The organism is uncultured Nonlabens sp., assembly GCF_947495285.1.
GTDB lineage: Bacteria > Bacteroidota > Bacteroidia > Flavobacteriales > Flavobacteriaceae > Nonlabens.
This window is the reverse complement of sequence record NZ_CANLXZ010000003.1, coordinates 1-57,671: the sequence shown is the minus strand read 5'-3', so window position 1 is coordinate 57,671 and position 57,671 is coordinate 1. Positions and strand designations below refer to the sequence as shown.

At 34.6% G+C, this 57,671-nt stretch carries 56 protein-coding genes (1 of these 56 running past the window's edge); 17 read left to right on the top strand and 39 right to left on the bottom strand.

All coding sequences use genetic code 11. The features are described 5' to 3' along the window. Together Q0838_RS01825 and Q0838_RS01820 are read right to left on the bottom strand one after the other, a co-directional pair. Window positions 1-254, bottom strand: the beginning of a protein-coding gene (locus tag Q0838_RS01825; protein ID WP_298950607.1) for an endonuclease. 838 nt of this gene lie to the left of the window's left edge; 254 of the gene's 1,092 nt are visible here — the first part of the coding sequence; its start codon is at window positions 252-254; its stop codon lies beyond the left edge, outside the window. A 61-nt stretch (window positions 255-315) separates the two neighbouring features. After that, window positions 316-1,524 carry an RsmB/NOP family class I SAM-dependent RNA methyltransferase gene (locus Q0838_RS01820; protein ID WP_298950605.1) on the bottom strand — a complete coding sequence of 403 codons (1,209 nt, stop codon included), beginning with the start codon at window positions 1,522-1,524 and terminating at the stop codon, window positions 316-318. 138 nt (window positions 1,525-1,662) lie between these two features. Here Q0838_RS01820 and Q0838_RS01815 point away from each other — a divergent pair, with 138 nt between their 5' ends. Beyond that, entirely contained in the window at window positions 1,663-2,745 is a 1,083-nt protein-coding gene (locus tag Q0838_RS01815; RefSeq protein ID WP_298950604.1) for an exo-alpha-sialidase, read from the top strand. A 223-nt stretch (window positions 2,746-2,968) separates the two neighbouring features. Here Q0838_RS01815 and Q0838_RS01810 read toward each other — a convergent pair whose 3' ends face one another. From Q0838_RS01810 to Q0838_RS01765, 10 genes are all read right to left on the bottom strand, one after another. Next, entirely contained in the window at window positions 2,969-5,170 is a 2,202-nt protein-coding gene (locus Q0838_RS01810) for a radical SAM protein (protein WP_298950603.1), read from the bottom strand. An 83-nt stretch (window positions 5,171-5,253) separates the two neighbouring features. After that, window positions 5,254-6,201: a tRNA-dihydrouridine synthase family protein gene (locus Q0838_RS01805; RefSeq protein ID WP_298950602.1), complete on the bottom strand. Its 948-nt coding sequence runs from the start codon at window positions 6,199-6,201 to the stop codon at window positions 5,254-5,256. Window positions 6,202-6,307: 106 nt separating this feature from the next. After that, a complete protein-coding gene (locus tag Q0838_RS01800) occupies window positions 6,308-7,189 on the bottom strand; it encodes a substrate-binding domain-containing protein (protein ID WP_298950600.1) in 882 nt (293 codons plus the stop codon). A gap of 25 nt (window positions 7,190-7,214) precedes the next feature. Continuing rightward, window positions 7,215-9,266, bottom strand: a complete 2,052-nt coding sequence (gene ppk1, locus Q0838_RS01795; RefSeq protein ID WP_298950598.1) for a polyphosphate kinase 1 — start codon at window positions 9,264-9,266, stop codon at window positions 7,215-7,217. A 519-nt stretch (window positions 9,267-9,785) separates the two neighbouring features. After that, window positions 9,786-10,655, bottom strand: a complete 870-nt coding sequence (locus tag Q0838_RS01790) for a nucleoside phosphorylase (protein ID WP_298950596.1) — start codon at window positions 10,653-10,655, stop codon at window positions 9,786-9,788. Window positions 10,656-10,678: 23 nt separating this feature from the next. Next, window positions 10,679-11,287 carry a hypothetical protein gene (locus Q0838_RS01785; RefSeq protein WP_298950594.1) on the bottom strand — a complete coding sequence of 203 codons (609 nt, stop codon included), beginning with the start codon at window positions 11,285-11,287 and terminating at the stop codon, window positions 10,679-10,681. Between the two features lie 22 nt (window positions 11,288-11,309). Continuing rightward, window positions 11,310-11,708: a Rid family detoxifying hydrolase gene (locus Q0838_RS01780; protein WP_298950592.1), complete on the bottom strand. Its 399-nt coding sequence runs from the start codon at window positions 11,706-11,708 to the stop codon at window positions 11,310-11,312. 136 nt (window positions 11,709-11,844) lie between these two features. Then, the gene (locus Q0838_RS01775; RefSeq protein WP_298950590.1) at window positions 11,845-12,981 is read right to left on the bottom strand and encodes a peptidylprolyl isomerase; all 1,137 of its coding nucleotides are present in this window, start codon (window positions 12,979-12,981) and stop codon (window positions 11,845-11,847) included. Between the two features lie 72 nt (window positions 12,982-13,053). Continuing rightward, window positions 13,054-13,605 carry a gliding motility-associated peptidyl-prolyl isomerase GldI gene (gene gldI / locus Q0838_RS01770; protein ID WP_298950588.1) on the bottom strand — a complete coding sequence of 184 codons (552 nt, stop codon included), beginning with the start codon at window positions 13,603-13,605 and terminating at the stop codon, window positions 13,054-13,056. Continuing rightward, entirely contained in the window at window positions 13,589-14,614 is a 1,026-nt protein-coding gene (locus Q0838_RS01765; RefSeq protein ID WP_298950586.1) for a bifunctional oligoribonuclease/PAP phosphatase NrnA, read from the bottom strand. Before Q0838_RS01765 ends, gldI begins: the two co-directional genes overlap by 17 nt. 138 nt (window positions 14,615-14,752) lie before the next feature. Here Q0838_RS01765 and Q0838_RS01760 point away from each other — a divergent pair, with 138 nt between their 5' ends. Beyond that, entirely contained in the window at window positions 14,753-15,172 is a 420-nt protein-coding gene (locus Q0838_RS01760; RefSeq protein WP_104515949.1) for a nucleoside-diphosphate kinase, read from the top strand. A gap of 111 nt (window positions 15,173-15,283) precedes the next feature. Here the strand turns inward: Q0838_RS01760 and Q0838_RS01755 are convergent, their stop codons facing one another. Beyond that, window positions 15,284-16,282 (bottom strand): hypothetical protein, encoded by a 999-nt coding sequence (locus Q0838_RS01755; RefSeq protein WP_298950582.1) that lies wholly within the window; start codon window positions 16,280-16,282, stop codon window positions 15,284-15,286. A gap of 127 nt (window positions 16,283-16,409) precedes the next feature. Between Q0838_RS01755 and Q0838_RS01750 the strand changes: the two genes are divergently transcribed. Then, complete coding sequence (locus Q0838_RS01750) at window positions 16,410-17,099, top strand: hypothetical protein (RefSeq protein WP_298950580.1); 690 nt, start codon at window positions 16,410-16,412, stop codon at window positions 17,097-17,099. Window positions 17,100-17,284: 185 nt separating this feature from the next. Here the strand turns inward: Q0838_RS01750 and Q0838_RS01745 are convergent, their stop codons facing one another. The 4 genes from Q0838_RS01745 to Q0838_RS01730 all read right to left on the bottom strand — a co-directional run bounded on the left by Q0838_RS01745 (window position 17,285) and on the right by Q0838_RS01730 (window position 20,191). Continuing rightward, window positions 17,285-17,866 (bottom strand): Maf family nucleotide pyrophosphatase, encoded by a 582-nt coding sequence (locus tag Q0838_RS01745; RefSeq protein WP_298950577.1) that lies wholly within the window; start codon window positions 17,864-17,866, stop codon window positions 17,285-17,287. 14 nt (window positions 17,867-17,880) lie between these two features. Further along, on the bottom strand, window positions 17,881-18,792 hold the full coding sequence (locus Q0838_RS01740; protein WP_298950575.1) for a geranylgeranylglycerol-phosphate geranylgeranyltransferase: 912 nt from the start codon (window positions 18,790-18,792) through the stop codon (window positions 17,881-17,883). Between the two features lie 117 nt (window positions 18,793-18,909). After that, window positions 18,910-19,443, bottom strand: a complete 534-nt coding sequence (locus Q0838_RS01735; RefSeq protein WP_298950573.1) for an HAD hydrolase family protein — start codon at window positions 19,441-19,443, stop codon at window positions 18,910-18,912. Beyond that, window positions 19,433-20,191, bottom strand: a complete 759-nt coding sequence (locus Q0838_RS01730) for a Rossmann-like and DUF2520 domain-containing protein (protein ID WP_298950571.1) — start codon at window positions 20,189-20,191, stop codon at window positions 19,433-19,435. The genes Q0838_RS01735 and Q0838_RS01730 overlap by 11 nt, the downstream gene beginning before the upstream one ends. Before the next feature lie 87 nt (window positions 20,192-20,278). Here Q0838_RS01730 and ccsA point away from each other — a divergent pair, with 87 nt between their 5' ends. After that, window positions 20,279-23,611, top strand: coding sequence for a cytochrome c biogenesis protein CcsA (gene ccsA, locus Q0838_RS01725; protein ID WP_298950569.1), 3,333 nt, complete (start codon window positions 20,279-20,281; stop codon window positions 23,609-23,611). Between the two features lie 35 nt (window positions 23,612-23,646). On the opposite strand, the gene Q0838_RS01720 is transcribed toward ccsA, so the two are convergent. The 8 genes from Q0838_RS01720 to Q0838_RS01685 all read right to left on the bottom strand — a co-directional run bounded on the left by Q0838_RS01720 (window position 23,647) and on the right by Q0838_RS01685 (window position 30,517). Continuing rightward, entirely contained in the window at window positions 23,647-24,366 is a 720-nt protein-coding gene (locus Q0838_RS01720; protein ID WP_298950568.1) for a hypothetical protein, read from the bottom strand. 27 nt (window positions 24,367-24,393) lie between these two features. Beyond that, window positions 24,394-24,891 (bottom strand): DUF1456 family protein, encoded by a 498-nt coding sequence (locus Q0838_RS01715; RefSeq protein ID WP_298950565.1) that lies wholly within the window; start codon window positions 24,889-24,891, stop codon window positions 24,394-24,396. 121 nt (window positions 24,892-25,012) lie between these two features. After that, entirely contained in the window at window positions 25,013-25,516 is a 504-nt protein-coding gene (locus tag Q0838_RS01710) for a DUF6787 family protein (protein ID WP_298950563.1), read from the bottom strand. Between the two features lie 14 nt (window positions 25,517-25,530). Beyond that, complete coding sequence (locus tag Q0838_RS01705; protein ID WP_298950562.1) at window positions 25,531-25,944, bottom strand: DUF6146 family protein; 414 nt, start codon at window positions 25,942-25,944, stop codon at window positions 25,531-25,533. 151 nt (window positions 25,945-26,095) lie between these two features. Continuing rightward, a complete protein-coding gene (locus Q0838_RS01700) occupies window positions 26,096-26,752 on the bottom strand; it encodes a DUF937 domain-containing protein (protein ID WP_298950560.1) in 657 nt (218 codons plus the stop codon). Between the two features lie 399 nt (window positions 26,753-27,151). After that, entirely contained in the window at window positions 27,152-28,105 is a 954-nt protein-coding gene (locus Q0838_RS01695; protein WP_298950558.1) for a D-2-hydroxyacid dehydrogenase, read from the bottom strand. Between the two features lie 156 nt (window positions 28,106-28,261). Next, window positions 28,262-29,323: a 3-phosphoserine/phosphohydroxythreonine transaminase gene (serC, locus tag Q0838_RS01690; protein ID WP_298950556.1), complete on the bottom strand. Its 1,062-nt coding sequence runs from the start codon at window positions 29,321-29,323 to the stop codon at window positions 28,262-28,264. Between the two features lie 75 nt (window positions 29,324-29,398). Further along, the gene (locus Q0838_RS01685) at window positions 29,399-30,517 is read right to left on the bottom strand and encodes an acyl-CoA reductase (protein ID WP_298950555.1); all 1,119 of its coding nucleotides are present in this window, start codon (window positions 30,515-30,517) and stop codon (window positions 29,399-29,401) included. 35 nt (window positions 30,518-30,552) lie between these two features. Between Q0838_RS01685 and Q0838_RS01680 the strand changes: the two genes are divergently transcribed. The 4 genes from Q0838_RS01680 (at window position 30,553) to Q0838_RS01665 (ending at window position 33,290) form a co-directional block, all read left to right on the top strand. Continuing rightward, window positions 30,553-30,903, top strand: coding sequence for a 4Fe-4S dicluster domain-containing protein (locus Q0838_RS01680; protein ID WP_298950553.1), 351 nt, complete (start codon window positions 30,553-30,555; stop codon window positions 30,901-30,903). 116 nt (window positions 30,904-31,019) lie between these two features. Further along, a complete protein-coding gene (locus Q0838_RS01675) occupies window positions 31,020-31,736 on the top strand; it encodes a DUF6503 family protein (RefSeq protein WP_298950552.1) in 717 nt (238 codons plus the stop codon). Window positions 31,737-31,804: 68 nt separating this feature from the next. Further along, the gene (locus Q0838_RS01670) at window positions 31,805-32,515 is read left to right on the top strand and encodes a hypothetical protein (RefSeq protein WP_298950550.1); all 711 of its coding nucleotides are present in this window, start codon (window positions 31,805-31,807) and stop codon (window positions 32,513-32,515) included. Beyond that, on the top strand, window positions 32,499-33,290 hold the full coding sequence (locus Q0838_RS01665; RefSeq protein WP_298950548.1) for a hypothetical protein: 792 nt from the start codon (window positions 32,499-32,501) through the stop codon (window positions 33,288-33,290). Before Q0838_RS01670 ends, Q0838_RS01665 begins: the two co-directional genes overlap by 17 nt. On the opposite strand, the gene Q0838_RS01660 is transcribed toward Q0838_RS01665, so the two are convergent. The 7 genes from Q0838_RS01660 to udk all read right to left on the bottom strand — a co-directional run bounded on the left by Q0838_RS01660 (window position 33,287) and on the right by udk (window position 39,894). After that, a complete protein-coding gene (locus tag Q0838_RS01660) occupies window positions 33,287-34,417 on the bottom strand; it encodes an OmpA family protein (RefSeq protein WP_298950546.1) in 1,131 nt (376 codons plus the stop codon). The genes Q0838_RS01665 and Q0838_RS01660 overlap by 4 nt on opposite strands. A 150-nt stretch (window positions 34,418-34,567) precedes the next feature. Beyond that, window positions 34,568-36,697, bottom strand: coding sequence for a methylmalonyl-CoA mutase (scpA, locus tag Q0838_RS01655; protein WP_298950544.1), 2,130 nt, complete (start codon window positions 36,695-36,697; stop codon window positions 34,568-34,570). Window positions 36,698-36,853: 156 nt separating this feature from the next. Continuing rightward, on the bottom strand, window positions 36,854-37,168 hold the full coding sequence (locus Q0838_RS01650; RefSeq protein ID WP_298950542.1) for a hypothetical protein: 315 nt from the start codon (window positions 37,166-37,168) through the stop codon (window positions 36,854-36,856). 47 nt (window positions 37,169-37,215) lie between these two features. Then, complete coding sequence (locus tag Q0838_RS01645; protein ID WP_298950540.1) at window positions 37,216-37,449, bottom strand: hypothetical protein; 234 nt, start codon at window positions 37,447-37,449, stop codon at window positions 37,216-37,218. A 110-nt stretch (window positions 37,450-37,559) separates the two neighbouring features. Continuing rightward, window positions 37,560-38,939, bottom strand: coding sequence for a methylmalonyl-CoA mutase subunit beta (locus Q0838_RS01640; protein WP_298950539.1), 1,380 nt, complete (start codon window positions 38,937-38,939; stop codon window positions 37,560-37,562). Continuing rightward, the gene (locus Q0838_RS01635) at window positions 38,932-39,267 is read right to left on the bottom strand and encodes a septum formation initiator family protein (RefSeq protein WP_298950537.1); all 336 of its coding nucleotides are present in this window, start codon (window positions 39,265-39,267) and stop codon (window positions 38,932-38,934) included. The genes Q0838_RS01640 and Q0838_RS01635 overlap by 8 nt, the downstream gene beginning before the upstream one ends. 18 nt (window positions 39,268-39,285) lie before the next feature. Beyond that, window positions 39,286-39,894: a uridine kinase gene (gene udk / locus Q0838_RS01630; protein ID WP_298950535.1), complete on the bottom strand. Its 609-nt coding sequence runs from the start codon at window positions 39,892-39,894 to the stop codon at window positions 39,286-39,288. Window positions 39,895-40,064: 170 nt separating this feature from the next. Between udk and ung the strand changes: the two genes are divergently transcribed. Next, window positions 40,065-40,730 carry a uracil-DNA glycosylase gene (gene ung, locus Q0838_RS01625; RefSeq protein WP_298950532.1) on the top strand — a complete coding sequence of 222 codons (666 nt, stop codon included), beginning with the start codon at window positions 40,065-40,067 and terminating at the stop codon, window positions 40,728-40,730. Between the two features lie 196 nt (window positions 40,731-40,926). Continuing rightward, window positions 40,927-41,994, top strand: coding sequence for a methyltransferase (locus Q0838_RS01620; RefSeq protein WP_298950531.1), 1,068 nt, complete (start codon window positions 40,927-40,929; stop codon window positions 41,992-41,994). A 20-nt stretch (window positions 41,995-42,014) separates the two neighbouring features. Here Q0838_RS01620 and Q0838_RS01615 read toward each other — a convergent pair whose 3' ends face one another. Next, complete coding sequence (locus tag Q0838_RS01615; protein WP_298950529.1) at window positions 42,015-42,236, bottom strand: hypothetical protein; 222 nt, start codon at window positions 42,234-42,236, stop codon at window positions 42,015-42,017. 135 nt (window positions 42,237-42,371) lie between these two features. After that, window positions 42,372-43,235, bottom strand: a complete 864-nt coding sequence (locus Q0838_RS01610; protein ID WP_101014111.1) for an RNA polymerase sigma factor RpoD/SigA — start codon at window positions 43,233-43,235, stop codon at window positions 42,372-42,374. A gap of 308 nt (window positions 43,236-43,543) precedes the next feature. On the opposite strand from Q0838_RS01610, the gene Q0838_RS01605 reads away from it, so the two are divergent. Then, entirely contained in the window at window positions 43,544-44,248 is a 705-nt protein-coding gene (locus Q0838_RS01605; protein WP_298950517.1) for a DUF2490 domain-containing protein, read from the top strand. An 81-nt stretch (window positions 44,249-44,329) separates the two neighbouring features. Here the strand turns inward: Q0838_RS01605 and Q0838_RS01600 are convergent, their stop codons facing one another. From Q0838_RS01600 to Q0838_RS01580, 5 genes are all read right to left on the bottom strand, one after another. After that, window positions 44,330-44,761: a hypothetical protein gene (locus Q0838_RS01600; RefSeq protein ID WP_298950515.1), complete on the bottom strand. Its 432-nt coding sequence runs from the start codon at window positions 44,759-44,761 to the stop codon at window positions 44,330-44,332. Beyond that, window positions 44,758-45,138: a hypothetical protein gene (locus Q0838_RS01595; protein WP_298950513.1), complete on the bottom strand. Its 381-nt coding sequence runs from the start codon at window positions 45,136-45,138 to the stop codon at window positions 44,758-44,760. The genes Q0838_RS01600 and Q0838_RS01595 overlap by 4 nt, the downstream gene beginning before the upstream one ends. Beyond that, on the bottom strand, window positions 45,123-45,506 hold the full coding sequence (locus tag Q0838_RS01590) for an alkyl hydroperoxide reductase (protein WP_298950511.1): 384 nt from the start codon (window positions 45,504-45,506) through the stop codon (window positions 45,123-45,125). The genes Q0838_RS01595 and Q0838_RS01590 overlap by 16 nt, the downstream gene beginning before the upstream one ends. 140 nt (window positions 45,507-45,646) lie before the next feature. Next, window positions 45,647-46,765, bottom strand: coding sequence for a GTP cyclohydrolase (locus Q0838_RS01585; RefSeq protein ID WP_298950510.1), 1,119 nt, complete (start codon window positions 46,763-46,765; stop codon window positions 45,647-45,649). 3 nt (window positions 46,766-46,768) lie between these two features. Next, window positions 46,769-47,749: a transporter gene (locus Q0838_RS01580; protein WP_298950508.1), complete on the bottom strand. Its 981-nt coding sequence runs from the start codon at window positions 47,747-47,749 to the stop codon at window positions 46,769-46,771. Window positions 47,750-47,832: 83 nt separating this feature from the next. Here Q0838_RS01580 and Q0838_RS01575 point away from each other — a divergent pair, with 83 nt between their 5' ends. The 6 genes from Q0838_RS01575 to Q0838_RS01550 all read left to right on the top strand — a co-directional run bounded on the left by Q0838_RS01575 (window position 47,833) and on the right by Q0838_RS01550 (window position 57,273). Then, window positions 47,833-48,102: a DUF4834 family protein gene (locus Q0838_RS01575; protein WP_298950506.1), complete on the top strand. Its 270-nt coding sequence runs from the start codon at window positions 47,833-47,835 to the stop codon at window positions 48,100-48,102. Window positions 48,103-48,131: 29 nt separating this feature from the next. Then, window positions 48,132-50,600 (top strand): YfhO family protein, encoded by a 2,469-nt coding sequence (locus Q0838_RS01570; RefSeq protein ID WP_298950504.1) that lies wholly within the window; start codon window positions 48,132-48,134, stop codon window positions 50,598-50,600. 4 nt (window positions 50,601-50,604) lie between these two features. Then, complete coding sequence (locus tag Q0838_RS01565) at window positions 50,605-51,900, top strand: glycosyl transferase family 1 (RefSeq protein WP_298950501.1); 1,296 nt, start codon at window positions 50,605-50,607, stop codon at window positions 51,898-51,900. Further along, a complete protein-coding gene (locus Q0838_RS01560) occupies window positions 51,891-53,342 on the top strand; it encodes a polysaccharide biosynthesis C-terminal domain-containing protein (protein WP_298950499.1) in 1,452 nt (483 codons plus the stop codon). The genes Q0838_RS01565 and Q0838_RS01560 overlap by 10 nt, the downstream gene beginning before the upstream one ends. A 1,030-nt stretch (window positions 53,343-54,372) precedes the next feature. Further along, window positions 54,373-54,954: a nitroreductase gene (locus Q0838_RS01555; protein WP_298950498.1), complete on the top strand. Its 582-nt coding sequence runs from the start codon at window positions 54,373-54,375 to the stop codon at window positions 54,952-54,954. A gap of 360 nt (window positions 54,955-55,314) precedes the next feature. Next, window positions 55,315-57,273 (top strand): DEAD/DEAH box helicase, encoded by a 1,959-nt coding sequence (locus Q0838_RS01550; RefSeq protein ID WP_298950495.1) that lies wholly within the window; start codon window positions 55,315-55,317, stop codon window positions 57,271-57,273. Window positions 57,274-57,671: the final 398 nt, after the last annotated feature.

The window sequence follows — 57,671 nt, the reverse complement described above, 5'->3', positions numbered from 1 at the left end:
TACATATCTAATATAGTAGTACTCTGGTCATTAATGCTTTCTCCTTGATTAGGGTAATAGGTGTCGTTATCAGACGTGTTGTATAAATTTAAAAGTGCACTATAACCTTGATCTGTATGACCGTTTTCTATAATGTTGCGCAACTCAGACTTTAATGGGTAGCCAGTAAGTCCACTAGCGCTGCTGTAATAACCAGCAGGTATTTGTGCAAAACCTACTGCAGATAGTAATAATAATAGAGTAAAAATTTTCATGTATAAATAATTCTGTAATGTTAGTATAAGGGGAATAACTGGTTTGTACAGTATAATAAATTTATTTCTTTTTCATTCTAGCCATAAAGAAACCATCAAAACCGTCTCTATGGGCATAAAGTGTTTGAGAGTCTTCTAGTTCAAAATTTGCACCAGCTTCTGATTTTAAGAACGTGTCTACCTGTACCTCATTTTCTGAAGGAAAAATAGAGCAGGTCGCATAGACCATCGTACCTCCAGATTTTACCACACGGCTATAAGATTGTAAAATCTCTTGCTGTGTTGCCTTTATTTTATCAATAAATTCTGGTTGTAATTTCCATTTTGCATCTGGATTACGTCTTAAAACGCCTAGACCGCTACATGGCGCGTCGATAAGAAGGCCGTCCATTTTACCAGCTAGTTTCTTAATAGTTTTAGTAGATTCTAATAAACGAGTTTCTATGTTGTGCGCACCTGCACGGCGTGTACGTCTTTTTAATTCGTTTAATTTGCTTTGATAGATATCAGTAGCTATAATTTGCCCTTTATTTTCCATCATAGCGGCAAGATGAAGTGTTTTACCACCTGCACCTGCACACGCATCCATGACGCGCTGACCAGGTTTAGGGTTTAAATAAGATGCGATTAATTGAGAACCAGCATCTTGTACTTCAAATAAACCGTCTGTAAATAATTGCGTACGGAAAACGTTTGCTCTCTCATTAAGAATTAAAGCATCTGGAAAACGCTCATCAGTAGTAGTCATGACTTCTTCACCTACTAGTTTTTCTTTAAGAGAGGCTACATCAGTTTTAAGAGTGTTTGCTCTCAATACTACAGACGCTTGTTTGTTAAGCGCAGTAATTTCTTGATCCCATAGACTACCTAATTCTTTTACGCCCATCTCATCCATCCAGTCAGGAATGGACTCACGCATCTTGCGATTTTTTCTTACTTCGTCCAGTTTACCTCTTATGCGTCTTACTGGTGTGTTGTAATACTCATCCCATGCAGGTAGATCATAGCCTTTTAAAACTATCCAGACACTAGTCAGTCTCCATAAATCTTCTTGTTTAAATGGTTCATTTACATTTGCAATAGAAGCGTATAGTCTCTTGTATCTTACTATGTCGTAAGTAGTTTCTGCAATGAATCCTCTATCTCTAGAACCCCAGCGCGTGTCACGCTTTAGAATTTTTTGAATAGCCTGGTCAGCATACTTGCCGTCGTTAAATATATTGTGCAAGGTATCTACAGTAGCTTGCACTAGGTTATGGTGAAATCTCATTTTGCAAAAGTACAGCTATTCCTCAGTAAGTTATAAAATAGAAGCCTGTTTTTTCAATGATTTTTAATTGTTATCTCGCTTTTGCGAAAGCGGAATTTTAAACACCTTCATTTATTAATTCTGACTTATTTTTACAATATGAAAAAATTACTATTTATGGCCTTGATTTTATCGATCACAGCCTGTAAAAAAGATTCCCAAAAGGAAGAAATTAAAGAAGTTAAAACCTTAACACGAGCAGATGTAACGTTGCGGTTAGAAACTGTTTCTAATGATTCTATAAGTGTCAGAGCGCTGGATTATGGTGATGGAGAGTACTGGTTTTCTGGTAGTAATGGTAAGTACGGTAGGATAGATGCAGCTACAAATACGGTTGCAAATTCTAGAATTACTTTGAACGAAGATGAGAAAATAGAATTTAGATCTATTGCAGTAACACCACAATACACCTACATATTAACTGCTGGTAACCCTGCGTTAATTTATAAAATAACTCAAGCAAATGACCAGGTAAAATTAGTTTACACAGAATTTGAAGAGCGTGTTTTCTATGATAGTATGAAATTCTGGAACGATCGAGAAGGAATAGCCTTTGGTGATGCTACTGAAGACTGTCTATCGGTTATAAAGACATTTGATGGAGGTGATACTTGGGCAAAATGTAAATGCACTTACCTACCAGAATTCATTAAAGACGAAGCCGCATTTGCAGCAAGTAATTCAAATATAGCTATTTATGAAGATAATGTATGGCTAGCAACCGGTGGCGCAGCAGCACGTATTTTACACAGTCCAGATAGAGGCTCTACCTGGAAAGAGTATTCTACACCTATGATAGCAGGTAGTGAAATGACAGGTATTTATGCTATTGATTTTATAGATGCACAACATGGTGTTATGATAGGTGGTGACTGGAATAATAAAGAAGATAATATGTATAATAAAGCAATTACTCGCGATGGTGGTAAAAGCTGGAAACTTATGGATAATGGTAAGGGTCCTGGTTATAGCAGTGACATCATTTTTGTACCAGAGACAGATGGTAAAGAGATTCTAGCAGTAGGTTCTCAAGGAATATGGTGGAGTGGTACACAAGGAGACTCTTGGAAAAAACTATCTAACGAAGGTTTCTATACTGTTAAGATGATCAATAAGACGCAAGGCTACCTAGCTGGTAATAATGAAATAGCTAGTTTTACTCTATCAGCACCAACTTTATAGTGACTAGAAATATAAACTAACTGTAATAGAGTTGTTTAAAGGTGTTTTTATTTTCTTAAACCTAGATGTGTGCACTACTTTTAACACGGTTTAAGTAAATAGGCAAGCAGTTATAAAGACAAGTTGTTTATTAAAAATAAAGCAGTGGAGACTGCTTAAAAAAGAGAAGAAGAGTCTTCTCTTTTTTTTGCACTAAACTTAAATGATGATTTATCTTCTAATTTTATAGAACTAATAATCCATGGGCTCTTAAGGTTTCTATTTCTTCTCCATACCAGAAAGGATCAAAAGCGTCAAATAAATTTTCATAAGAAGCTTTTACTTGAGAAAATGTCTGTATTTTAAGACTAGGATCCCATAATTCTAGTTGATCTAGCAACCAGTTTGCGAGGTCTTCTGGCAGTTCTATATGAAAAGATGTCGATTTATCATGAAATATGAGATCTAGATAAGTAACTTCTACACCTTTTTTTAATTTGGTAAAAGTCCCTACCAGTGGAAAAGTACCCAACCACACTATTTTAGAATTAGACTTCATGGCTTTGAAACTTTCTTTATTGAGGCAATCTTCAATATAAAAAGGAGCGATAGAAGTGCTAGGTATTTTAAAATCAAACCACTCTTCTAAGGATAGATCAAAACCGATACCGTGCATATAATTAAACAACGATTTCTTTAAACCTTCACTAAATTTATTGTGATCTATACCAGTAGAATCGGCAAATTGTACATCGTTATTTGCAAACGTGATTTCTTTTAAATGTGGTGTCACTCCATAATCCTGTGTATTCATACCTACTGGACTGTGAGCGGTAAGTGCAAACTGATGCCAGAAACCACTTTGAATAATACCTAGTTGAAACAGTTGTCTGGTCATTTCTAGACTGTCTACAGTTTCTTGAATAGTTTGTGTAGGATAGCCATACATGAGATAGGAGTGAACCATAATTCCAGAAGCAGTAAAATTTCTTGTTACCTGTGCTACTTGTTCTACGGTTACACCTTTATCTATAAGTTTTAATAATCGATCTGACGCCACTTCTAGACCGCCAGAAACTGCTATACAGCCAGATGCTTTTAATAAATGACACAGATCTTGAGTAAAATTTTTCTCAAACCGTATGTTAGTCCACCAGGTTACTGTTAGTTTTCTTTTAAGAATTTCTAATGCTACAGAGCGCATTAAAGCTGGCGGTGCGGCCTCATCCACAAAATGAAAGCCTCGTTCTCCTGTTTGCTCTATTAATTGCTCCATACGATCTACAAGAACGTTTGCCGCAACAGGTTCATAAAGTGCTATGTAATCTAGTGAGATGTCACAAAATGTGCATTTACCCCAGTAACAACCATGCGCCATAGTCAGTTTATTCCAGCGTCCATCGCTCCATAAACTGTGCATAGGGTTTGCTACTTCTATTACAGATATATATTTATCTAGTAATAAGTCACTATAATCTGGTGTGCCTACTTGTAACTGCTTGTAATCTGGTTGGGTGGTGTTATTTTTATAAACTACCGCATCGTTTTCAAGAATAAAGGTTCTTTTTAATTCCACATCTTGACTAGGCTTTGCAGGATGATTTAATACATAATCAGTTACTAATTCTAGAGGTAACTCACCGTCATCGAGACATATAAAATCTACAAACTCAAAAACACGAGTATCTTTTAAAGATCTTAATTCTGTATTAGGAAAACCACCACCCATGGCTATTTTAATATGAGGGAAGTGTTTTTTAATATGCTGACAAGACCGCAAGCCGCTGTATAAGTTACCAGGAAATGGTATGGAAACTACGACTAGTTTAGGTTGTGTTTCTTTTAATTGTGCGTCTAAAATAGCAACCGTAATCTCATCTATATACGATAATGGCTGTTGTAGCGCTTTGTACAGCTGGTCAAAGCTATTAGCACTCATCCCTAAACGCTCTGCATAGCGACTAAAACCAAAGTTGTCATCTATACATTCTTTTATAAAATCAGAAAGGTCTTCTAGGTATAAAGTAGCCAGATGTTTTGCCTTGTCCTGTAATCCCATATTACCAAAAGCCCAGTCCAGATCGTCCACCTGATCAAAACGAGAAGCTTGTGGCAGGAAATTATCAAGACATATCTGTCTCGCAAAGGTGTCGTTATGCCCCTGTAAAAAGGAAATAATTTCATCAAGTGGTTGTAAATAATGATCTTTTAATGCATAAATACGCTGGCTGTTCTCGCTTAGAATACTGCCATTATCTATAGCATAATCAAATAATTGAGTCATTCCTTTCTTAGAAAAAAGCTCTAAAATGACCTCTATTCCTAAATCCATTTGATAGGATGGAATCTCCTTAGTATTTAAAAACCCTTTGATGTAAGCCGTTGCAGGATACGGCGTATTCAGTTGGGTAAATGGCGGTGTGAAAAGGAGTAGGTCTTTTTGCATGGATAGATATGGAATGCAAATTTAAGGTTTGTGTTTGTCCCGCTTTCGCGAAAGCGGAATTCTTATTCTAAAACTTATAAAAGTTATGACACTGTTTTCAGGTTATCATTAACCGCTTGTTGATACGCACGCGGATTATTTGCTTTTTTAATGGCTTTAAATGCTTTTTGCGGATTAGGAAATGTCAAGGCCCAATATTCCCAAAAACCTTGCATTTTCATTTTTATAGGTGTTGGACCTTGTAAAAAATCATCATATTGCTGGTAAATAGTGTCATGGAATTCTCTAAAGATCTCCCAGCGATTTTCTGGATATACCTCAGTATCTGCCTTTATCATGCTGGGTAAAAAAGGATCGGCTATGAGGCCGCGACCTATCATCCAGTGATCTATTTTAGGAAATTGCTCTTGCATGGTTCTAAAACCAGCTACACTAGTTATGTCACCGTTGTAATACAGTTTGTGTTTTGAGGTGTCCAGACATTTTTGAAACGACTCTAGATCTACACCACCTTTATATAATTGTTTACCTATGCGAGCGTGGATGGCTATGTTCTTAATAGGGTATTTTTCTAGAATAGGGAAGGTGCCTAAAATCTCTGTAGGCTCTAGGTATCCCATTCTCATTTTCATCGAGACTATTACATCTGTCTCTGCATGAACACGTTCTAGAATATGATCTATCTTTTCTGGATCACAAATAAGTCCAGATCCCATACCTTTTTTAGTCACCATAGGATAAGGGCAACCTAAATTCCAGTTTAACTCTTTATAACCTAATGATCTTATGTATTCCACAGCGATAAGAAACTCGTCTGCACTGTTAGTCATAACCTGTGGTATCAAATCTGGCACCTCGTTATTTTCTAACTGCAAGTCGCGCTGGTATTTACTACTTATAACTGGCTTATTATTAAACCGGATATAAGGAGCGTAGTAAGTATCGATACCACCAAAGTATTTGTGTACCGCATTACGGAATCTAAATTCTGTAAAGCCTTGTAGTGGAGAAGAAAGTAGGGTAAATGACATGTGTTATAATTGCAGTGCAAAGTTAATGCTTGCGTATGTAGTAAATATAGCTTTCTACCTATTATTAAATTAACTCGCATTGCCACGACTAAAATGCTTATGTTATTTATTCCTCTTCGTCTATTTTAGGAAGGTTGTAGACTAAATCTTCTAGAGCAACCTTTTTTTCTATAATACCTACTGCGGTAAATTCTTCTATAATCTTATCTACGGTACTTTTCCATAACTGGTCGTCGCTAAATTCTGTACGTAATAACCACTGTTGTACATCACCTACTTGTAAGTCGTAATGTGATGCAATAGTGCGATCTATACTAGGTATGTTTTTAAAGTCTGATGTGTAGGTGTTTATGATATGAAGTATTTTTGCAAGTGCTTCTTCTTTTTCTTTGATACATTTTTCTGTTGCAGCGATTACAAAACTAGGCCATGGTGTGGCTATAGTTTCTAGTCGCTTAAAAATACCTTGATCTACTATAGGTTGTGTCATGTAACGTTCCCATAGAAACAGTTGGGCTTTATTTGTGCTTAATGCTTCTACAGCGCCATCGAGTGTGTTAATTAACTCAAATTCTATGTCGTCGGTATCCCAACCATGTCTTTTTGCTAGTAGATAACTCATTAAATGAGAGCCGCTTCCATAGCGACTTATGGCTATTTTACCATCTTCCAGTTGCTCTGTTCTATCTGCTTCTATAGTACCAGGTGCATGCACGCCCCAAAGTAGAGGAGAGGATACATATACTTGTAAAATACGCGATTTATTCCCTGCGATAATATCTTTTACGATTCCATCGGTGAGAATACAGGCTACGTCTAGTTGCTCTTCACGCAATAGTTTGCTCATGCGACCAGTTCCTTCTGGTACGTCCTGCCATTGTAGATCTATTCCTGCTTTTGCAAAAGCATTATCCTCAATTGCTAGGTGCCATGGCAAATTAAAATGCTCTGGTACACCGCCTATTTTTATGGTTATCTTTTTTTCCATAGCTTACAAATATAGCATAGAAGCGTTAACTATGCTTTTGTTCTAGATATTTATAAATTTCTTCTTGTGAGCGTATTTTCTTCTCTCCAGCCATGGCTTGCACCATTGGGTTGTTTTCTTGTGGTGTATGTATGCGTGCTTTTACATTATCTCTTAATTGAAGGTCTAGAATATCATCGAGCTCTGCATAGATATCTGGATCATTGATAGGCGTTAGAACCTCTATTCTACGATCTAGGTTGCGACTCATCCAGTCTGCGCTACCTGTGTACATAATAGGATTTCCTGCATTGTGAAATTTATAAATGCGACCATGTTCAAGGAATCTATCTACTATAGAAGTGATTTCTATATTTTCACTTATACCCTTAAGTTGCGGTACAAGACTAGAGAACCCACGTACGATGAGACGTATGTGCACACCAGCCTGACTGGCCTGGTACAATAGGTGAATGATGCCACGATCTTCTAGCTGATTCATCTTTGCAGTGATGTAACCACCTTTACCGTTTATAGAATGTTCTATTTCTTTACGTATTAAGGATTCAAAAGTACTTCTCGTGGTAAATGGGCTTATAAGAAGACTGCTGGCTCGCGGTATAATTAGATCACCTTGCAAGACTTTAAAGGTTCTTAAGAGGTCTTTAGTTATTTTTTTATCTGCGGTAAATAGTCCATGATCACAATAGTTTTTTGAAGTTAGGGCATTAAAATTACCGGTACCTATGTAAGCATATCTTTTTTTCTTACCATTTTCTCTACGTAAGATAAGCAGCACTTTACTATGTACTTTTATACGCGGATAGCTATAAATAACACGAGCGCCGTGTTTTTCAAATATGCGTCCCCATTTGATGTTGTTTTCTTCGTCAAATCTAGCTTTTGCTTCTACAAAAACAGTTACTTTTTTACCGTTTTTGAGAGCTCTTAATAGTCCGTCCGTAAGATTAGACTCATTTGCTACACGATATAAAGATATCTTTATTTCTTCTACTTGCTCATCTTGTGATGCCTGGTCAATAAAGCGCTGCACATAATCAAAGGACATAAATGGAAAATGTACTAATTGATCCTTTTGTGCTATAACATCAAAGTAAGAACTGGCTTTTTCTAATTCCTTATGCTTTATAGTTCTTAAAGGTTGTGCTTCTAAATTTTTATTTTGAGTAGGGTTAGGAAAACTAAAGAAGTCATGAAAATTATGATACGTACCACCAGCTACCATATCTATCTTTCCTAAACCTAGACTTTTTCTTATGTTCTTTCTTACGTTTTTAGGCATACTCTGGTCATAAAGTAATCGAGTAGCCTGCCCTTCTTCACGTTGTGATAGTGATTCCTGAATTAAGTCTGCTAGGGTGCCATCTAGTTCTTGATCCAGATACAATTCTGCATCTCTAGATAATTTAATAGAGTAGGAGCCTGTTATGCATTTATCTGGGAAAATATCTTCAATATTAGATTTTATAATATCATCTATAAAGGCTATAAAATATAGACCGCCTTCTTGTTTCAATTCTATAAAACGATCGTATTCTGTAGATGGAATGTTTACTACGCCATATTTTTGATCATCTTTAAAGGTCACTAGAAAATACAAATGCTGATTTTCTAAAAATATAGTGCTAGTTTTAGAAGCTTCTACAATATCAGTGTTTATTTTTTTTCTAATATGCGTGTGGTAATATTCTTTTACTAGTTCTAAGTGATCCTCTTTAATTTTTTTATAATCGAGTAAATGAATGTTGTTATCACCTAATTCAGGAACGATATGATCAAAGAAAATCGTACCTAATTCTTCTTGTTGCGACTTTACTTTTAAAAGTAATTGCTTAACAAACTTAGAAGGATGTAAGGCTAGTTTTTTTCTAATTCTTTTATCAACTCTTTTAAGCTGTCGCATTTGAGAAACTCGTACTCTAAAATACTCATCTAGATTTGACGAGAAAATAGCTATAAATTTAAGACGCTCATAAAGAGGGTTGCTTTTATCTGCAGCTTCTTGTAGCACGCGGTCATTAAAACTTAACCAGTTAATGTCTCTATGCTGGTAAGGATATTTTTGAGGTATCTCCATATTTTAAATGTACATAAATCAAATAACCAATTTTATCAAATTAGCGTTAAATAAATGTAAGGATACTTAAATGGAATTTGCGTTTTACTTATTAAAATGCAAAGTAGTTCTATGGAGAAATTATTAATATACCAGTAAGTAACGAAGCAAGAATTTGTTACCTTTATTAATGCAACTAGGGTGTGGCCTAAGTTTAATAAAAAACTCATAGTTAACTGATATTTGTATAGGTTAATTACATCATGTCAGCTTTTTATCTAGTAGTTTATAATCTACTCATCATAACAGCAGTATAGTTTTTAGATCTTAAATAAATAGTAAGCTATGCTTTTCTAACTTTACTTTTTTATTATACCAGTCACTAATTTACCCATGTGTAGGTCTATTTTTAATGCAATTTATGATTTAAATTGATTAAAGGTGTAATAAAAAAATCACCATTTATAGACCTTATCTAACGGTTATAGCATGGTGATTTAATAGGTAGTAGTTAACTAGTTGTTTTTAATGAAAATATAATTAAGAAGCTACTAGGCTATCTAACGTAAATTTAATTAGTTTTTCTACTAACTCTTTAGGTTTTGTAGAAAATTCCCCAGTCGCTCTATTAGCAAGTATAGCATTTAATGACACCGCTCGATGTCCCAAAAGCGATGCCATGGCATAGATTCCAGCGGTTTCCATTTCTAGATTAGTAATTTTATGACCTTCAAAATTAAAATTAGCAATTTGTGTGTTCAAGTTTTTTTCTGACGGTGTTAGTCTTAGTTGGCGACTTTGCGGGCCATAGAATCCTGTATTAGTGATGGTATTCCCGTTTTGCATTTCTACGGTTTGGAATTTTTTAGCAAGTTGTGCATCACAATGAATCACGTAAGGTGCAGAATGATCTTTTGATCGAGGTATTTGTTGGGTAATCGCTTTCGCGAAAGCGAGATCACCACCATCATTCTCATACCAATGAAATAAACTGTCAAAACCAATACCACGCTGAGATAGTAAAAAACTATCAACTGCGATGTCACTTTGCACGGAACCACTTGTCCCTATTCTTACTATATCTAGAGATTGTAGTTCCTTTTTTATTTCACGTGTGGTAAAATCTACGTTAATCAGTGCGTCCAGTTCATTTAAAACTATATCGATATTATCTGTTCCTATGCCTGTAGAAATGACACTTATACGTTTGTTCTTGTAAACACCGGTGTGCGTATGAAATTCTCTCTTACTTACTTTGAGTTCAATGACATTAAAATGTTTAGAAACTTCTGCAACACGTTCTGGATCCCCTACAGTGATTACTGTCTGGGCCAGTTGATGAGGTTTTAAATTAAGATGGTATATGCTTCCATCTGGATTTATAATAAGTTCTGAATTTGCTATGGGCATAAATTATGGTATCAGTTTTATAATTATTTTGAAGTTTTCAGTAGATCAATTGTGTGATCTAGGTCCTTTTTAAGATCTTTTTCAATTCCTAGAAGATCGTTTGTCATTAAATTAAGAACAGCAAGGAAGTCATATATTCTAGAGTTAGAATTGATTTTATGTGCTTTATCTAGTATTTTTTCTCCTATTTTTAAGTAAGTTTCTTGCGCTTTGTGGATGCTAGAAATATTTTGAATAAGTTCTACATCAAATTCTTTCATGATACCACTTACTTTAGCACTTTCAAAAGCCGTAGTTTCTATTTGTGCAAAGTTGAATCCATGAAAACCATTAATTTTAGAAATGTTTTGAAGATTATCATATGAAAAACTCATGTTTTTTATTTCATCACGTGTATTTTCTTTAATAGTGTCAAACTGAGTTTTAATACTTTCATGATAGGTTATTTCTTTAATTACAAGCTCTCTATTCAGTTCTAATTCTTTTATGATTAAGTTTAGGGCTTTCTTTTTTTCGGCCTCAGTTTTATAATTGCTATTCAAATTACTGAAATACACACCCATAAAAACCCCAAAGGCAACGATAACGATCTCAATTAGGTACTTAATGATGTTTTTAGAAACCTTATTCATAATAGATATTACCTTGAGAGATTTATATTTCTAATTTTGCTATTAATGAAATTTCTACATTCACATATTTAGGCAGGTTTGCTACCTCTACAGTTTCTCTAGCAGGAGCTGTTTCTTCTTTAAAATAACTACCGTATACTTCATTCACACTGGTAAAGTTACTCATGTCACTTAAGAATATAGTTGTTTTAAGCACGTGCTCAAAAGTCATGTCCACTTGTTTTAATAAACTCTCTAAGTGTTTCATGACTAGATGTGTTTCTTCTTTAAGGTCGTCTATTTTAAGTTCTCCAGTAGTAGGGTCTATCGCAATCTGACCACTGGTGTATAGTGTCTTCTCAAAGTTATTGCTATAATATACGGCCTGATTATAGGGACCTATAGGCTTAGGAGCAAGGTCTGTGTAAATAATTTTTTTCATGATACTAATTTAATACTTATTAAAGATCTTCTTTAAAATGAGTAAGAAGATTTTTTAAGATTATGTAAAAAGAAAAAGCGCGTTGTGTAAAACAACGCGCTTTCTATAAAATATGGAACCTTAAGTTCTATATGATTTATTTTGTGATCTTCATTTCAAATACAAGATCAGTGTTAGGAGGTATAACGCCGCCAGCACCACGCTCACCATAAGCAAGGTCAGATGGAATAAACGCTACTATCTCGTCACCGTAACTCATAGATAACATAGCATCTTTAAATCCTTGAACCATACCTACAGAAGCACTGTATTGTACAGGCATAGGAGCATAAGCATTCATTTGCGCTTTTCTCGCGTTTACGTTATCAAATTTTTGAGCTACCTCTAATACAGAAGAGTCAAATAAAGTACCGTCCATAAAGAAGCCACTGTAGTCCATCATTACAGAAACACCATCAGCTGGTTTTTCACCGCTTCCTACTTTCTTTACATAAACCATTACATCACTATTAGGTAGTTGAGTAGCTTTAAGTTTAAGAGCAGCGAGGTCAGTTGCTTTTGCCGCCTTATTTGCAGGTGCAGCAGCTTTTCTTTCGGCAGCTATTTTTTCAGCTTCTTCTCTTTTAGCTTCTGCAGCGCTTAATGCGTCTTCAAAGGTTTTTACAGCATTCCATTTTTTAGCTTCTTTACCTTTACGTATGATAGATATTTTTTGCATAATCATATCTTCGACAGGTTTCTGTCCATTTACTGGAGTAGTAGCGATAGAGTCAACAACCTCAAGACCTTTTACTACTTTACCGAATACGTTATAACGCATATCCAGTCCAGGGTTTTCTTTGTGCATGATAAAGAACTGGCTACCGTTAGTATCTGGTCCAGCATTTGCCATAGAAAGAATACCTTTAGAATCATGCTTTAATGAATCGCTCACTTCTTGATCAAATTTATAACCTACATCACCACTTCCAGTACCGGTGATATCACCACCTTGTATCATAAAGTCTTTAATTACTCTATGGAAAATAAGACCATCATAAAACGGTTTACCTTTAAGAGTATCGTTTACTAATGGGTGTTTCCCTTCAGCAAGAGCAACAAAGTTTGCACTAGATATAGGAGCGTCCTTGTAATACAATTCTGCAAACATGGTTCCTTTATTCGTTTGAATTTCAGCATATACACCATCCTCAACGTCTGGATATTTGTCTTCACAAGAAGATGCCATAAATACTAGGGCAAGTATTGCAAGTAGTCCGTGGATTTTTTTCATTTTACTTATTTATTATTTTGTTTAAAATTATTTGGATTTTGCTTTCGCGAAAGCGGAACACGTATCCCACTTTTAATTTTCTACATTTATACCTAATAACCTTACATGACTTTTAAAAGGTGTGTTAGGTCCTATACGATTTTGATCTCCATAATAGCCATAGGCTGCATAAGATGGGAAAAATACAATCATCTCCTCATCAGTTTGCATTAACTTTAACGCTTCTCTCATACCTCTAAAAACGCCGTATTCTTGTTCTAGACTTTTTGTGATGGGAGATAATTCTTCTTTTTTATAAATAATCTCTCCATTTAAAGAGGTAACATCATATTCAAAGGTAACTCGATCTCCAAATTTAGGCTGGATACCGCTTACAGAATCTTTTTTAGTAAACATGTAATAAAACCCAGTAGAACCTCGCTTAAACGGTTGATCCAGATCTTTAATAATGTTTTCTATCGCTAGCTCTTCGGCAGCGTATAATTTCTTATTAATTTTAATAGATTCTTGTATGGTAGAACTAGTCGTATTAGTAATAGGTTTTCTAGGCTCAACTTTTTTACTACAACTGTAAAAAGAAACTAGAATAACACCTATTAAAACCGTTTTAAATAACAACTTCATGGAGTTCTTTTTCATATGATGGCAAGATACTAATTAATTTTTTTACTGTATCTTCCATAGAAAGATCAGATTTACCACCGGCTGCATTTTTGTGGCCGCCACCTTCCCAGTTATCTCGAGCTAATTGATTTACATCAAAATCTCCCTTAGATCTCAAAGATGTTTTAATAATAGACTCGCTTTTTTTCTCGATTAATATTTGTGCAAAAACAATACCGTCTAGACTTAACGCATAGTTTACAAAACCTTCTGTATCCCCTTTTTTAAAATTATTATCGTCCAGTTCTTTTTGAGTAAGAGTGATAAAAGCAGTGCGGTATTCTTTTAAAATAACCATATTATTAAGTGCGACACCTAGCAATTTCATTCTAGAAGGTGTGTTCACATCATAAATCTTGCGGTTAATAGATTCACTATTTGCGCCTTTATCCACGAGGTTTGCGGCAACGCGCAGCGTGGTAGAAGTGGTAGAGCGGTATTTAAAACTACCAGTATCTGTTAGGATACCTGTGTACATAGCAGTGGCCATGGCAGGTGTTATCTTTTCAGTGTCGCCCAGCATTTCAAGAAAGTGATAAATCATCTCGCAGGTAGAACTCATAGCTGTGTCGCTATACATATAACTAGCAAAATCATCTGGTTGCTGGTGATGGTCTATCATAACAAAGGTAGATGTTACCTCGCTAAGGATGGTTTCCATATCTCCTGCGCGGTGAAAAGCGTTGTGATCTAAATTAAAAATAAGATCTGCTTCATTGATAAGAGTATCTGCTTTTTTACTTTCTTGCTCGTAGTTGACAAATAGGTCACTATAATCCATCCATTTTAAGAAGGTAGGAAAATCGTTAGGGCTTATCATAGTTACTTTGTGACCTAGTTGGATTAAATAACCGTAAAGCGCAGTTACTGAGCCTACAGCGTCACCGTCTGGGTTTTTATGTGGAATAATAACTATATTTCTAGGAGAGGAAAGCTCTTTTTTCAGGCCTTCAATTTGATCTTTATTCATAGGGTAACAAAAGTAAAGTTTTCTCAGGCTTTAACAAGGATAATGTGCATGAAGCTAGAGGGCTGTTTTATTTTTCTTTTGGAGGTATAATTTTATGTCAAAGTATTACTTTTGCAGCGCATTTTAAAAAATATAAAAATGGCTACTAATAGAACATTTACAATGATTAAGCCTGATGGCGTTGAAGACGGTCACACAGGTGCTATACTTGATAAGATTACAGCAAGCGGTTTTAGAATCGTTGCTTTGAAAAAAACTCAAATGACTGTTGCAGATGCACAGGCATTTTATGAAGTACACAGTGAGCGTCCATTTTACGGTGAGTTAGTAGAATTCATGAGCCGCGGTCCTATAGTAGCTGCAGTTCTTGAGAAAGAAAATGCAGTTGCAGATTTCCGTACGTTAATAGGTGCTACAAATCCAGCTGATGCTGCCGAAGGTACTATTAGAAAGATGTTTGCAAAGAGTATGGGTGAAAACGCTGTTCACGGTAGTGATAGTGATGAGAACGCTGCTATAGAAAGTGCATTCCACTTCTCTGGTCGTGAAATGTTCTAAGAAACAGATTCTTTATAGTAGTTTACTACTTTAAATTATATAGAAAAGCCACTTCATAAGAAGCGGCTTTTTTTGTTGGTTGTTTTTTTTGCTTTCGCGAAAGCGAAACAATTAAAAATAGATCAAGTCTTGATTAATATGAATACGTTCTATAACAGAATCTACCTTGAGGTGCATTTTATTAAAAAATTGAGCTCTATTTCGTTCTCCAGAATTTACCAATAACTTAGAGTTTTTCATTTGTTTCTCAAAAAAATGATCGAGTTTATCACAAGTAGGTTGGTGCTCTACCTTTAAATAGGTAAGAACAGTAAAAGGAGAAAAGAAAACTTTTTGATATTTAGTTTTAACCATAATAGTATTGCTCATGGTAAGTAAATCGCTCTTGTATAAATGATACTTAGCATTGTTTTTTGAGTTAATTATAGTTTGTTCAATGCTTTGTTTTTCTACATGATCGATTATTTTTTTTAAATCTTTACAGATTAATAAAGCAAGCTCTTTGGAAAGTAGTCCAGTTTCATAAAAATAAAATATTTGCTGTAAAGTACCATTGATGGTATTATCATTCCAAAATTCTACAATGTCTATATTTTTATATGTGTTACCTAATTGATGAGCACTTTCAAATAATGATGCTGGTGCATAATCAATAAACTCTTTAAAAGTCATCTTTGCCATATTACCATTTTCATTAAGAAATTTGAGCCATACATAACACTTATATTTTGTGATATATGAATAGCCAAGGGTATAAAATAATGGAATATCTTTTGCAGAGTAGGTAATGCAAGCACTTTTAAGCTTCGTTAATGGTAATAAGTTTTTAAGTGATTCTTTGAAGTAATTCTCTAACCCTTGAATATCTTGAATAGGAGGAGAGACATCTGCTAGAATAGAAGATTGCTCGCCTACCTCAAATAATTTGTTTATAGATATTTTAAAATGCTTAGCTAATAGAATCGCCTCTTCTAAGCTCATACTTGTTTTACTAGTTACACGTCGGTAAGCTGCATCATAACTTATATTTAGAATGTTAGAGATTTCTTCCGTAATTGATTGATTATCGGATAGGGCAGTTCTAATTTTTGATATAAACGCTTCTTGCATTTTATAAAGATATATAAGAGAATTTAATTAACGTTTGCATTTATTACAAAAATGATATTTAACATCTTACGTTTTTCGCATGTGACTCTTAAAAAAAAACAAATTAAGTTTGATTAAAATCTCAACCATGAAAAATTATGCTACAGCAGTACTCTTATCACTTTGCCTTTTCATGAATGCTCAAAACTCTAATGAATATAATCTCAATGAAAAATCTAATAATGGTTATGTAAAATTAGAACCCCTTGAAAACTTCTCTACCTCTGGATTTGAAACAGTTTTTGAAAATTATCAATTAAAAAATAATCATCTTAAGAGACTTGAGAGTTCTTCTGGATTCAGGTTTTATGCGATAGAAATTTCATTAGGAATTATAGATGTATCAGTGAAGGATGATAAATTAATTGAGGTTGACCCAGATTTTGGTAACAGTAAAATTCAGCAAATATTTGGTTCTCTCTCGATTTACAGCAATTATAAAAAACATTTATTTGGATTAAGTGCTGCGAGTGGTTGGGAATTAAAGTTATTTGATATCGACCCTATAGTAGTTAACGAATACGCAATTCTTTATGGAAGAGCTTTTCAAATCGCTGGTGGAGTGAATACCGAACTATTTACCGGCGCCGGTTTTTACCAACTTAAAAATACAGGTAATAATAGCGATAGGAATATCGGTGTTTTTGGTGTACCTATTAAAGCAAAATTATACTTTTTAAAAGGCAATAGAAATCTAGGGATTTCGGTTGATACTAATATTAATTCGCTCACGACTAATTTTAATTACGGTTTGAGTTTTAGGGTGAAGTTTAAATAATAAATTCTAAAAAATCCATTGATCAAAATCTAAATTCATAAAGGCTATAATTGAATGTTATGTTCCAAAGTAATTTACTTGTAACACTTTATTTTAATGTCTACACTAGAACTAATACTTCAATGCATAAGTAGATTTTAAACAGATATATTGGAAGTGTTTCCGCTTTCGCGAAAGCGAAACAATTAAAATTCTTTTAAAAATTTATACACTTTAGGTAAGGGCAGTCCCATGACGTTATAATAGCAACCTTCTAAACGTGTAACGGCTGCATACCCTAACCAGTCTTGTACACCATAGGCACCAGCTTTATCAAAGGGTTTATAATTAGTAACGTAGTAGTCTATTTCTTCTTCACTAAGAGGTGCAAAATGTACCTTAGTAACATCATTAATAACATGCTGACTTTGTGATGTTGTAAAGCAAACAGATGTGTAAACTTCATGAAAATGACTACTCATAGAGGCTAGCATTTCTCTAGCATGTGCGGCACTTTTAGGCTTTTCTAATGGAGCGTCATTGAACCACACTATGGTATCGCTAGTTATCAATAGCTCATTCTCTTTTAAATCATTTTTAAAAGCACTAGCTTTTAGAATAGAAAGATAGTCTGTGATTTCATGACCTTTTAAACGGTCACTGTAAACCTCTTCTATAGGTCTGGTTTCTATTTTAAAATCTATGTCTAGACCTTTTAAAAGTTCTTGTCTACGTGGTGATTGAGATGCGAGAATGATCTCTGTATCTTTAAATTTATTTGCTAGCATAGCTTTTAATTAAATTAATAATTGATTCTAAAAATCCCTATAGATAGTATTCCTAAGAGTAAAACGATTTTAAGTATAGTAGAAAGTATGTGAAATTCTTTTTGAGATGCTGCGGTCCATAATTTGATCATGACATACATTAATGGTCCCATGATTAAGAATATGAAATAATAGGTAGCCATTTCATTTAAGTAAATGTATTCATAAACGTACCAGCCTAATAGAACTAGAATTGCTATTATAAAAATAGAGGTAAACCTTGCTGCACGAGTTCTACCTAGAGCAATGGCTAGAGTATTTCTACCGCCCGCTTTGTCACCATTTACATCTTCACAATCTTTAACCCATTCTCTAACTAGATTGATTAAAAATGCCATTAATGCATATTCTGATAATCGTGCCATGATAAATCTAAAAGCAACTTGTGTCTCTGGAGTGATAACAGGAAACATTTCAAATACTCCAGTGATTAATAGGACCAATGCAACTAATACAGAGATGATAATATTACCTACTAGTAGTATAGATTTAAGCCAGCTAGCATAGAGATGTAGTATAAAAGCCACTGCAATAAATACACTAGAAAGCACAGGTTTATCTAAACTGTTGGATAAAACAAATCCACAAATAACACCAGTAATGGTAAGAGCAAAGTATAAATTATAAGCACGTTTTTCTGAGATACTCTTTGTCACTAGTAGCTTTTTTGGTTTATTGACTCGGTCTATTTCTACGTCATGAATATCGTTAATTACGTTACCACTTGCAGTGAGTAGGGCAGTTGCGGCTATTAATAGAAACAACTGCCACCAGTTTAATGCAGGTACCACATGAGATGGTATAAGCAAGCCGTATATAATGACTAGTTGTGTTATGATAGTCATCAATACGTTGGGCCAGCGTATAATTTTAAGGAAAATAGTCATTTTTAAAGGAAGAAAAATTATAAAGCTATTATGGTAAATCTAAGCGATTCTGCTCATTCAGCGCAATGACGCTGTCAACTTAGGTATTTGTATTTGATCTTTTAAAGTCTAAGTTTCTTAAGTAGACTTAACGCTTTTACCATCTTGTACGTTCCATTTACCTTGTACTTTCATGACTTGTTCTATAATGTCACGTACACAACTATCGCCACCGTTTTTATGAGATATATACTGACTTACCGCTTTTACTTCAGGAATTGCGTCTTGTGGACAACAGCCCACACCAGCAAATTCTAGTGCTGGAACATCGGGCATGTCATCACCCATGTAGACTATGTTTTCAGGCTTTAAGTTGTGTTTTGCAACATATTCATGCATTTGCACCATTTTATTGCTAGCATTAAGAAAAACGTCTGTAATACCTAGACCTTCTAGTCTAGATTTTACACCTTCATTTCTACCGCCTGTAATAATACATACGTTATAACCATTATTAAGAGCTGTTTTCATAGCATAGCCATCTCTTGCATTCGTGGTACGTAAAAGTTCTCCAGATTCAGAAATGAGCATGCGCCCATCGGTAAGGACGCCGTCTACGTCTAGAATAAATGTTGTGATATCGTGTAGTAATTCTTTATAGCTAGTTGCCATGTGTTTTTTGTATGGAGTTAGTAATCGATCGGTACATATCGCGATCTTCATTATCGAGCATTTCTAGATGCTTTTCTATAGTTTTTATGTCGTTTCTCATCGCTGGACCAGTCTGTGCCTTTTGAGGAGATAAATCTATTGCTTTGGCTAGAGTTTCTTGCATTAACGCATTAAGCAATTTTGCGTCTATTGCAGCATCTTGCATTATTTCTTCGGCCTTTGTATAACAGTGGTTTACAAAGTTATTCATATAAACTGCTGCTAGATGGAGCTTTTTACGTTGATTAGAATTGATTTGTTCTCGCTTTCGCGAAAGCGTAACAGCCACCTGCTCTAACACATCATTTACAGGTTCACTGCTAGATTCTAAACATAAAGTGATGTCCCCAAAGTTAGGTTTTCTAGTCTTACTAAAGCTTTGTGGCATATAAAAAACACCACGACGTTCATGTTTTTCTAAGGCTGTAATGGATACACTACCGCTGGTATGTGCTATAATGGCTTGTGAGGTAGGTAATAGGTTTGCTGTTTTATTTACGGCATCATCTGGTACGGCGAGTATAATAAGATCGCACGCGGGCAAATTTTCTATTTGAGAAAGTAAAGGAGCTTTTATATCTAATAGCTTTTTTTGAGCTCTATTATAATATCCTACAAGAGAAATTTTATTTGATAAAGTAGCTTTTTCAAAGGCATGACATAAGTGCATTCCTACATTACCGGTTCCTATAATAATAATCTTAATCATAATGTAAAAATACGAGGTTCAAAGCGACTCACAATGCATGGTGTTGCGGCTTTTGTGAAGTATCTTTGCAGCCACTAAAAAAGTCCTATGAAAGATAGATTAATTGACCTGCTTTTTGGTACACGTACGATGACATTTTTGCTGTTAGTTTTTGCAGCAAGTATGGCGGCGGGAACGTTTATAGAAAACTCTTATGATACTCCTACTTCTAAGCTATGGGTGTACAATGAATGGTGGTTTTCATTAATCATGTTCTGGTTAATGATCAATTTTATAGGGAACATAAAACGTTATAATTTATTGCAGTGGAAAAAGTGGGCCACGCTTACATTGCATTTATCTTGGGTTCTTATCATTATAGGAGCAGGAATAACACGTTATGTATCTTTTGAGGGAATGATGTTGATACGTGAAGGACAAACTGCAAATACTTTTTTGAGCGATGAGACCTATTTCAGCGCCATAATTCAAGGTGAGGATGTTAATGGTAACCCTATGCAACGTACTGTTAAGGAAGAATTATTAGTCTCGCAATATGATTATAAGACTTCTAGAGATTTTGATTTTTATGACAAGAATGTAAAAGTAACTATAGACAGCATGATTTATGATGCTGTAGAAGGATTAAAGCCTGGAGATGAAAACAGCGATCGTTATTTGAAAATAGTAGAGGCTGGCAGTGGTACAAGGCATGATCATTTAATCAAGGATGGAGAAGAAGCGAGTATTCATAATGTGCTTTTTGGTGTGAACATAGATCCTGTGGTGGCTGCTCAGAAAGGTCTTATTAATATAACAGAAAACTGGAACGGTTACACGATACAGACACCATATGCAGGAGATTATTTGCGCATGGCAGACCAATTAAAAGGACAGGTTTTTGAAGATTCTATACAAGAATTAAAATTAAGATCTCTTTATAACCTTGCAGGAATGCAATTTGTAATTCCTGAGCCTGTAACGCAAGGTGAGTTAGGGATAATTAAAAGCCCTGAACCTACTAAGGCAAAGGCACACGGTATTCTCGCTACGGTAACTAGTGGTGAAGAATCTCAAAAAATAGAGTTATTAGGTGGTAAAGGAATAATATCTGATTATGTAGATATAGATATTAACGGTCTTAAGGTGTATCTCAAATATGGCTCTATAGCTAGAGAAATCCCTTTTAGTATACAATTAGATGATTTTATAGCTAGTAAACAACCAGGTACTGAAAAGTCTTATTCTGCATTTGCTAGTGAAGTTACAGTTATAGATTCTATGGGTAAAACACCAGAACGCATTTATATGAATCACGTATTAGATAAAGAAGGTTATCGTTTTTTTCAAGCAGGTTTTGATCCAGATGAGTTAGGTACACACTTATCTGTTAATCACGATTTCTGGGGTAAGACGGTTACATATACAGGATATTTTTTACTTTATTTAGGCCTTATGGCGTTGTTATTTGATCCTAATACAAGATTCGGTGAGTTAAGAAGATTAATTAACCGTGTTAAAAAACGCAAGGCAAAACAACTGGTAATGATAGCGATGTTGTTTTCTATAAGTATAGCTAATGCGCAGGTACAAGAAGATCATACAGGACATAATCATGCGGCAGGAGAACATTCTACTGCTATAGATAGTAGAGAAGGTGTAAGTACAAATCAAGATGAGGTAGTTAAAAATACAACTGCACCAGATCTAGATCTTGCAGACACAAAATTACCACCTATACCTGTAAAACTAGCAGATAGTATAATAGTGGCAAACATGGTACCCCTGGCACAAGCAGAGCGTTTTGGTAGAGTGGTAGTACAGGATAATGGCCGTATGAAACCTATGTCTACCTTATCTAGCGAGATATTACGTAGACTGTCTGAAAGAGATTACTATGAAGCAAAAGTCGGTGATAGCGTTGTAAGATTAACGCCAGAGCAAACGATGATAAGTATGATTCAAAATAGAGATCTATGGTTTGATGTGCCACTTATTAAATTGAATTATAAGAATGATTCTTTAAAGACCATTATAGGTGTGGATAAAAGTACCAGTTATGCTCGTGGTATGGACTTTATAAGAAGAGAAGATAATACGTTAGGTAGTTATAAAATAAGCCCTTATCTAGACGAAGCAAATGCAGCAGATGTGAAGTCGAGCATACAGCAAGGTTTTATAGACATTAATTACTCGGTAGGCTTATTAGACCAGGTACTAACAGGTTCTATATTTAAGATTTTTCCTAAAAAGGGAGCTGATAATAATACATGGTACTCTGCTCCAGATATAGAAAAGGCTGCTTATACAGAAGAGCATGATCATAACTTTGTTAGAGATTTCTTCCCTGCATATAATGCATTATTAAATCAAGGAAATGCTACTGGCGATTATGTAAATGCTAATGCCGCATTAAATAGTTTATTTGAATTTCAACGTTATCATGGTGCTGATATAATACCTAGCGAGGATAAGATCGAAGCAGAGATCCTTTACAATAAATTTAATGTCTTTAAGGGCTTGTATAAGTGGTATGGATGGTTCGGTGTGATGATGTTGATTCTCTTAATAGTTGAGATCATTAAACCTATGAGAGAGATAGGATGGTCTATTCAATTTCATAAATGGGTCATTTTTGGATTATTCTCAGTTCATACAGCTGCGTTAATCATGAGATGGTACTTAAGTGGTCACGCACCATGGTCAGATGCTTATGAGTCGTTAATTTATGTGGCGTGGGCAACGATGCTCTTTGGACTCATGTTCGGTAGAAAGAGTGATATGACTATAGCTAGTACGGCATTTGTAGTGGCTATTATTCTATGGGTAGCACAGTTGAACTGGTTAGACCCATCGATAGGTAATTTACAGCCTGTGCTAGATTCTTACTGGTTAATGATACATGTTTCTATTATCGTAGGTAGTTACGGTCCGTTTGCGTTAGGAATGATTTTAGGTCTAGTGACTATGATTCTTATGATATTCTCCACAAAAAAGAATAAGAAAATTATGGATCTTAATATCAAAGAGCTTACTTATATCAATGAAATAGCTCTTACCGTAGGTCTTATTATGCTTACTATAGGTAACTTCTTAGGAGGTATGTGGGCAAATGAATCTTGGGGACGTTACTGGGGTTGGGATCCTAAAGAGACATGGGCATTGATAACTATATTTATCTATGCATTTGTATTGCACTTAAGACTTGTTCCAGGTTTAAAGAGTAGATGGACCTTCAGTTTATGGTCTGTGCTTGCATTTGCTAGTGTATTGATGACCTATTTTGGTGTAAACTTTTACTTATCAGGATTACATAGTTATGCTAGTGGAGATCAAATTATTTCTTACAAATTTGCGGTGATATCGTTATCAGTGATTTTAGTTCTAGCGGCTATTGCTAGATACAGAGAGAATAAAATTTACGGTAAAAAGAAGCAGTAGTACAACTTCTGTTTACATTAAAGCTCTATACAGAATTACTTATCTGTATAGAGCTTTAATTTTTTAATGGAATCTTTACTCATGCTATAGTTTGCTATTGCTTTAATTATCATACCGCAACCTACTATAATTGCACCATAAAATATTAAAGAAATATTAGTAGCTAGAATAGTAGATGTACCTATTACTGTTAATAGCAAACCTAATAAGATCATTATATTTCTCTTAGATTTGATCTTCTTAAGGATCGAGTCTAATACTTCTATAACTTTAGCTTTGTAAGAAAGAGGAATTTGTAGATCACGATCATAAACACCTGCAAACAGTGCTAGAAACTCTTCTTTAGAAAACTGATCTTTATAAAGATGATCATCTTTATTCTTTAAAAAGACATCAATTATAGAGGTGAATTGATTAAGTAAATCTTCGTCATTTAAATGAAGTTGTTTTCTTGAGGTTTCTAAGCTGTGCTTTTTCTGTTGTTCAAAAGTAGATTCTTCTCTCAGTCTAGCTTGCTCGTCTGCATAGAGCTCGTCTAGTAGAGAGCCTTTCTTATTAACAGTTTTGTGTTTAGACGCATGGTCATACTCTTTTATTTCTTTCCATTGATTTGCGTCTATGGATCGTTTTTCTAAGGTAATTTGTGCGGCATTCCAGGCGACTGGAGTATATTTTTCTTTATCAGTAGTAAGAATATGAATCAATTCTCGATCAGAAAAATCGGTATATAGTTTAAGAAGTTGTTCTTTGGTCATAGAAATGATTTAGAAACAATGAAAAACTTAATTCTTGAATGAATTCCTGTAAGCTTCTTTCTCACGTTGTGTTTTACGTTGTATCTGGAAACCTTTTAAGAATTTACGTAAATACTGATCATTTAAATATTTGAACTTAGGATGTGTTTTTTTTCTGAAGAAGGCACTTAATTCTGTTTCACTTATAACTACGTCTGCCTTTTTCCAGATATAGAGTAATTCTTTAGATGTAAAATTAAAGGCGATTTTAAGTTTACGCAATATAATGGTATTATCTAATTCTGTCTCTGCTACAGGAATTTTACCATCTTTTTTCCCTCTATGGTTAACAATAAGTCCATTAAGAAAAACAGCTAGATTTTCATCTACGACTACATCAAAGTCTTCATCTTCTTCTTTTTTAAGCCAGTTGCTTATTTCTGCTCTAGAAACAGGTTCACCACCTTTGGCATATATATCTATCATCGCATCATCACTCAAGTTTAGAGTAAATCTCAACCTTCTTAATATATCGTTGTTATCCATTTCTTTTATTTATAGACTAGTTTAAGACTACAAAGGTACGATTATGATTGCCTTTAAGAATATTTTATTGGGTTTGTTCCATTTTTGCGTAAGCAGGAATCAAATAATAATCCTTTTACTTTTATAATTTAATACCAAATCTGGAGAGCATCTTCTTTTCAAATTTCCAGAAAAAGTCAAATTGGCCAAACAACCAGCCCATTGCTACTAGTAATATTTGATAGATAGGGAAGAGTATAAGCATACGCAACGGCCAGAATATCCATCCAGACATAGATTCTCTGCTCAAGCCTATGTATTCCATAAATGGGCCTGATAAACGTGCAGATAAAGAACCTGTGATAGCAAATACTATAAACAGGGCGATTAATTCCCATCTATAAGTAACTTCCCATCTGGTTTTTAATTTTGAAAACAACCACATCGTTATTTTATAAAATATAAAAGCTAGAATCAATGTCACGACTAGGGTAAAAGAATACTCATAGGTAATGTCCTCAAATGTGGTAGGTAAAATGCGCACAGCTATAAAATAACCGCTTGCTAGTAGACCTATTATACCTAAAAGGATGTAAATGAATTGCCAGTTTTGGGTAATTTCCCAATTCTTTTTTAGTTTTTGCATATTGCAAAAATAAGTTACTTCAACCTCTGATTATATTTTTGTTCAAAGAAAAGGAAGTAGTTGTACAGTAAATAATTCACTTCATAGCCATAATCTGTTCTACGATTGTAATCTATAGCAAATGGGTAAAGATCATTACCATATTTTAAAGGGTTTCTAGACCTAATGTTATAAGTAGTAACTTTAAATGTATTACTTATTTCCATAGCAGATTGAGAATAATAACCTCTAGGTGGTTGTGTTACTAACCAAGAATTAAATCCAGGTTCAAAAATTATAATTTCATATTCTAGACTATCGTTAACAATACGTATGGTATCGTTTTTTATAGAATTAATAGAAGTCAGTTTTTTATCTGGTCCTGTATTCATGGTGCTGCATCCTACTATAGCTACCATCACAAAAATGCTGTATATAAATGTTTTCATAGGATAAAAATAGAGCGCTTGTTTACTTAAATGTAGTAAGAATGAGTTAATGATGCAACTCGTTGAGCAAACAGGTAATTATATTTAAAAATACAAAAAAAGCGATCACTCCTTAAGTGATCGCTTTTATATTAATAAGATATTATGATTTTTATTTGAATAAACCTCCTATAATACCGCCTATACCGCCACTTTTCTTTTTATCACCACCTAGAACCATTCCAGCAACGTCATCTATAATGCTACCATCACCGTCTGCATCTAGAATTTTTTCAATAAAGCTTTGTTCTCCTCCTGCAGCACCAGACTGACCACCTAGAACAGAACCTATAAGATCACCTATTCCATTAGATCCAGAGGCAGTTGCTTGAGATTGATTTTGTTTTGCAAGCACACCCATAACTACAGGAGCAGCCATTTTAATAATTTGACTTACCGACCCCATGTCCATACCACTAGTCTGTGATAAAGCACTTTCTACTTGAGTTTGTTTTGAACCTAAAACATGATTTAATATTCCAGCACCATCAGATTCTAATTGCTCTGGGCTACCTGCACCATCGCCAAAAATACCGCCCAACATATCCATCACACCACCACCGCTATGACGTGGGTCATTTAATGCATTTTTAAGTGATTCTGCACCTTCAGGAGTGGCAGCATTACGTTGCATAGCTCCTAAAATAAGTGGCATTGCTTGTGATAATAGACCAGAAGTCTGGTCTGCTGAATTTCCTGTTTTTTGAGAAAGTCCTTGTATTAAAGTTTTCCCTGTATCAGATTGTAATAAGTCTAGTATTGATGACATAAGTTATATTTTTAATTTATTTATCGAACAAGTTACATAATTTATTGGGACTATTAAAATGGAGTCTATTTTTGTTTCGCTTTCGCGAAAGCGTAATTATCACCGTTTAAAAACTTAAATTTATCGGTAAAATGCGTTTTAATGGCTTCGGTCCTTTTTGAAACTCTGTGTACTGCACGATCAAAGTCTAGTATGTATAGGTAGATTTTTTAATTTTTTAAAGCATCTTAATTAGTTTTAAATATGCTTATGTGGTCAGTTTTAATGTGTCTTTTCTACATCAGTTTTAAATAAAAACTAGAAATAACGAGCTGGTTTTAAATTAAGGTTTTGAGTCATAAAAAAAAACCGCAATCGGTAAGATTACGGTTTTAAAAAGTATGATTTATCTAAGATTTGTTATCCTAGTATTTCAATAATCTGATCAGCTAATTCTGTACCTATACGATCTTGTGCCTCGTTAGTTGCTGCTCCTATGTGTGGACTAAGAGATAATTTAGAATTCATAAGAAGTACAACCTCTGGCTGTGGTTCTTTTTCAAAAACATCTAGTGCTGCAAAAGAAATATGTTCTGATTCTAACGCATTTACTAGAGCAACCTCGTCTAACACACCACCACGAGCGGCATTAACTATAGCAGCTCCTTCTTTCATTTGTGCTAATTCTTCTGCACCTATCACATAATTCTCTTGTGCAGGAACGTGAATAGTAACAAAATCTGAAGTTTTAAGCAGCTCATCTTTTTCTACAAGAGGAATTTCTACATTTACTGTCTGTCCATCAAAAAGATCCCAGGATACAGTAGGAGCATGGTTTGCAAAGCTATCATGTGCGACTACTTTCATACCTACCCCAGCTGCGATTTTTGCAACTTCTTGTCCTATGCGACCTATACCTATAATTCCTAGAGTTTTACCACGTAATTCAGAACCTTTGGCATATGTTTTTTTAAGACCTTTAAAATTAGTTTCTCCCTCTAGAGGCATGTTACGGTTTGCATCATAAAGAAAACGGACACCACCGTAAAGATGACCAAAAACTAACTCAGCAACACTGGCACTACTCGCTGCAGGTGTGTTAATTACTTTAAGGCCTTTCTCACGAGCATAAGCAACATCTATATTATCCATACCGACACCACCTCGTCCTATGATTTTAAGACTTGGGCAGTTGTCAATTAACTCTTTACGAGCCGTGGTTGCAGATCTTACTAAGAGTACTGCTATTTCATTTTTATTGATATATTCTTCTAACTGTCCTTGTGCGACATTAGTAGTAATTACCTCGTGACCAGCTGTAGTTAATTTATCAATTCCGCTTTGTGAGACACCGTCGTTTGCTAGTATTTTCATTTTAGTTTCTTTTGTTTCCGTTTCCTAACCTTAAAAAGGTGTATAAACAGTTGACTTATTATATTAAACTTTGAGTCAAATTTAAGTTCTAATGAAATCTCAGCCTTTAGGGTTGGGGATAGGATTTCATTATTAAAAATCTATAATTGTTAATGGTTAAGCCTTCTTTTCTAGGTCTTTCATTACATCTACAAGAGTTTGCACGCTCTCTAGAGTTAATGCGTTATACATACTTGCACGATAACCACCTACAGATCTGTGACCATTTAAACCATTAATTCCTGCTTCTTTCCACATAGTATCAAATGCTGTGGTATGTGCGCTGTCATTTAAAACAAATGTAGCATTCATCGCAGACCTGTCTTCTTTCTCTTTTACAAAACCATTGAACAACTCATTGCGATCTATTTCATTATAGATTAAAGCAGCTTTCTGTTCGTTTAATTTTTCTATCGCATCTATACCACCATTTTCTTTTAACCATTCTAGTGTAAGCATACTTACATAAATAGGAAATACTGGTGGTGTGTTGAACATAGAATCTTTTGAGATATGAGTTCTATAGTCTAACATAGAAGGTATTTGTCTAGAGACTTTACCTAAAATATCTTCTTTTACAACGATTAAAGTAGTTCCTGCTGGCCCCATATTTTTTTGAGCACCAGCATATATTAAATCGTATTTTTCAAAATCACGCTGTCTAGAAAAAATATCACTACTCATATCACAGATTAATGGCACAGACACGTCTGGTGTGTATTGTAGTTGTGTACCGAAAATAGTGTTATTAGTCTGAAAATGGAAATAATCCACATCTTCAGGTATTACATAGCCTTTAGGTATGTGATTATAGTTATCTGCTTTTGAAGACGCTACTTCTATAACCTCACCAAACATTTTTGCTTCTTTAATAGCTTTATCTGCCCAGGTACCTGTGTTTAAATAAGCCGCTTTTTTCTCTAAAAGATTATAAGCAACCATTAAAAACTGCATACTTGCTCCACCGCCTAAGAATAATGCTTTATAACCTTTTCCAGTTAAACCTAGGTGTTCTAACGCTAGGGATTGAGCTTTTTCCATGACCGCAACAAAATCTTTACTACGGTGGGAAATTTCTAGGATACTTAAATCGTTGAAATTAAGAACAGCTGCCGCTGCTTTTTTAAAAACTTCTTGTGGCAGTATGCATGGTCCTGCGCTAAAATTGTGCTTAAGCATTGTATGTCATCTTTTGAATGAATTACAAAAATGCAAAATAGAACGCCATTTTATGTTATATAATCGATAAGGTTTTTAAGATAATGTCAACAAAAATCGAATCGTATCCACGCCGTCTGCATAGTCTTGTAGACCAGGTGTTTGTGTAGTACCGAATTCTACTATCTGTGGTGCAGTCATATTTCCTAATAAATTACTTACCGTACTGGCTGCTGGTCCAGATGCTACAATACATTGCAACTTATCTGCATTTTCTTGAAACTCTGTTCCTAAGCTTTCTAAAGTATCGTAATAACTATATCCTAGGCTAGCAATAGGAGAGGAGTAACTGTCATTTTCTTCTTTTATTAATAAGAACTCGTTATCCAGTAAATTAAACTCGCTCATTAAATAAACGGCTTTGTTATAGTCGTAGTTATTTAGGTATTTTTCATTCTTAATAAGTTCTTTTCTCACGAACATGCCGTTAAAAAACAAATCAAAATTATATCCTATGGGAACTTTTAAATGACTCACACTTCTACAACCTAAACCAAAATAAAGAAACACATCTTTACTCAACGCCTGCATTTGTTCTAGTGTTTCATTTCCTGTTAAAACGGCAACACTATTTCTATTTTTACGTATGATATGAGGCTTTTTACCAAAATAATGTTCAAAATATCGAGCTGTATTATTACTTCCTGTAGCTATTACGGCGTCATAATTTTCTAATTTACCGTTTGCATAAGAATAGGAATCTGTTAGTTCTGGACAGTAAGAAGTTGCTATTTCTAGTAGTAAAGGTGTGAGCACGTCATCATTACTAGAATTTTTAATCATCGCATGATGGCCTGAAATGATGACACATAACACATCATGAAAACCTACTAGGGGTAAGTTACCAGCTGTAATAAGTGCTACATTTTTAGAGCTTAGTTTATCGAGCTCATAGGCTTGTGTCCAGTTAGTTAGGTTCTCTACAGTTAAGGCATTTGCCCATTGCTGTATGGAAAAATGCAGGGTATCTTCTGTAAACCAAGAGTTTTTACGTTCTGCTAGTTCTAGTCTTTGTTTTATGATATCTTGCCAGCTTGCACCTGCGTCTGTGAGAGACTCTAGTGTACCTTTTAGGTAAGAAGAAAGTTGAGATCCCGCTTTCGCGAAAGCGGAAATACGATCATTTAACGTGGTATTTATTGACAATGTGTTCACAAGGCACTATTTTTGCACAAAAGTAAAGAAAAGCTATGGCAATCATCATAACAGACGAATGTATTAATTGTGGCGCGTGTGAACCTGAGTGTCCTAACACGGCAATTTATGAAGCAGCAGATGACTGGCGCTATGCAGACGGTACAGATTTAGATGGAAATGTTGTTTTACCTAACGGTAAAGAAGTGGATTCTAATGAGACGCAAGAACCAGTAAGCGACGAGTTTTATTATATAGTCCCAGATAAATGTACGGAGTGTGTAGGTTTTCATGAAGAGCCGCAATGTGCTGCGGTATGCCCTGTGGACTGCTGTGTGCCAGATGATAATGTGGTGGAGACTAAAGAAGTGCTCTTAGAAAAGCAAGCTTTTATGCATAAGGACTAAGGAGTGTTTTAAACGATAATTACTATTTTACAACTCTCAAGAGCTATCGCTTTTGAGAGTTTTTTGTTTTTATGGAGTAACTGGTTATTAATTATATTAGCTTAAATTTTATAGTCATGAAATATCTTTTCTCACTTTTATTTTTAGGAGCTTTTTTTAATGGAGTTGCTCAAGAAATGACAGGACAGCAACTACTGGATAAAGCAATCAAAGTTCATGACCCCAGTGGAAACTGGAATAGTTTTAAAGGAAATTTACAGGTTACGATGTCTACGCCAGATAAACCAGCTCGTGTGAGTGACATTTTTATAGACTTGCCGGCTCAAAAATTTAGTGCAGCTGCTACTCGTGATAGTGTTATGACTATTTACACGGTAGATAAAGAAAACGCATGGGTGAATAAAAAGGATTTAAGATCTCCACAGACTCCTATGGAGAGTACGGATAAGGAGAATGAAAGAGCCGTTTTTATGAAAAACTATTATACCTATTTGTATGGTTTACCGATGAAATTAAAGGATCAAGGAACTCATATAGATTCAAATGTAGAACGTAAAACCTTTAAAGGTAAAGAATATTTAGTGATAAAAGCTTCTTATAATGAAGCGGTAGGAAACGATGTATGGTTCTTTTATTTTGATCCAACTACTTATAAAATGGAGATCTATCAATTTTTTAAAACAGATGAAATAGGTAATGTAAAATCTGATTCTGGAGAGTACATTTTATTATCTGATAGTCATTTGATCAATGGAATACACATGCCTAAAATGCGTAAATGGTATTATAACAAAGATGATAAATTTCTAGGCGCAGACGTGATTACAAAATAATTGTACTTTTCTTTCTAACGATAAGCAACCTTTTTTAGAATTCTACATCTATCTATAAACCAATCTATATGAAAAAGCTACTTTTTATATTACTTCCTATAATTTTAATTTCTTGTGAGGCCAGACTAGATGACGATAAGCGTGCTTTTTTTAAAACTAGAATAGTTGATTCTAGTGGTTTGCCACTTGTCAACGCATCTGTAGAAGTAACGACTTATAGATCTTATGATTTCTTTTCATTTAATGGACAGAGTCTAGTTAAAACCTCAGAACCTAACAGAGATTTTTTGTTAGGTAAAGGAACTACAGATGAGAATGGAGCTGTTTCTTTTACCATGTTATTTGATACTACCTATAGATATTATGTACGTATAAATGGGGTGGATGATTCTAGTAAAATACTGGCTGTAGCGAGTGATAGTTTTAATCAAGACCTTACTCTAGATATTCCATTAATTACTATGACAGATATTGCAAATGTGGAATTAGAATTTATAAACACATCTGGAACGACGAGTGTTTATGATGTAACCATTAATTATTTTGCGATTTATTGTGACGAATTGTACGAGAATAACTCAGTTGTAAGAGATGAAAACTGTGGGTTTGAAGATGAGATCATTGATTTGGTAAATCAAACAACAGATGATGGTTTATTTGAATTTAGAGCATTTTATCCATCTGTCATAGATGTGAATTATAGAGATGCCGCTGGAAATGAAGTAAATGAACAATTTACAATTAACAATCCTACAGAACGTTATGAGATTAATTACTAGAAAAATACTTATAATAGCAACTGTATTATTAGGGTACTATTCTTATAGTCAAGAAAATACAACAGAAAAGCTTAATAGCTTACCAGATCGTATTTTTGCAGTTGATCTTTATTTACAACGTGCTTTGCCTGCCGGCGATAACTTTATAGGTAACGGATTATCTAACGGTACTGGCTATGGTATAAGAATGCAATTTGATATTTATAAAAATATTTATGTAGGTGGTGGGCTGACTCAAGACTTTTTCAGGGTAAAAAATACAGATGTAATAGGAGAATTTAATAAGACTACTAAGTTCAATGCTTATCTGTTTCTAGGTTATGATTATCAATTAAATGACGACTGGAGCATCACTGCAGATCTAGGTTATGGATACAGTCAAAATAAGAATAGACAAGGTGCAGAACAAGGCGGTGGTAAATTTAGAGATACTGGAAATGTATTTAGAATAACGACTAGCATAGAATATAATTTATCTAGTGCTATGTCATTGTATTTAAGCCCAAGTTATGAGTCCATTTCTTATAATATAAATAGTGCTCCTGCATTAGGAGATACTTTTGATAAGGGGAAATTTATAAATCTGGCTTTAGGTATACGTCTCAATGTTAGAGATTATAGAAATGTACCTCTTAAAGGTACTGGTAATCAACAGCTAATTGATTTACAGAATAGAGATCGTGATGATTTAAGTATATCAGAGAAAAGAAAACTTTATTTTTTAAAGAAAAAAGAAGCAAGAAGATTGCGCCGTGAGAGAAGAAGGAACAATTAATTGCTCAACACAAACTCCACGCGTCTATTTTTTATTTGCGCATCTTCTGGCTCGTTAGGATCTATGGGTTGCGATTCTCCGTAGCCTTTGTATTTGATTCTGTCTTTTGTTATTCCGTTATTGATAAGATAGTCTGCAACGCTTTTTGCTCTGTCTTCAGATAGTTTTTGATTGTAAGCTGCGTTTCCTAAATAGTCCGTATGACCGTTAATAGTAATGTGAAGCTTAGGATTTATTATGAGATATAGGATCAGCTCATTTAACTCTGCCGTACTTTCTTCTAATACAGTAGCTTTATCAAATTCAAAGCGTATGGATTTTAAAGTGTAGGTGGAGTTAAGTAGAAAAGAACGCTGTGATTCGGTTTTTATAGTTTCTTTACGTGCGGTAAAAGCTACATTTTCTAATGAATTTTCTATAGTTACAGATGTATCTACCAGACTTACATTATCTATGTAATAATAAGAGATATTCTGTCTGTTCTTTTTTGATACTGCACGTTTATCTGTTCTAGAGTTTTTATTAAAGTTTCCTATTATGAAATACGATTCATTTCCAGAAGCTGTAAAGGTTAATTCTAATGGTATCCATCGCTCTGTATTATCATAATACATTTCATTTTCAATAGGGTAAATGGCATATTTGTCATTCTTAATTTTTCTCAATTGCTTCTTTGATAACTCTTCTGACGTAGAGAGATTTAATTCACTAGGCAAAAACAAAATAGAAAACTCTTTTATAGCAAAATCAGAAGCTTCGGCAAGGCTTATGAAAAACTTGAGTTTGTATTCTTTACCTGCTTTTAAGCTTCTAGAGATCTTACCTTGAATATACTCACGGTAATCATCATGAGAGTAGCAATAAATTCCTGCGTACTTATGACCATGATGTGCTACCTGTGTTCCGTTATAATTATTAGGCATTCCCGCATGGCTAACTATGCAATCATTAAAAAGATCTGTTGTTCCTAAAGTAGGGTTGGACCATTCTTTTACTTTTCTGAAACCACTTATAAACTCTGTACAACCTTCTGTAGATTCAAAACTCCCATTGAGCACTAGGTTTTGTGAGAAGCTTATGCACGGAATCAATAATATAAATAGGGTAGATGAGAACCTTTGTTTCAAGAAATGTGCGTTAGTTCTATTAAAAATTAGATTTTATTAAAATTACTGTTCACGGTTCTGATTTTTATCGCCATAATTTGTTTTATCGTTAAAAACCAAACATGCCAAGACGGATACTTGGCATGTTGGTTTTTAGGAGTTAAAATAGATTTACGACTCTTCGGGCATCAACAATCCCAAAATATCAATCGCTGCTTCACTAATTTTAGTTCCAGGGCCAAATACAGCTGCTACTCCTGCGTTAAACAAGAATTGATAATCTTTTCTAGGTATCACGCCACCTACGACTATCATGATGTCCTCACGGTCATATTTCTTAAGCTCTTCCATTACTTGCGGCACAAGTGTTTTGTGACCTGCAGCAAGAGAAGAAACACCCAGCACGTGTACATCGTTTTCTACAGCTTGTTTTGCCGCTTCTGCTGGTGTTTGAAACAATGGACCTATATCTACGTCAAAACCTACATCTGCATAACCAGTCGCGACTACTTTTGCACCTCGATCGTGGCCGTCTTGTCCCATTTTTGCGATCATTATTCTAGGTCTACGTCCTTCGATTTTTGCAAATTGGTCTGCTAGTTGTTGCGCTTTCGCGAAAGCGGAATCATTCATAATCTCTTTCTTATATACTCCTTGTACACTTTTTATAGTCGCTCTATAACGACCATAAACCTCTTCTAAAGCATCTGAAATTTCGCCTAGAGTTGCTCGTTCTCTTGCCGCATTTACAGCGAGTTCTAGCAAATTACCTTCTTTAGTTCTAGCGCAATCTGTCAGTGCTTTTAAAGCTTTTTCTACTTTTTGAGTGTCTCTTGTGGCTTTAATATCGGTTAACCTATCGATTTGCTCCATACGTACAGCCGCATTATCTACCTCTAGAGTATCTATGTGATCCTCGTCTGGACTAGGGTATTTATTCACACCTACTATGGTGTCTATTCCAGAATCTATACGTGCTTGTTTCTTTGCAGCGGCTTCTTCTATGCGCATTTTAGGGATTCCTGCCTCTATAGCTTTGGTCATGCCGCCTAGTTCTTCTACTTCTTCAATAAGTTCCCAGGCTTTGTCAGCAATTTGATCTGTAAGGGATTCTACATAATAAGAACCTGCCCATGGATCTACTGTTTTTGTAATACCGGTTTCTTCTTGTAAAAATAACTGAGTATTTCTAGCAATACGCGCACTGAAATCTGTAGGTAAAGCAATAGCCTCATCGAGTGCATTAGTATGTAAACTTTGTGTACCACCGAATGCTGCTGCAGATGCCTCAATAGCAGTTCTCGCCACGTTATTAAAAGGATCTTGCTCTGTAAGTGACCATCCAGAGGTCTGACAGTGTGTTCTTAAAGCAAGAGATTTAGCATTTTTAGGATGAAACTGTTTGATCATTTTTGCCCAGAGCATACGTGCCGCACGCATTTTTGCAATTTCCATAAAATGATTCATTCCTATTGCCCAAAAGAAAGATAGACGAGGAGCAAAGGTATCGATGTCCATTCCTGCGGCTAGTCCTTTACGCACGTATTCTAGACCATCGGCCAGTGTGTAGGCTAGTTCTATATCACTGGTCGCACCTGCTTCATACATGTGATAACCAGATATGGAAATGGAGTTAAACTTAGGCATGTGCTGACTGGTGTATTCAAAAATATCTGAGATAATTTGCATACTAGGCCCAGGCGGATAGATATATGTGTTACGTACCATGAATTCCTTAAGAATATCGTTCTGAATCGTACCACTCAGTAGTTTTTGATCCACACCTTGCTCCATTGCTGCAACTATGTAGAATGCCATGATAGGTAAAACCGCACCATTCATGGTCATAGAAACCGACATCTTATCTAGCGGGATAGAGTCAAAAAGTATTTTCATATCCTCAACGCTATCTATAGCAACACCAGCTTTACCTACATCACCTACCACACGTTCATGATCACTGTCATAACCTCTATGCGTCGCCAGGTCAAAGGCTACAGAAAGTCCCTTCTGTCCAGCAGCGAGATTTCTTCTATAAAATGCATTTGATTCTGTCGCACTAGAAAAACCTGCATACTGTCTTACTGTCCATGGACGGCGCACATACATGGTAGAATAAGGACCACGTAAATTAGGCGCTATACCTGCTACAAAGTCTAGATGCTCTAAGTTTTTAACATCATCTTTTGTGTACTCTTTCTTTATAGCAATACCTTCTGATGTTTCATAGGTAGCGGTTTCTGGTCGCTTGGTATGAAAATCGTAATTGGGTTTTAGGTTAGATATGTCTTTTCTTTTCATGGTTTAATTTCGGATTAATACTAATCGTTCATTAGATACATTATTTTGATGTTTTTAAACTTTCCGATTAATATCATTTTCTACTATATTCATTGCCAAAATTGGCCAATGTGTTCCATTCCTCTTTTCCATTTTATACCTATAAATTTATAAGGATCAACTCTCTTGATTAAATTCATAGTAAAGAGGAGTTATTGAAAAAGGTGTTTCTGTAAATTTAAACTTTCCTTCTTTAAAAATACTAACGGAATCTGTTTGCAAAAAGACTCTTGTTATTGCAAAAGGATCGTTACTTAAGTTCTCATTTTTAGCAATTGTATTCACTTCTATTTTCCAAGTACCTTCTAATTCTTCTTGAGTAAAAGAATTTGAACAAGACATGAAAATCAGAAACATACCTATCAACATATCCATAGGTGCAGACTTAAGTCCGCACCTATGGATAGATGGTGTAGGTTTGATTTTAATCATTTATAATTCTTATTAAAGTTACTTTTACTGATACTATAAAACCTCGCTTATGGCCAGGTTCTAAATTTGCTTAAAATGGTCAGTTCTCTTGCTAGTTGAAATTGATATAAATCGGTTTCATGAAAATAAGTTTTTAAGAGTCCTTCATTTCCTCTTCTTGGAATGTTTATAATACCTTCTTGAGAGTCCACATTTGTAATGCTGCTTACTTTCCAGTTACCTATAAGTGTTTCGGCAGTGCTTTGAGTATTACAGGACGTGAAGATAAAAAGAAACCCCATTTTTAAAAGGCTAGAATTAATTCTGCCTTTTGATAAAATCGATGTCCTCATATCCATAGGTGCGGACTTAAGTCCGTACCTATGGATAGACATTTGTGATAAAAAAACCATTACAATTTTTTGATTTCGCTTTTCTCAAGCTCTTCAGTAATACGCTTTTTAATAATAGGTTGTATTAAAGTCTTGCGAGGTTCTATCTTTCTAAACGGTAATATTTCGTACTCTTTTTGTAAAGGTAATGCCGCATTAGGATGCTTATTTGCTCCTATAAGAACACGTTTTCCTGTATTAAAATCTTCTTGTTCTTGTTGTGCACTTTCTTTGATCTTGCGCTGTATGGTGCCATCAAAAAGTGACTGTGTAAAACCACCTGCATTCTCGACATCCTTAAATATATCCAGTGCTTTTTCTACCAGTTGCTTGGTAATGGTATCGATGTAATAAGAGCCGTCTGCTGGGTTGCCTATTTGATTGAGATAAGCCTCGTCTTTTAGAATCCTTAACTGATTGCGCGCTATGCGATCTCCAAATTCATTTTCTTTGTTAAAAAATGTATCATATGGTAGGTTGCACAACGTGTCTGCACCGCCTAAAATAGCACTCATACACTCGGTAGTGGTGCGCAACATATTCACATTATAATCCATTAAAGATTTATTGCGCAGGCTAGGTGTTGCGGTTATATAGCAGCCTAAATCGACTGCGTATAGATCTCCTAAAGTTTTGGTTAAAATACGATAGGCACGATATTTTGCGATCTCAAAAAAGTAATTACTACCTATAACCGTGTCTATGTTGATTCTTTTTCCCGCTTTCGCGAAAGCGGATAACGTACCACCATGATCTAAATGATTCAAATACTCGTTAAGATGAGCTGTAAAATAAGCTAGTTCTTGAGTAATGGTAGCACCAGCCTGTTGATAGGTAGATGTGTTTATAGTAAGATTAGAGAAAAAACCATCAAAACTATGGAGAAATGTATCTAGGTTTTTAAAGTCATGATTCTTGTTCTTAAACCAGTTTCCATCACTGGCTAGTTGATGAATAATGTCTATGTGAACATAAGCATGCGGTGCAATTTGATGAATAGATTTTATATAATCTAGGTTAAAAAACGGAGTGTGAATCTGTAAACCTACCTTAGGTAGATTTTTAAACAATAGAGTAGGATCTATGCTAGAGTTAGGGATTATGAATATAATTCCCTCACCACCGCGGTTTAAAATGTCCAGTGCTTTTTTATTTGCGGCTACAGCATTACCAGCATATACTTTTTGAGATATGTACCAGTCGTTAGTCTGTGTAGAACGATTAGTGATATTAATATCTGGCGCACTCTCGCTATGATAAAATGGCTTTATATGAATACCTTCTCTGGTAGCGGTAATAAGGGTATCGTTATAGTCTGCACCTTTAAGGTCCATCTGGATTTTCTGTTTCCATCGTGCTTCAGAAATAGCATCAAAATCTTTAAAAAGTTCTTTACTCATTTTCTTCAGTTTTAACAGAATCTACGTGTTGTATGATGAATACCTCTTCATTTTCACGTTTCATTAAATAGCGTTCACGAGCAAATTTTTCTAAACCCAAACTATCCTGTAGGGAAGCTATTTTTATCTTATCACGAGCAATACCTTTTCTATAGAAATCGGCATTTTCTTGTTTTTCAGCAAGTTGTTTATCTATCTCTCTATGAGATGTCATCCACGCATTTGCATCTAGAAAACATATCCAGATAGTAAAAAAGATAGTGATGAGTGTGTATTTATTACTAAAAAACCTCCACCACGGATTAGTTTTTAATTTTTTTAATCCCATATGTGGAAATTTAAGAAATTATCCTAGCTTTTGATCGATAATAGTACGCAAGATTTTAACACCTACCGTGTTAAATCTATTTGTAGGTATGATCACGTCTGCATAGGCTTTAGTGATTTCTATAAATTGTTGATGCATAGGTTTTAAAGTAGTCTGGTAACGTTCTAAGACCTCGTTAAGATCACGACCGCGGTCTGCAATATCACGTCTTAATCTTCTTATTAATCGCTCATCGCTATCACAGTCTATGTATACTTTTATATCAAATAACTTGCGTATGCGTGGCATGGTAAGAATTAAAATACCTTCTACGATAACTACTTTACTAGGTGCTGTTTTTATGGTCTCACCTGTACGATTGTGATCCACAAAGCTATAAACCGGTTGGTCTATTGTATTGCCTTTTTTTAATTCAAGAAGGTGTTTCTCTAAAAGATTAAAATCAATACTCTCTGGATGATCAAAGTTGATTTGTGTGCGTTCTTCATATGTAAGATCGCTAGTATCTTTATAATAAGAATCTTGAGATATTACGGTTACTTCGTGATCAGGGTATTCATGGATCATTTGTTCTACCACGGTAGTTTTACCACTACCTGTTCCACCGGCAATTCCTAATATAAGCATGAGATATTTTGTTTTTGCAAAAGTACGGATTTAGGTTTGAGTTTCTAGGTTTTGATTTGTGCAGCTGTTGTTTTAATTTACTCTTTATAAACTGTATGAAAATGAAAGTAATTGCGTAGCACAGTTATAATTTAAATTAGGTATTTCTAACTTTACAAAAAATAGAATTCATGAAAATGCAAATGGAATCCAACTGGAAAGAGGTGTTGCGAGAAGATTTAAGTGAACCTTATTATAAAGAATTGACCACTTTTGTTCGTGAAGCCTTTAAAAAAGATACGTGCTACCCACCAGAGGACAAAATTTTTGCGGCACTTAACCGTACTCCTTTTAATAAAATAAAAGTGGTTATAATAGGTCAAGATCCATATCATGGTGCTGGGCAAGGTAATGGTCTTTGCTTTTCAGTTTCAGATGGGGTAAAACACCCACCGAGTCTGATGAATATTTTTAAAGAAATAACAACAGATTTAGATCAACCTTATCCAGAGTCTGGTAATTTAGAACGCTGGGCAGATCAAGGTGTTTTACTTTTAAACGCAGTGCTTACCGTAGAAGAAGGCAAAGCTGGAAGTCACCAAAAACAGGGTTGGGAAAAATTTACAAACGCTATTATCAAAAAAATATCTCAAGAACGTAAAAATGTTGTGTTTCTATTATGGGGTGGATTTGCTAAAGGAAAGGCAAAGCTTATAAATAAGAATGCGCATCTTATATTAGAGAGCGGTCATCCATCACCATTAAGTGCAAATCGAGGATTGTGGTTCGGGAATGGCCATTTTTCAAAGACTAATGAATATTTAAAAGAAAAAGGAATCGAGCCTATTATATGGTAGAATGTTGTGCTCTAATTAATAGTAAATAGACTTTTATAAAGAACTCGTCCTACAGCTATGAGAACCGCTATGCAAGTTTTTAATAGACTACCTTTATCCCAATACATACGACTGTAAACAAAGTGATTCTTTACTCTTTTAAAGTTAGTTTTTTGTTTGTTAAGTGGTGTGAAATTCTTTAAACCAAAACTATATAATGATTAACGATATTCAATTAAACAAGCCAGAAGCTATAGATGTAACAGAAAGACCTGCATTTTATAATGCAGACTCTAACCTAGTTACTACCATGAACAACTTAGAAGAAGGCAAAGTAGTTTTAATAAGATCATTTTATAGCAACGGTTTAAATTTACTAAAGGAACTGCACACGCATCTTAAAAAGAAGTTACCTAATAAAACCTATCAAGAGCAGCAAGTATATCGTAATACTTATCGCAAGTTATCAAATCTTATTTTATTAGAAATAGTAGATAATAAGTTAGAGGTTGCCAAAGCGCCTTCTATAGGCTGGTTAGAAAAACTGTATCCAGAGGTTCAAAATTTTCACCTTACTTTACCACAAGTTCAAGGGCTTAACAGTTCATGGCAGTGGTACAAAAAAGGAATTTCTATACCTGTATTGCGCAATAAAATACATCCTTTTTACGGTGTCTATTTTCCAACAAGATTTGAGCATCTAGAATTTTTTGATAATTACTTAAAACGTTATGAAGGTCCTAAAAAAGCTGCTATAGATGTAGGAGTAGGTTCTGGGGTTTTATCATTGCAAATGGTAAAGCACGGTTTTCAAAAGGTATATGGTACAGATGTAAATCCTAACGCTATAGTAGGTCTTACTGAGTTTATGGGAGAGACTAAACTATCGCGTAAGATAGAATTAGACTACGCACCGTTTTTTGGAAAATTTGATAAACCTGTAGAACTTATTGTTTTTAATCCGCCGTGGTTACCTGTAGATAAAGATGTGGACGGAATAGATGCAGCTATTTATTATCCAGAAGAAATGTTTACAGCGTTTTTTGAGGCTGCAAAAGAACGTCTATTGCCAGATGGTAAGTTGGTTATTATATTTTCTAACCTGGCTCAAATTACTAAGGTTACCACCGAGCACCCTATAGAGAAGGAGATAGCAAATAATGATAGATTTGAGTTAGAGAGAAGTTTTAAAAAGAGAGTTAATTCTGCTTCAGAAAAAACAAAACGCAATCCACACTGGAGAGATCTAGAAGAGGTAGAGCTATGGGAACTGAAGCTTAAATAGATTTTTAAAATTTAAAAAGGCTATCTAATCTTGCGCTGTTCTTCTTCTGTGCGAGTAAAGTACCAATAGATTACATAAAATATACTAAAAACGCCTGCTATAAACGCCCATAGTAGGCTTCTATTTCTGGTCCAAGAACAAACAACTGCCATAGAAGAGAAAATGGATGTACCTGCAGCTATTCCTGTAGAATAGTTAGTCGTTATGGTTTCTTGTATAGTTGTAAGTAACAATGTCATCATGTTAATTTTTATAAGTGTCAAACTTAAAAAAAAACTGCCTATTTAAGTAGTTATTAAGATAATGATTTATTTAAAATACATAAAAAAAGCACCACAATGAAGTGGTGCTTTTGATACTTGTTCTAAGATAGAGGACTATCCTAAATATGATTTAAGGATCTTACTTCTTGAATTCTGACGTAATCTTTTGATACCTTTTTCTTTAATCTGGCGCACGCGCTCACGAGTTAAATCAAAAGTTTCACCGATTTCTTCTAGACTCATAGGTTGTTGATTACCGATACCGAAGTAAAGAGAAATCACGTCTGCTTCTTTTTGAGAAAGAGTTTCTAACGCACGAGTAATCTCTAGAGTAAGAGATTCATGCATTAATTCTCTATCAGGATTAGGCGACTCACCACTACGTACAACGTCGTAAAGGTTAGAAGTTTCACCTTCTTTAAGAGGCGCATCCATGGATACGTGACGACCTGCATTCTTAAGAGATTGTTTCACATCACTTACCGTCATGTCCAGTTCTTTTGCAAGTTCTTCTGGAGATGGAGGACGTTCATGCAATTGCTCAAGATGAGAAAAAGCCTTATTAATCTTGTTAATGGATCCGATCTTGTTTAATGGAAGACGCACGATACGTGACTGCTCTGCTAGTGCTTGTAAGATGGACTGTCTGATCCACCATACCGCATAGGAGATGAATTTAAAACCACGAGTCTCATCAAATCTTTTTGCTGCCTTTACGAGTCCGGCGTTACCTTCATTAATAAGATCTGGAAGTTTAAGCCCTTGATTTTGATACTGTTTTGCAACAGATACTACAAAACGTAAATTTGCAGTGGTCAACTTTTCAAGAGCTCTCTGATCACCTTTCTTAATACGCTGTGCTAGTTCTACTTCTTCCTCTGCAGTGATTAGATCAATTTTAGAGATATCTTGTAGGTACTTATCAAGCGATTTTGATTCACGGTTTGTAACCTGTTTGGTGATTTTGAGTTGTCTCATTTAGATAATAAAGATTAAAAAATTAATGACCTGACAGCTTTTGTCAGGTGAATACATAACAGCAAAAATCGTACCAAACGACCCTTTTATGACAGCTTATCAGGCTAGTAATACTGTGAGTTATGCAGATTTATTTAGTCGTAAATATGTTCTTTTTATTACACTTGTTATACAGAATATATTAAAAAAATGTTGTGTAATTGTTTAAAGTACTGCTGTTATTGCGCTATGATAGGGCAACACTTTTTTATAATTAAATTTATAATCTGTTAATTTAGCTTAGATTTATAGTTTAAAATTGGTTTTAAATGGTATTGAAAATATGTTCTATTAAATTTAATTACGTATTATTTTTTTTCATTACATCATGTTTTTTCTGTCAGTCTCAGACAGGTACTAGTGTAACAGGATTATGGACTCAATATATGTATAAAAAAGCTTTAAATAATGATTGGGCTGTAGCTGGTGATTTTCAATACCGCACGTATGAGGTAGGAAAAGATTTCCAGCAATTTATCGCTCGAGCAGCAGTTTCTTACCGTCCAGCAAAGATTGCGATAGAATTTCAGGCCGGTTATGGTTATTTTACTGGACAATCATTTAGTGCAGGTGACTCTACTACTTCAGAGCATAGAATCCATCAAGATCTTTGGTTTGCTAGTAATGTAAGTAACCGTTTTGAGCTTAAACATCGCTTAAGAATAGAAGAACGTTTTATTGAAAATCAAGATTTTAGGTCAAGATGGCGTTATACCTTATTTTTTAATGTGCCACTTAACAATAAAACTATCATAGATCATACGTTATACGCTGCTTTATGGAACGAAATTTTTATTAACGGGCAGACAGATACAGGAATCGGTACGGTTGAGTATTTTGATAGAAACTGGGCGTTTGCCGGTTTGGGTTATAAATTAAATTCAGCCATTAAATTTCAGGCAGGTTACATGCGAGAAGTAACACCAGCAATAAGTAAAGGGCAGTTAATTCTTACCGTATTTCATAGTTTGTGATATGTGGTTTTTAAGAATAAGTGTTCCGCTTTCGCGAAAGCGGAATTAACACCACCATAGTGCCTCAATTAAGCGTCTTAACTAGTTGAAATACTTGAATACATGTATGGCGTTAATAACGAAGATACTACAGAATAGTAATACACGTATCCAGTTGTAGTTAACGAGTTTTACTTGAATATCACGATCTGTACTATCCTTATCTATTTTTTCATGAAGAGAAATAAAAACGAGCATGGTTAATAACCAGTTAGTGGCGATTAATGATAAATCTATGATATCAAAGAAGGAATAGGTCTGTTGGGTAACCATTAAATAAACAGAAAAGCCTAATTGTGCTAGCATTAAAGGTGCAACAATAGAGGTGATTTTGCGTGTGTATAAAGGATGCCACTCAGTTAGTTTCTCGCTTGTGTAATGTAAAAAGCTGGGGTAAATAATGATTTGTACCATCCAGATAAGTACGACTAGCCCAAAATCTATCAGTAATTTAGTGAGAATTATTGCATTCATATTTTAGTAATTTTATAGGCCCAATAAATTAGAATAGGGTGAATGACTAGTAGTCGAGACCAGCCTATCCATGAAGGTATACATAAATCTCCAGCACAACTGCCATTTAATAAAAAGTAAACGTGTGAAATAATGAAGGCTACTAGCATAGCGATAGTTAAATGACCTGCTATTTTTCTAGTCTTAAAAAACATAGCAAATACAGCTACTATCAACTCTGTACTGCCTGCTATATAATTAATAAGTAATTTATTGCCTAGCCAGTCAGGAATGACCTCTAGATAGATGTCTGGCTGTATAAAATGCATGATTCCTGCAACTAGATAAAAAACAATAAAAGAATAGAGTGATAATTTAGGTTTTATTTGAGTTGCCATTTATAGTCGGTATGTACCTTTTTAAGTGTTAAGAAGAATGGTATCCACCATATAAAATCATTAGTGATTAAGGTGTAAATAAATTCAAATGGCACAATGTCTTGAGCATAGTTAAAAATGAAACCTAACGGGCCAAATATTTTACCTAAGAATCCTACAGCTACTATAGGCCAGTGTTTCATAGGGTTGTAACTAGCCCACCAATAACCTAATCCATAAACGCCTATCACCATTCCCATACCTTGCCACACCATAGGGTGGTTGAGTGGCTCCATACCTACAAGTTCAAAAAAATGATTAGGGAATAATACAACCCAAGCTCCCCAAATAAGATTATAAACGGCAGCAAGTTTTAAGGTAAGTTTCATGGATTTTTTATGTGATAAGTCTGTGGTGATAGCATATCATTACAAATCATTAAAAACATTTTTATAACAGATGAAATCTTCTAGAATTAAATAATTTTAGAAAACTTACCTCGATAAGTGTACTGTTTTAAATAGATGCTTTACAAATCTTTACGGTAGGTTCTTCTTCTTTTATGAAGAATAGGGTTGTAGTTTTTCCAAGATGCTTGCACCGCCATGTTATCTTCTAACTCTGGATTAGTCTCACATTTTGAAATACCATAATTCATGAAGTTCTGGGTGATGTTTCTAAACATCATAGCAGTAACTCCTTTACCTTGATATTCTGGATCGATACCTATTAAATAGAATGCCGCCTCTGTATTTTTCTTTTTAGCTTTTAATAAATGTAAAAAACCAAAAGGGAATAATTTTCCATTTGCTTTTTGAAGCGCTTTAGAAAAAGAAGGCATCGTTATAGCAAATCCTACTAGTTTATCCTCCTGATCTGTTACTAATTCTATAAAATCTGGATTTATAAAGGGCAAGTATTTATCTTTATAAAGTTCTATTTGATACTGTTGTATAGGTACAAATGTAACTAGATTACTGTATGTCTTATTAAGTAAATCAAACATAGCGTCTACGTAGGGTAGAATCTCTTTAGTTGTTTTAAAGCGTAGAGATTTTAGGTCGTATTTACGGGCTATAATATCTGCAAAGCGGTTAATTTTATCGGGAATAGGGTTAGGTGGTTTAAATTTAAATTCTACCCATTCGGCAGCTTTTATATATCCTAATTGTTCTAAATGTTCCATGTAGTAAGAGTGATTGTACCAGGTAATCATGGTACTTATCTCATCAAAACCTTTGATAAGCATTCCTGCCTTATCCATGTTAGAAAAACCTACAGGACCTTCTGTAAATTCTAGCTGGTGTTCTCTTCCTAGGTCTTCTACTTTTTGAAGAAGAGCTGCAGTAACTTCTAGGTCGTCTATCATATCTAGCCATCCAAAACGCATTTTTGATTTTTTCTGTTCATTAATTTCGATATGATTAATTAATGCAGCAACGCGACCTACTATTTTATCATTTTTATAGGCAAGGAACATCCAACACTCGGCATTTTTAAAAACCTGATTTTTATCACGATCAAAAATGTCAATTTCGTCCTTTATAATAGGTGGGACAAAATAGGCATTGTCCTTATAAAGGTCCAGTGGAAATAGGACAAACTTTTTTATGTCTTTCTTAGACTCAATTTTACGTACTTCAATCATAATTTATATTCCGCCTTCTTCTTCAAGATTGAGCTTATTCTTCTTTTTACTTTTTTTATTTTTCTTACCAGCACCTTCACCTTTTGAGGTTTGCTTAATAGGTGAGTCTTTATGAAAATCTAGTCGGTAAGACATCCCTACGTTTACTTGAAATACACTAGGTGTGTCTTTAATATTTAATGTACCACTAACATCTACTTGCCAGTCTTTGTTTACTAGATAAGCAATACCGCCACGACCTAAATCATCACTATAAAAGTCAGATTTAATTCCTTGATATTCTGCAAAGATCGCCCATTTATTACTTACACTATGCGTCATGGTTAAAAACAACTGGTATGAAGGGAAGTCGGTACTTACTCTATCTGCTACTATGTTAGTTACAAATACCCAGCGTCCCCAGTTATTTTGAGTTATTAATTCTATTCTAGGTGATATGCTAGGATCATTAGGCGGCACTAAAGGGTTATTAGTACCTCCAAAATTTAAATTTGCGCCCGCATAAACGGATACAGCAGGAATAAGGTCTTTCCAGTTAAGTCTATGGTTTGCTTTCCAGCTCAATAAATTAATTTTTTTCTCACCAAAGAATTTAAGCGGATCAAAGACAAGGTATTTTGCACCTAAGGTACTTCTAGAAAAATTAGAAAATGAGGTTTCTGAAGATACAGAGCCATTAAAATCTGTTTGATCTACAGTAGCATAATTTCCTGTATATGAAAATTCAAGACGTTCAAGAAATGCGCCATAGCGCAATTGAAAATTTGCTCCTAAATAATCTCGGTCATAACGCTGTAAATCATGTTCTTCTGTTCTATAATATAAAGAGCCTTCAACTTGTGCAACACCTTTACCTACGGCAAACGCTCCCTGCGATCTTCCAGGGCTATTTGTGTTTATTGTTTCTGTATATTGAGCATATGCAAATTGAGTTGTAACAAAAAGCAATATGAGTAGACCAATACTTTTAAATGTGTGATTCATATATCATTATTCTACATCAAATTTAATATTTCTTGTAGAGTATCATGGATTAGACCTATTATTTTTACATAAAAGATTATCATTTGGAATTTTTACAGACAGTATTAATCATATTAATAGTACTAGTTACTATAAGATTATTATGGAGGGCATTTGGAAAAATAGTGCTTAAATGGCTAGGAATGAAAGTAATGCAGCGCGTTCAAAAGAGTTTTGAAAAACGTACTGGATTCAATACGGGACAGAATCCTTTTGAGACGCAGCAATCAGCTTCTACTCAAAAATCAACACCGTTAAAATCAAATGAAAAGAAAAAGGTAGGTGAGTACATCGACTTTGAGGAAATTGATTAATTTTCCTGATTCATTTATTTAACGTCTTCATGAAGTTTGATTCTAAGAAATTATTGCCACATCTAGCTGTATTTGTGGTGTTTATTATTGCTGCACTTGCCTATTTTTATCCTGTTTTAAGTGGTAAAAAAGTGTATCAAAATGACATAGTTCAGTATAAAGGTAACGCCAGGCAGCTTATCGATCACCGTGCAGAGACAGGTGAAGAGCTCTATTGGACAGATGCCGTTTTTGGCGGGATGCCCACATATCAGTTAGGTGCGCGCTATGATTATGATTTTATCGACAGTCTAGATAGAGCGATAAGATTCCTACCTCGCCCAGCAGATTATCTTTTTCTATACTTTGCGTCCTTCTATGTACTCATGCTAGTAATGCGTGTAGATTGGAAAATAGGATTATTAGGAGCGCTTGCCTTTGGTTTTTCTACGTACCTTATTATCATTCTAGGTGTAGGACATAATGCAAAAGCACATGCGATAGCCTATTTCCCACTCGTGTTAAGTGGAATAATTTTAGTTTTTCAAAAGCGTTACCTTCTAGGTTTTATAGTTACCGCACTTGCTATGGCGCTAGAATTACAGGCTAACCATCCACAAATGACTTATTACTTGTTACTAGCCGTAATAATTCTAGGTATTGCTTATTTTATAGATGCCATTAATAAAAAGGTAGTGCCTCATTACTTTAAATCCATAGGTATTATGACCGCAGCTGTAATTCTTGCACTGGGAACAAATGCTGGTAATTTACTCGCTACTAGTGAGTATTCAAAAGAAAGTACTCGTGGAGTTTCAAATATTACGGTTAACGCTCAAGGCGAAAACGTGGAAGTTAAAGAAGGTCTAGATTATGATTATATAACTGACTACAGTTATGGACTGTCAGAAAGTTTTAACCTTATTCTACCTCGTTTTGCAGGTGGCGGTAGTGGTGATGCTTATGAAGAAAGCAGCAATAGCCGTCAACAGTTATTAAAAATAGATCCCTCTTCATTAAATGAAGAAGAAATGGAATACTTAAATCAGTTGGTATCTTTAAGTCAGCGCAAGTACTGGGGTGACCAGGCCATAGTAGAAGCTCCTGCCTATCTAGGTGTAAGCGTTGTTTTTCTTGCTTTACTTTCTTTATTTTTAATAAAAGCAAGATTAAAATGGTGGACACTTACCGCTATTGTTCTAGCCTTACTACTCTCTTATGGAAAGAATATGAGCTGGCTTACAGAGTTTTTTATCGATTATGTTCCATTTTACAATAAATTTAGAGCCGTTACATCTATTCAGGTAATTATAGAAATGTGCGTGCCTATTCTAGCAGCTATAGGGTTGTGGCAATTCTTTAATGAGAAGACTACTATTGACAAAAAACGCAAAGCCTTACTTTATGCAGGTGCTGGTTTTGCAGGTGTATTAGTTGTTATCGCTTTGTTAGGTTCTTTCTTATTTAACCTTACAGGACCTTATGACGAGTACTTACTAGATTTTCCACAATTAGGTGCTCGATATGTAGACGCTTTAAAAGCAGACCGTTTTACTATGATCCAAAACGACGCTTTAAAAGCTTTACTTTATGTAGGTATTATTTGTGGTGCTTTATATCTATTACTAACTAATAAAATAAAACAAACCGTTGTATTAGTAATTTGTGGTGTGGTTATATTATTTGACCTGATCAGTTTTGATAGACAATATGTAAATGAAGAAGATTATGTGTCTGCTAGAGAGTATGCGTTACCTTTCTTAAAAACAGAGGCAGACGATTTAGTCCTTAAAGATAAATCACATTTTAGAGTTTACGACCAGTTAGCAGATCCTGTTAATAGTGGTAGAGCAGCTTACTTTCACAATGCAATGGGTGGATATCATGGAGCAAAGCCTCGTAGATTTCAAGATCTGATGAATTTTTATTTTGCCGGTCAGGAAGGTATTACTCGCGAGCAATTAGAAATTCTAGGTATGTTTAATACAAAGTATATTCTAGGCCAAAACGCAAGTGGTACCGTAGCTCAACAAAATCCTATTTTATCAGGTAATGCATGGTTTGTTACAGATGTTAAAGTGGTAAAAGATCAAAATCAAGAGATCTTATCTATTAAAGAATTAAATGCAGATTCTCTTGCCATAATTACTGCAGATCAAAAAGAACTGATAGGACTTAAAACTATAAGTAAAGATTCTACAGCATCTATTAAATTAACAAATTATAAAACTGAAGAGCTTACTTATAAGAGTTCTAATTCTAGAGATGGATTAGCAGTATTTTCAGAGATGTATTACCCTCATGGGTGGACGGCTACTATAGATGGAAAAGAAGCACCTATCGCTCGTGTTAATTATGCTTTAAGAGGACTTTCTATACCTTCTGGCCAACATGAAATAGTATTTAAATTTGAACCAGAAGTAGTTAAAACAGGTTCTACTATTATGCTATTCAGTAATATCTTATTATTACTAGTTATTTTAGGCGGACTATTTATCGCCTTAAAAAAGAAAATTTAAGCTGTTGAAAAAGCCTGTACTGATTATAAGTTATTACTGGCCTCCAGCAGGTGGGCCAGGTGTGCAACGATGGTTAAAATTTGCAAAATACCTACCTGAAAATGGGTATGATGTAACCGTTGTTGTTCCAGAAAATCCAGATTATCCCGTCTTGGACACTTCTCTTATGGAAGAAGTTCCAAAATCTATTAATTTCATAAAAGTTAAAATAAAAGAACCGAGTAGGATGGCAGGTAAGCTTTCGCGAAAGCGAACTAAAAACCTACAACGCGGTATTTTAAAGAAAGACCCTGGTATTTTAGAACGTGCCATGGTGTGGATGCGTGGTAATTTATTTATTCCAGATGCACGAGTAGGGTGGAAACATCGCGTTCTTAAAGATATAGAACCTTATATAACAAAGCATCCAGCAGCTACAGTAATTACCACTGGGCCACCACATTCTATACATCTTATAGGTTTAGAATTAAAGTCTCTTGTGCCGTCCATAAAATGGCTGGCAGATTTCCGTGATCCATGGACTACCATAGGTTATCACAAAGATCTTAAACTAGGCAAACGCGCACAAAAACGCCATGTAGATTTAGAAAAAGAGGTGTTGAACACTGCAGATTTATTAATAGTAACCAGCCCACATACAGGAAAAGAATTTAAAAGCAAAACATCGCGACCTATACAGTTGATTACTAACGGATTTGATACCTTACCTAATCCACAGGTGCGACAGCCAGAAGGTAAATTTGTACTATCTCACATAGGTACTTTATTATCAGATCGCAATCCGCAATTATTATGGGAATCATTGCAGGAATTATGTGAAGAATCAACCGATTTTGCTGCAGATTTTCAATTGCAACTGGCTGGTACTATAAGTGAAGAAATTCTAGAGAGCCTTACATATTTTAAATTAGATACTTATGTAGATAATAAAGGTTATGTGTCTCATGAAGAGTCTGTTGCGCTTATGTTTAATGCACAGGCATTGTTACTTATAGAAATAGATTCTCAAGAGACTCAAGCGATTTTACCTGGTAAGATGTTTGAATACTTTGCTAGTCGCAGACCTATTATTGCCATAGGGCCTAAAGAGGCAGACATAGAGCTGTTAATTACAGATACACATTCTGGAGAATTCTTTAATTACCAGCAGAAAAAGGCACTTAAAAAACACATTACCCATCTTTATGATCTCTATAAAAAAGGAACTAATGATGGTAATTCTAACGATTTAATAGATCGATATAAAAGATCTTATTTAACTAAAATCCTTGCCAAAACTATAGACTACGTATGGGAATAGTCATTAAACAGTCAGGGTGGAATCTCGTTATTACAGGCTTAGGCTTTATTCTAGGCGCTTTAAATGTGTTAATTCTAGCGCAAGTATATCTCTCTGACGATTATTATGGTTTATGGAATTATGTACTGTCTTCGGCATTTTTGTATTTTCCATTAATGTCATTTGGTATTCATAATACCATTGTTAAATATTATTCTAGCTATTCTACAAAGCAGGAGCGCGATTCCTTTTTAACGCAAATGCTGTTGTGGCCATTATTCATCATTGTACCGATTTTAGTTCTTATTTATATAGCGCAAGAACCTATTGCAACATTCATTTCTGATAAAAATATCATTACCGGTAAATACTTGTGGTGCATACCGTTAGTGTCTATTTTCCAGGCTTATTTTGAGATCTTCTATGCTTGGGTAAAAGTACATATGAAGACAGTGGTAGGTAATTTTCTTAAAGAAGTGTTTTATAGAGCTGCTGCAACGGTAGCACTTTTATTACTCGCTACAGATGTTATTAGTCAGCATCAATTTATTTATAGTCTTGTTATTATTTATGCGTTGCGAGCGTTGTTAATGAAGATCATTGCGCTTAGAACCTACATGCCTCGTTTAAGATGGGGAAAAATACTCCATAGAGGTAAGGTTTTAAATTACTGTATTTATATGATTATTGCAGGTTCTATTTCTACGGCTTTAATAGATCTAGATAAGTTTATGCTTAATCAATATGTGGCTATTGATAAAATAGGATTTTACGGTATAGCGGTGTTTATAGCTACTGTAATAGCTGTTCCTGCCCGTGGTATGGCACAAATTACGCATCCATTAACGGCAGGTTATTTTAATAGAAATGAAATAGGTGAGGTGCAAACCCTTTATAAGAGAAGTTCACTTAACCTAACTATTATAGCAGGGTTTCTGTTAGTGATTATTACTTGTAATCTTAATGAATTTTATGAGTTGATGCAGCCAGAAACGCGTGTTGCCATTCCAGTTGTTTTTTTAATTGCAATAACTAAGTTTTCTGAAAATGTTTTAGGTAGTAATAATGCGATACTTTATAACAGCAACTTGTATAAAGTGACGCTTTGGATGGGACTGGTTTTAACCTTTGTGGCGATAGGTTTAAATAGAATTCTTATTCCAGAATTGGGTTTAATAGGTGCTGCTATCGCTACTTGTGTGGCTTATTTATGTTATGCTTTTGCAAAAGCGTACTACGTTTACTATAAGTTAGACATGCATCCATGGACCGCAAAAACCTGGAGTTCTTTACTCATGATTTTAGTAATTACTGGATTGTTTTATTTCTGGGATTTCCCATGGAATCCTTATATGAATATCGCTTTTAAGTCTATTTTTATTGGGATAACGTATCTGTTAACTACTTATAAATTACGTCTTTCTACAGAAATTAATCAAATAATAGAAAAATACATACCATAGAAAAAATCAATTATTAGGTTTATCTTTTTTCTTTATACAACTTTATTGAATTTTACAGATAGTCTCTATTTTGTTTAATTTTAATAAATTAGGATGAGCTTTAACCATTCAGGTAATTATTTAAAAAAAATGAATTTTTAAATAAAGACCGATTTATTCTCAAGTAAAACTAATTAATATTAGCCTGAAATGCCATTTGCCCACATGAGTAGGTTTTGCCCTGAGCCTAGAGTTGACCTATAAATTATGATTTGCAGTGGTTTAAAACTAGCCCATTGCTGCCGCATATTTGTTATTATTATCGCAGAGGTACTGATGAGGTATTAAGATTTTGCAGAGTAGACATCAATAGACTTTATAGAAACTCTTTTCATTTTTTTATTATCGATCTATACGACTTCCATTACTACCTTTTTCTTATTTAAATAGTAATTTCTTCCTTGCCTAACTTCTTCTTTTCTCTTATTGTGTAATGTTTTTAATGGAAAATTCTGACCATTTTTACTATTTATAGTCATCTCAAAACCGCGACAATATGCTTTTCATAAACTATATTAGACTGTTAAAAAAAAGTGTATCTGCTGTTGAATTTATCATATGTATAATATTAATAATTGCGACCTGATTTTTCACAACCTTTTGCAGCATCTCATTCACTGAAAATAAAATCATATTGCTATTTTATTTTTTCTCAATAAGCTTTACAGGCATCATCATTGGGTAGTTCTTTTATTAAGTTTAATGTATCTTGACCTTATATTTGCTTTATGCACAATGTTTAAAAGGCATTATAACACGGTAGTTAAATGATTAATTCAATAAATAGATCTTCAAATAATCAATCAAATCTTAATAATCTATAAGAAAACATTCAGGAATTATAATATTTAGTGCTGTTATTTAAAGAAAAACTATCTTTTACCTGCGTTACATGAATCCTGTGTCTTTTATGGGGAATGAATTAAAATTGTATCAAGGTTTTTGACTAGTACCGCTTTCGCGAAAGCGAAACAACCATTATCTTTAAAAAATGAAAAAGACATTAGAAAATATAATTAAGTCACGTCGCAGTATTTTTCCTTCACAATACACAAATGGAGTGATACCTAAAACTGATTTATTAAAAATCTTAGAAAGTGCGAGGTGGGCACCTAATCATAGAAAAACAGAACCATGGCGTTATAAAGTATTGCAGGGAAATGCCTTAACCGATTTAGGGGAGTTTATAGTAGAACAGTTTAGTCTGTCTACAGATAAGGCAGTACCGCTTAAACTTAAAAAACTTCAAGAAAAATTAGAAGTAACCACTGCTATGATTTTGATCTTTAAATATAGAGATAAAAAAGAATCGATACCAGAGTGGGAAGAAATAGCCGCTGTAAGTATGAGTGTGCAAAATATGTGGCTTACTACTCATAATCTGGGATATGGATGTTACTGGAGTTCTCCTAAACCATTTGTAGACATGTCTGAATTTAAAAAAATTACGGTAGAGGATAGAGAAGAGTTTTTAGGTTTCTTTTATATAGGTACTTATAACCCTGAGGAGGTGGCTTCTTCAATTCTAACAGAGAGGAAAAGTATAGACCAATTTACACAATTTGTGGACTGAAAAAGAGAAGTTTTTTTTTTGAATTTATTGAGTTATCCTTTTAAAATAATGTAGCTTTTTATTTATGATCATTAAACTGAATGGGTTCTTTAAAAATTACATCGGTCTATAATTTCTTTAATAATAAGTTTTACTCCATTTTACCTTAAAGTACGATCAAATCATTTGGTCACTAAAATTGATTATTCACAATAGTTAAATGACCAATTCAAAACAGTACGGTATAAGAATTAATGTATAATTTTTTTAATAAAATAGATCATCAGTTTTTTATTTTACTGTATTTTATCTATAAAATCTGTGTATAATAAAAAATTCATTTATTAGTCGTACTTTTGCAAAATAATTAAACACAGTTATTTGAAAAATTTTGAAGACTTAGGTCTATCACAACCGTTATTAGACGGTCTTGCTGAAATGGGTTTTGAAACTCCTACGGAGATTCAGCAGCAAGCTATTCCATTATTGCTTAAGCATGATGGTGATTTTATAGGTCTGGCGCAGACTGGTACAGGGAAAACCGCAGCATTCGGTATACCATTATTAGAGTTAATGGATACCAGCTCAAGAGATACGCAGGCACTTATACTAGCCCCAACGCGTGAATTAGCACAACAAATTTGTCGTCAGATAGAAGCAATGTCTCTAAAAATGGGAAGGCTTAATGTCGTACCTGTTTTCGGTGGAGCAAATATCATGGGTCAGATTAAAGACATAAGACGTGGTGCACAAGTTATAGTTGCGACTCCAGGACGTCTTATGGATCTTATGAAACGTCGCGAGGTAAAACTCGATGCGTTAAAATTTTTGATTCTTGATGAAGCAGATGAGATGTTAAACATGGGTTTCCGTGAAGACATTGATTTTATCCTTTCTAAGACAGATGTAGGTCGTAATATCTGGTTGTTTTCTGCTACAATGGCAAGAGAGATCAAGAAGATAGTAGATACCTATATGGTAAACCCAGAAGAGGTGCGTATCAACCGTGAGAATATTGTAAATACAAATATTTCTCACCAATTTGTTCAACTTAAAGCTCGTGATAAAACTGAAGCCCTGAGAAGAATGCTTGATTTTAATCAAGATATGTTTGGTGTAGTGTTTTGTCGTACAAAAAGAGATACCCAGCAAGTAGCAGACGAGTTGAATAACAATGGTTATGCAACAGAAGCACTTCATGGAGATATGTCTCAAGCACAGCGTGATGCGGCTATGAAACGTTTTAGAAATAAAAATCTAAAATTATTAATAGCTACAGATGTCGCTGCACGAGGAATTGATGTAGAGGATATTACTCATGTAATACATTTTGCATTACCAGAAGATCCAGAATTTTATACTCACCGTTCTGGTCGTACAGCGCGTGCAGGTAAGAAAGGAGAATCTATTGCGTTTATTACTAAAGGTGATATACGTAAAATGAGATACATGGAAAATAAGCTTTCTATTAAATTTGAAAGATCTGAGATCCCAGCACTAGAAGCAATAACCGCTAGACGTATTTCTAAATGGACAGAAGGTATAAAGGATTTAAAAGTAAATGATAAAATTAGTGATGAACTTTTTGATGAAGTAAAAACTAGTCTTGAAGAGATTACTAAAGAAGAGTTGATAGGTAAGTTTTTAAGTCAAGAGTTCAATAAGATTTATAAGCGTAATTCTATCACAGATCTTAATGACAATTCAAAGCCACGCGAGGATAGAGGTGAGTATCGTGAGAGAAAACCGAGATCTAGAGGTAAGGAAGATGGGATGAAGACCTATTTTATTAACTTAGGTCGCAAAGATGATGTAAATAAAGGGGCTTTATTAGGTTTTGTTTGTGATGTAACTGGTATTTCTGGAAATGATATAGGTCGTATTGTTTTAGATGGTGCTCATTCTTTTATTGATGTAAAAGAAGAAGTAGCTGCTCAAATGGAAAAATTAAACGGTCAAGAGCGTAATAAACGTGAAATTAGGGCAAATGTTCACGAAGGTGAGGTGCGAGAGTCTAGAGATCGTGGAGGTAGAAATGGTAGAAGTGGAGGCGGTTATAAAGGTCGTAGAGATAGCGATTCTAGGTCTAGCGGTGGGTTTAAAGGTCGTCGTAGAGATGGAGATTCTGGTGGTGGCGGTAGTCATCGAGGTCGTCGTGATGATAGTTCTAACTCTGGCGGTGGTTTTAAAGGTCGCAGCTCAAGATCTAATGATGATAATAGTTCTGGTAGCAGTTTTAGGAACCGTGATTCTAAGCCTAGACGAGAAAATTCTGGCTCTAATGACTCCACTGGTAACAAAGGAAAACGATCTAAGTTTTTTGGTTCTAAATGGGACTAATTAATTAAATAGCTTTATACATGAAAAAAGATCCTGTCTCATTTGAGATAGGATCTTTTTTATCATATAGATGTCCCGTCCTAAAATAGCGATACAGATTAATTTGTTTTAACGCATTCCTCTCTTAAATGAATTTACGGTGTAGATCATCTATCTATTGTAGTGTAATTAGATACAATTTTGGTTGGTCATTAAAATAAAGCAACTTGTATGTATTTTTTGTGGGTTGTATCTTTTCAAAAGGATGATGGTGCCATTGCTGCAAATGAATTTTTATAAATAAGTTCTGTCTTATAAAAGCAACTAATTTTGATAAATACCATTTATACCAATTTACTTTTGAAAAGTCTCTATGAAAGCATTTTTATAATGATGATTACTAGTTATTGATTTTATGG

What these genes read in the sequence shown, in the direction of transcription:
- Q0838_RS01715 (WP_298950565.1), bottom strand. Translation starts at nt 24,891, where the DNA reads ATGGATAACAACGATATATTAAGAAGGTTGAGATTTACTCTAAACTTG.
- Q0838_RS01805 (WP_298950602.1), bottom strand. Translation starts at nt 6,201, where the DNA reads ATGTCATTTACCCTACTTTCTTCTCCACTACAAGGCTTTACAGAATTT.
- Q0838_RS01720 (WP_298950568.1), bottom strand. Translation starts at nt 24,366, where the DNA reads ATGACCAAAGAACAACTTCTTAAACTATATACCGATTTTTCTGATCGA.
- Q0838_RS01755 (WP_298950582.1), bottom strand. Translation starts at nt 16,282, where the DNA reads ATGCAAGAAGCGTTTATATCAAAAATTAGAACTGCCCTATCCGATAAT.
- Q0838_RS01605 (WP_298950517.1), top strand. Translation starts at nt 43,544, where the DNA reads ATGGTATTGAAAATATGTTCTATTAAATTTAATTACGTATTATTTTTT.
- Q0838_RS01815 (WP_298950604.1), top strand. Translation starts at nt 1,663, where the DNA reads ATGAAAAAATTACTATTTATGGCCTTGATTTTATCGATCACAGCCTGT.
- Q0838_RS01590 (WP_298950511.1), bottom strand. Translation starts at nt 45,506, where the DNA reads ATGAAACTTACCTTAAAACTTGCTGCCGTTTATAATCTTATTTGGGGA.
- Q0838_RS01775 (WP_298950590.1), bottom strand. Translation starts at nt 12,981, where the DNA reads ATGAAAAAAATCCACGGACTACTTGCAATACTTGCCCTAGTATTTATG.
- Q0838_RS01735 (WP_298950573.1), bottom strand. Translation starts at nt 19,443, where the DNA reads ATGGCAACTAGCTATAAAGAATTACTACACGATATCACAACATTTATT.
- Q0838_RS01615 (WP_298950529.1), bottom strand. Translation starts at nt 42,236, where the DNA reads ATGATGACATTGTTACTTACAACTATACAAGAAACCATAACGACTAAC.
- Q0838_RS01635 (WP_298950537.1), bottom strand. Translation starts at nt 39,267, where the DNA reads ATGGGATTAAAAAAATTAAAAACTAATCCGTGGTGGAGGTTTTTTAGT.
- Q0838_RS01695 (WP_298950558.1), bottom strand. Translation starts at nt 28,105, where the DNA reads ATGAAAATACTAGCAAACGACGGTGTCTCACAAAGCGGAATTGATAAA.
- Q0838_RS01600 (WP_298950515.1), bottom strand. Translation starts at nt 44,761, where the DNA reads ATGAATGCAATAATTCTCACTAAATTACTGATAGATTTTGGGCTAGTC.
- Q0838_RS01580 (WP_298950508.1), bottom strand. Translation starts at nt 47,749, where the DNA reads ATGAATCACACATTTAAAAGTATTGGTCTACTCATATTGCTTTTTGTT.
- Q0838_RS01810 (WP_298950603.1), bottom strand. Translation starts at nt 5,170, where the DNA reads ATGCAAAAAGACCTACTCCTTTTCACACCGCCATTTACCCAACTGAAT.
- Q0838_RS01760 (WP_104515949.1), top strand. Translation starts at nt 14,753, where the DNA reads ATGGCTACTAATAGAACATTTACAATGATTAAGCCTGATGGCGTTGAA.
- Q0838_RS01750 (WP_298950580.1), top strand. Translation starts at nt 16,410, where the DNA reads ATGAAAAATTATGCTACAGCAGTACTCTTATCACTTTGCCTTTTCATG.
- Q0838_RS01820 (WP_298950605.1), bottom strand. Translation starts at nt 1,524, where the DNA reads ATGAGATTTCACCATAACCTAGTGCAAGCTACTGTAGATACCTTGCAC.
- Q0838_RS01800 (WP_298950600.1), bottom strand. Translation starts at nt 7,189, where the DNA reads ATGGAAAAAAAGATAACCATAAAAATAGGCGGTGTACCAGAGCATTTT.
- ung (WP_298950532.1), top strand. Translation starts at nt 40,065, where the DNA reads ATGAAAATGCAAATGGAATCCAACTGGAAAGAGGTGTTGCGAGAAGAT.
- Q0838_RS01620 (WP_298950531.1), top strand. Translation starts at nt 40,927, where the DNA reads ATGATTAACGATATTCAATTAAACAAGCCAGAAGCTATAGATGTAACA.
- Q0838_RS01645 (WP_298950540.1), bottom strand. Translation starts at nt 37,449, where the DNA reads ATGGGGTTTCTTTTTATCTTCACGTCCTGTAATACTCAAAGCACTGCC.
- Q0838_RS01780 (WP_298950592.1), bottom strand. Translation starts at nt 11,708, where the DNA reads ATGAAAAAAATTATTTACACAGACCTTGCTCCTAAGCCTATAGGTCCC.
- Q0838_RS01710 (WP_298950563.1), bottom strand. Translation starts at nt 25,516, where the DNA reads ATGCAAAAACTAAAAAAGAATTGGGAAATTACCCAAAACTGGCAATTC.
- scpA (WP_298950544.1), bottom strand. Translation starts at nt 36,697, where the DNA reads ATGAAAAGAAAAGACATATCTAACCTAAAACCCAATTACGATTTTCAT.
- Q0838_RS01675 (WP_298950552.1), top strand. Translation starts at nt 31,020, where the DNA reads ATGAAATATCTTTTCTCACTTTTATTTTTAGGAGCTTTTTTTAATGGA.
- Q0838_RS01705 (WP_298950562.1), bottom strand. Translation starts at nt 25,944, where the DNA reads ATGAAAACATTTATATACAGCATTTTTGTGATGGTAGCTATAGTAGGA.
- ccsA (WP_298950569.1), top strand. Translation starts at nt 20,279, where the DNA reads ATGAAAGATAGATTAATTGACCTGCTTTTTGGTACACGTACGATGACA.
- Q0838_RS01555 (WP_298950498.1), top strand. Translation starts at nt 54,373, where the DNA reads ATGAAAAAGACATTAGAAAATATAATTAAGTCACGTCGCAGTATTTTT.
- Q0838_RS01740 (WP_298950575.1), bottom strand. Translation starts at nt 18,792, where the DNA reads ATGACTATTTTCCTTAAAATTATACGCTGGCCCAACGTATTGATGACT.
- Q0838_RS01670 (WP_298950550.1), top strand. Translation starts at nt 31,805, where the DNA reads ATGAAAAAGCTACTTTTTATATTACTTCCTATAATTTTAATTTCTTGT.
- Q0838_RS01650 (WP_298950542.1), bottom strand. Translation starts at nt 37,168, where the DNA reads ATGATTAAAATCAAACCTACACCATCTATCCATAGGTGCGGACTTAAG.
- gldI (WP_298950588.1), bottom strand. Translation starts at nt 13,605, where the DNA reads ATGAAGTTGTTATTTAAAACGGTTTTAATAGGTGTTATTCTAGTTTCT.
- Q0838_RS01765 (WP_298950586.1), bottom strand. Translation starts at nt 14,614, where the DNA reads ATGAATAAAGATCAAATTGAAGGCCTGAAAAAAGAGCTTTCCTCTCCT.
- Q0838_RS01680 (WP_298950553.1), top strand. Translation starts at nt 30,553, where the DNA reads ATGGCAATCATCATAACAGACGAATGTATTAATTGTGGCGCGTGTGAA.
- Q0838_RS01560 (WP_298950499.1), top strand. Translation starts at nt 51,891, where the DNA reads ATGGGAATAGTCATTAAACAGTCAGGGTGGAATCTCGTTATTACAGGC.
- Q0838_RS01595 (WP_298950513.1), bottom strand. Translation starts at nt 45,138, where the DNA reads ATGGCAACTCAAATAAAACCTAAATTATCACTCTATTCTTTTATTGTT.
- Q0838_RS01785 (WP_298950594.1), bottom strand. Translation starts at nt 11,287, where the DNA reads ATGAATAAGGTTTCTAAAAACATCATTAAGTACCTAATTGAGATCGTT.
- udk (WP_298950535.1), bottom strand. Translation starts at nt 39,894, where the DNA reads ATGCTTATATTAGGAATTGCCGGTGGAACAGGTAGTGGTAAAACTACC.
- Q0838_RS01745 (WP_298950577.1), bottom strand. Translation starts at nt 17,866, where the DNA reads ATGCTAGCAAATAAATTTAAAGATACAGAGATCATTCTCGCATCTCAA.
- Q0838_RS01730 (WP_298950571.1), bottom strand. Translation starts at nt 20,191, where the DNA reads ATGATTAAGATTATTATTATAGGAACCGGTAATGTAGGAATGCACTTA.
- Q0838_RS01610 (WP_101014111.1), bottom strand. Translation starts at nt 43,235, where the DNA reads ATGAGACAACTCAAAATCACCAAACAGGTTACAAACCGTGAATCAAAA.
- Q0838_RS01570 (WP_298950504.1), top strand. Translation starts at nt 48,132, where the DNA reads ATGAAGTTTGATTCTAAGAAATTATTGCCACATCTAGCTGTATTTGTG.
- ppk1 (WP_298950598.1), bottom strand. Translation starts at nt 9,266, where the DNA reads ATGGAGATACCTCAAAAATATCCTTACCAGCATAGAGACATTAACTGG.
- Q0838_RS01665 (WP_298950548.1), top strand. Translation starts at nt 32,499, where the DNA reads ATGAGATTAATTACTAGAAAAATACTTATAATAGCAACTGTATTATTA.
- serC (WP_298950556.1), bottom strand. Translation starts at nt 29,323, where the DNA reads ATGCTTAAGCACAATTTTAGCGCAGGACCATGCATACTGCCACAAGAA.
- Q0838_RS01700 (WP_298950560.1), bottom strand. Translation starts at nt 26,752, where the DNA reads ATGTCATCAATACTAGACTTATTACAATCTGATACAGGGAAAACTTTA.
- Q0838_RS01585 (WP_298950510.1), bottom strand. Translation starts at nt 46,765, where the DNA reads ATGATTGAAGTACGTAAAATTGAGTCTAAGAAAGACATAAAAAAGTTT.
- Q0838_RS01790 (WP_298950596.1), bottom strand. Translation starts at nt 10,655, where the DNA reads ATGCCCATAGCAAATTCAGAACTTATTATAAATCCAGATGGAAGCATA.
- Q0838_RS01640 (WP_298950539.1), bottom strand. Translation starts at nt 38,939, where the DNA reads ATGAGTAAAGAACTTTTTAAAGATTTTGATGCTATTTCTGAAGCACGA.